44 protein-coding genes and 1 riboswitch (1 of these 45 running past the window's edge) are annotated in these 57671 nt (G+C 69.5%); of the genes, 23 read left to right on the forward strand and 21 right to left on the reverse strand.

Features of this window, described 5'->3' with window-relative positions; genetic code table 11:
* Positions 1-102: 102 nt before the first annotated feature.
* The 4 genes from metH to ABD289_RS23090 form a co-directional block, all read right to left on the reverse strand.
* Positions 103-3690, reverse strand: a complete 3588-nt coding sequence (gene metH / locus ABD289_RS23075) for a methionine synthase (protein WP_344136906.1) — start codon at positions 3688-3690, stop codon at positions 103-105.
* A gap of 18 nt (positions 3691-3708) precedes the next feature.
* On the reverse strand, positions 3709-4683 hold the full coding sequence (locus ABD289_RS23080; RefSeq protein WP_344136909.1) for a carbohydrate kinase family protein: 975 nt from the start codon (positions 4681-4683) through the stop codon (positions 3709-3711).
* A gap of 82 nt (positions 4684-4765) precedes the next feature.
* Entirely contained in the window at positions 4766-5905 is a 1140-nt protein-coding gene (metK, locus tag ABD289_RS23085; RefSeq protein WP_425564770.1) for a methionine adenosyltransferase, read from the reverse strand.
* A gap of 135 nt (positions 5906-6040) precedes the next feature.
* Positions 6041-7744: a glycine/sarcosine N-methyltransferase gene (locus ABD289_RS23090; RefSeq protein ID WP_344136915.1), complete on the reverse strand. Its 1704-nt coding sequence runs from the start codon at positions 7742-7744 to the stop codon at positions 6041-6043.
* A 1185-nt stretch (positions 7745-8929) separates the two neighbouring features.
* Here ABD289_RS23090 and ABD289_RS23095 point away from each other — a divergent pair.
* The 4 genes from ABD289_RS23095 to ABD289_RS23110 all read left to right on the forward strand — a co-directional run bounded on the left by ABD289_RS23095 (position 8930) and on the right by ABD289_RS23110 (position 14297).
* The gene (locus tag ABD289_RS23095; protein WP_344136918.1) at positions 8930-10762 is read left to right on the forward strand and encodes a glycoside hydrolase family 2 protein; all 1833 of its coding nucleotides are present in this window, start codon (positions 8930-8932) and stop codon (positions 10760-10762) included.
* 245 nt (positions 10763-11007) lie between these two features.
* Positions 11008-11736 (forward strand): aldose epimerase family protein, encoded by a 729-nt coding sequence (locus tag ABD289_RS23100; protein WP_344137375.1) that lies wholly within the window; start codon positions 11008-11010, stop codon positions 11734-11736.
* Positions 11737-11838: 102 nt separating this feature from the next.
* Positions 11839-12678, forward strand: a complete 840-nt coding sequence (locus ABD289_RS23105) for an alpha/beta fold hydrolase (protein WP_344136921.1) — start codon at positions 11839-11841, stop codon at positions 12676-12678.
* Positions 12679-12755: 77 nt separating this feature from the next.
* Positions 12756-14297 (forward strand): acetolactate synthase large subunit, encoded by a 1542-nt coding sequence (locus ABD289_RS23110; protein WP_344136925.1) that lies wholly within the window; start codon positions 12756-12758, stop codon positions 14295-14297.
* Positions 14298-14354: 57 nt separating this feature from the next.
* On the opposite strand, the gene ABD289_RS23115 is transcribed toward ABD289_RS23110, so the two are convergent.
* Both ABD289_RS23115 and ABD289_RS23120 read right to left on the reverse strand, forming a co-directional pair.
* On the reverse strand, positions 14355-15416 hold the full coding sequence (locus ABD289_RS23115) for a 2-oxoacid:ferredoxin oxidoreductase subunit beta (protein ID WP_344136927.1): 1062 nt from the start codon (positions 15414-15416) through the stop codon (positions 14355-14357).
* Positions 15413-17293, reverse strand: coding sequence for a 2-oxoacid:acceptor oxidoreductase subunit alpha (locus tag ABD289_RS23120; RefSeq protein ID WP_344136929.1), 1881 nt, complete (start codon positions 17291-17293; stop codon positions 15413-15415). Before ABD289_RS23120 ends, ABD289_RS23115 begins: the two co-directional genes overlap by 4 nt.
* A 347-nt stretch (positions 17294-17640) precedes the next feature.
* On the opposite strand from ABD289_RS23120, the gene ABD289_RS23125 reads away from it, so the two are divergent.
* Both ABD289_RS23125 and ABD289_RS23130 read left to right on the forward strand, forming a co-directional pair.
* Positions 17641-18579, forward strand: coding sequence for an alpha/beta hydrolase (locus ABD289_RS23125; protein ID WP_344136932.1), 939 nt, complete (start codon positions 17641-17643; stop codon positions 18577-18579).
* Positions 18580-18663: 84 nt separating this feature from the next.
* A complete protein-coding gene (locus tag ABD289_RS23130; RefSeq protein WP_344136935.1) occupies positions 18664-20013 on the forward strand; it encodes a dihydrolipoyl dehydrogenase family protein in 1350 nt (449 codons plus the stop codon).
* Between the two features lie 15 nt (positions 20014-20028).
* On the opposite strand, the gene ABD289_RS23135 is transcribed toward ABD289_RS23130, so the two are convergent.
* Both ABD289_RS23135 and ABD289_RS23140 read right to left on the reverse strand, forming a co-directional pair.
* Positions 20029-21255, reverse strand: a complete 1227-nt coding sequence (locus tag ABD289_RS23135; RefSeq protein ID WP_344136938.1) for a PAS domain S-box protein — start codon at positions 21253-21255, stop codon at positions 20029-20031.
* Between the two features lie 50 nt (positions 21256-21305).
* Positions 21306-22010: a TetR/AcrR family transcriptional regulator gene (locus ABD289_RS23140; protein WP_344136941.1), complete on the reverse strand. Its 705-nt coding sequence runs from the start codon at positions 22008-22010 to the stop codon at positions 21306-21308.
* A 746-nt stretch (positions 22011-22756) separates the two neighbouring features.
* Between ABD289_RS23140 and ABD289_RS23145 the strand changes: the two genes are divergently transcribed.
* A complete protein-coding gene (locus tag ABD289_RS23145) occupies positions 22757-23566 on the forward strand; it encodes a crotonase/enoyl-CoA hydratase family protein (RefSeq protein ID WP_344136944.1) in 810 nt (269 codons plus the stop codon).
* A gap of 83 nt (positions 23567-23649) precedes the next feature.
* Here ABD289_RS23145 and ABD289_RS23150 read toward each other — a convergent pair whose 3' ends face one another.
* Complete coding sequence (locus tag ABD289_RS23150) at positions 23650-24534, reverse strand: LysR family transcriptional regulator ArgP (RefSeq protein WP_344136947.1); 885 nt, start codon at positions 24532-24534, stop codon at positions 23650-23652.
* Positions 24535-24600: 66 nt separating this feature from the next.
* Here ABD289_RS23150 and ABD289_RS23155 point away from each other — a divergent pair, with 66 nt between their 5' ends.
* Both ABD289_RS23155 and ABD289_RS23160 read left to right on the forward strand, forming a co-directional pair.
* Complete coding sequence (locus tag ABD289_RS23155) at positions 24601-25212, forward strand: LysE/ArgO family amino acid transporter (RefSeq protein WP_344136950.1); 612 nt, start codon at positions 24601-24603, stop codon at positions 25210-25212.
* Positions 25213-25313: 101 nt separating this feature from the next.
* Positions 25314-26000: a histidine phosphatase family protein gene (locus ABD289_RS23160; RefSeq protein ID WP_344136953.1), complete on the forward strand. Its 687-nt coding sequence runs from the start codon at positions 25314-25316 to the stop codon at positions 25998-26000.
* Positions 26001-26040: 40 nt separating this feature from the next.
* Here the strand turns inward: ABD289_RS23160 and ABD289_RS23165 are convergent, their stop codons facing one another.
* From ABD289_RS23165 to ABD289_RS23195, 7 genes are all read right to left on the reverse strand, one after another.
* Positions 26041-27000, reverse strand: coding sequence for an LLM class F420-dependent oxidoreductase (locus tag ABD289_RS23165; RefSeq protein ID WP_344136956.1), 960 nt, complete (start codon positions 26998-27000; stop codon positions 26041-26043).
* A 16-nt stretch (positions 27001-27016) separates the two neighbouring features.
* A complete protein-coding gene (locus ABD289_RS23170) occupies positions 27017-28549 on the reverse strand; it encodes an acyl-CoA synthetase (RefSeq protein ID WP_344136959.1) in 1533 nt (510 codons plus the stop codon).
* A 32-nt stretch (positions 28550-28581) separates the two neighbouring features.
* Positions 28582-29247, reverse strand: a complete 666-nt coding sequence (locus ABD289_RS23175; protein ID WP_344136962.1) for a hotdog domain-containing protein — start codon at positions 29245-29247, stop codon at positions 28582-28584.
* Between the two features lie 267 nt (positions 29248-29514).
* Positions 29515-30969 (reverse strand): glutamate synthase subunit beta, encoded by a 1455-nt coding sequence (locus tag ABD289_RS23180; RefSeq protein WP_344136965.1) that lies wholly within the window; start codon positions 30967-30969, stop codon positions 29515-29517.
* Positions 30962-35524, reverse strand: coding sequence for a glutamate synthase large subunit (gene gltB / locus ABD289_RS23185; protein ID WP_344136968.1), 4563 nt, complete (start codon positions 35522-35524; stop codon positions 30962-30964). The genes ABD289_RS23180 and gltB overlap by 8 nt, the downstream gene beginning before the upstream one ends.
* Before the next feature lie 463 nt (positions 35525-35987).
* Positions 35988-37265, reverse strand: a complete 1278-nt coding sequence (locus ABD289_RS23190; RefSeq protein WP_344136971.1) for a glycosyltransferase family 87 protein — start codon at positions 37263-37265, stop codon at positions 35988-35990.
* Between the two features lie 185 nt (positions 37266-37450).
* On the reverse strand, positions 37451-37936 hold the full coding sequence (locus ABD289_RS23195) for a MarR family winged helix-turn-helix transcriptional regulator (RefSeq protein ID WP_344136974.1): 486 nt from the start codon (positions 37934-37936) through the stop codon (positions 37451-37453).
* Positions 37937-37978: 42 nt separating this feature from the next.
* Here ABD289_RS23195 and ABD289_RS23200 point away from each other — a divergent pair, with 42 nt between their 5' ends.
* Complete coding sequence (locus ABD289_RS23200) at positions 37979-39580, forward strand: FUSC family protein (RefSeq protein WP_344136977.1); 1602 nt, start codon at positions 37979-37981, stop codon at positions 39578-39580.
* 15 nt (positions 39581-39595) lie between these two features.
* On the opposite strand, the gene ABD289_RS23205 is transcribed toward ABD289_RS23200, so the two are convergent.
* Complete coding sequence (locus tag ABD289_RS23205) at positions 39596-40069, reverse strand: cupin domain-containing protein (protein WP_344136980.1); 474 nt, start codon at positions 40067-40069, stop codon at positions 39596-39598.
* A 112-nt stretch (positions 40070-40181) separates the two neighbouring features.
* Here ABD289_RS23205 and ABD289_RS23210 point away from each other — a divergent pair, with 112 nt between their 5' ends.
* The 4 genes from ABD289_RS23210 (at position 40182) to ABD289_RS23225 (ending at position 43952) form a co-directional block, all read left to right on the forward strand.
* Positions 40182-40826 carry a 4'-phosphopantetheinyl transferase family protein gene (locus ABD289_RS23210; RefSeq protein ID WP_344136983.1) on the forward strand — a complete coding sequence of 215 codons (645 nt, stop codon included), beginning with the start codon at positions 40182-40184 and terminating at the stop codon, positions 40824-40826.
* Positions 40827-41088: 262 nt separating this feature from the next.
* Positions 41089-41568: a MarR family winged helix-turn-helix transcriptional regulator gene (locus tag ABD289_RS23215; protein WP_344136986.1), complete on the forward strand. Its 480-nt coding sequence runs from the start codon at positions 41089-41091 to the stop codon at positions 41566-41568.
* A 210-nt stretch (positions 41569-41778) separates the two neighbouring features.
* Complete coding sequence (locus ABD289_RS23220; RefSeq protein ID WP_344136989.1) at positions 41779-42987, forward strand: acetyl-CoA C-acetyltransferase; 1209 nt, start codon at positions 41779-41781, stop codon at positions 42985-42987.
* A 503-nt stretch (positions 42988-43490) separates the two neighbouring features.
* A complete protein-coding gene (locus ABD289_RS23225; protein ID WP_344136992.1) occupies positions 43491-43952 on the forward strand; it encodes a PPOX class F420-dependent oxidoreductase in 462 nt (153 codons plus the stop codon).
* A 3-nt stretch (positions 43953-43955) separates the two neighbouring features.
* On the opposite strand, the gene ABD289_RS25415 is transcribed toward ABD289_RS23225, so the two are convergent.
* From ABD289_RS25415 to ABD289_RS23235, 3 genes are read right to left on the reverse strand one after another with little or no spacing between them, the layout of a single operon-like run.
* Positions 43956-45158 (reverse strand): DUF6923 family protein, encoded by a 1203-nt coding sequence (locus ABD289_RS25415; protein WP_425564766.1) that lies wholly within the window; start codon positions 45156-45158, stop codon positions 43956-43958.
* The gene (locus tag ABD289_RS23230) at positions 45128-45901 is read right to left on the reverse strand and encodes a bestrophin-like domain (protein WP_344136995.1); all 774 of its coding nucleotides are present in this window, start codon (positions 45899-45901) and stop codon (positions 45128-45130) included. Before ABD289_RS23230 ends, ABD289_RS25415 begins: the two co-directional genes overlap by 31 nt.
* Positions 45898-46206, reverse strand: a complete 309-nt coding sequence (locus ABD289_RS23235; RefSeq protein WP_344136998.1) for a helix-turn-helix domain-containing protein — start codon at positions 46204-46206, stop codon at positions 45898-45900. The genes ABD289_RS23230 and ABD289_RS23235 overlap by 4 nt, the downstream gene beginning before the upstream one ends.
* Before the next feature lie 565 nt (positions 46207-46771).
* On the opposite strand from ABD289_RS23235, the gene ABD289_RS23240 reads away from it, so the two are divergent.
* From ABD289_RS23240 to ABD289_RS23250, 3 genes are all read left to right on the forward strand, one after another.
* A complete protein-coding gene (locus tag ABD289_RS23240; RefSeq protein ID WP_344137001.1) occupies positions 46772-48184 on the forward strand; it encodes a family 2B encapsulin nanocompartment shell protein in 1413 nt (470 codons plus the stop codon).
* A 327-nt stretch (positions 48185-48511) separates the two neighbouring features.
* Complete coding sequence (locus ABD289_RS23245) at positions 48512-49897, forward strand: family 2B encapsulin nanocompartment shell protein (protein ID WP_344137004.1); 1386 nt, start codon at positions 48512-48514, stop codon at positions 49895-49897.
* 16 nt (positions 49898-49913) lie between these two features.
* Positions 49914-50960: a family 2 encapsulin nanocompartment cargo protein polyprenyl transferase gene (locus ABD289_RS23250; RefSeq protein ID WP_344137007.1), complete on the forward strand. Its 1047-nt coding sequence runs from the start codon at positions 49914-49916 to the stop codon at positions 50958-50960.
* A 52-nt stretch (positions 50961-51012) separates the two neighbouring features.
* On the opposite strand, the gene ABD289_RS23255 is transcribed toward ABD289_RS23250, so the two are convergent.
* Positions 51013-52329 (reverse strand): purine-cytosine permease family protein, encoded by a 1317-nt coding sequence (locus ABD289_RS23255; RefSeq protein WP_344137010.1) that lies wholly within the window; start codon positions 52327-52329, stop codon positions 51013-51015.
* A riboswitch (TPP riboswitch) is annotated at positions 52320-52433 on the reverse strand. Its footprint overlaps the gene before it by 10 nt.
* A 241-nt stretch (positions 52434-52674) precedes the next feature.
* Here ABD289_RS23255 and larA point away from each other — a divergent pair.
* From larA to ABD289_RS23285, 6 genes are all read left to right on the forward strand, one after another.
* Positions 52675-53940 (forward strand): nickel-dependent lactate racemase, encoded by a 1266-nt coding sequence (larA, locus tag ABD289_RS23260; protein ID WP_344137014.1) that lies wholly within the window; start codon positions 52675-52677, stop codon positions 53938-53940.
* Positions 53941-53956: 16 nt separating this feature from the next.
* Positions 53957-54772: an ATP-dependent sacrificial sulfur transferase LarE gene (larE, locus tag ABD289_RS23265; RefSeq protein WP_344137017.1), complete on the forward strand. Its 816-nt coding sequence runs from the start codon at positions 53957-53959 to the stop codon at positions 54770-54772.
* Positions 54772-55434 (forward strand): nickel pincer cofactor biosynthesis protein LarB, encoded by a 663-nt coding sequence (larB, locus tag ABD289_RS23270; protein WP_344137021.1) that lies wholly within the window; start codon positions 54772-54774, stop codon positions 55432-55434. The genes larE and larB overlap by 1 nt, the downstream gene beginning before the upstream one ends.
* Entirely contained in the window at positions 55431-56561 is a 1131-nt protein-coding gene (gene larC, locus ABD289_RS23275; protein WP_344137024.1) for a nickel pincer cofactor biosynthesis protein LarC, read from the forward strand. Before larB ends, larC begins: the two co-directional genes overlap by 4 nt.
* Before the next feature lie 139 nt (positions 56562-56700).
* A complete protein-coding gene (locus ABD289_RS23280) occupies positions 56701-56922 on the forward strand; it encodes a hypothetical protein (protein ID WP_344137027.1) in 222 nt (73 codons plus the stop codon).
* Between the two features lie 34 nt (positions 56923-56956).
* Positions 56957-57671, forward strand: the 5' portion of a protein-coding gene (locus ABD289_RS23285; protein ID WP_344137030.1) for an exodeoxyribonuclease III. The gene runs 86 nt beyond the window's last position; only the first 715 of its 801 coding nucleotides appear in the window; it begins with the start codon at positions 56957-56959; the stop codon falls past the right edge of the window.

Consider the following 57671-nt stretch of genomic DNA (forward strand, 5'->3'; position numbering starts at 1 on the left):
AAGGTCCCGCACGGCAAAATCAATACCGTTGACCTTCTGCAGCTCTACGCTCATGACTTCCTTTCTCTTTTAACCAAATTTCAGCTGTTTGGACCAGCGGAATCAGGTGTTGAAGTACTTCGCTTCCGGGTGGTGGGCGACGATCGCGTCGGTCGACTGCTCCGGGTGGAGCTGGAACTCCTCGGAGAGCTCGACACCGATGCGGTGGGACTCGAGCAGGTCGACCAGCTTGGCGCGATCCTCGATCTCCGGGCAGGCGCCGTAGCCGAACGAGTAGCGCGCGCCCCGGTAACCGAGCTTGAAGAACTCCTGGACGTCCTCGGGGTCCTCCTGAGCCACGTTGCTGCCGCCCGTCCACAGCAGCTCGCGCCGGACCCGGCGGTGCCAGTACTCGGCCAGCGCCTCGGTGAGCTGCACGCTCAGGCCGTGGATCTCCAGGTAGTCCCGGTAGGAGTTCGCGGCGAACAGCTCGTTGGCGAAGTCGGCGATCGGCTGACCCATCGTGACCAGCTGGATGGGCAGCACGTCGACCTGACCGGTCTGCTCGGCCAGCTCCCGCGAGCGGTAGAAATCGGCCAGGCACAGCCGCCGGTCCCGCTGCTGGCGCGGGAAGTGGAAGCGGTGCCGTTCCTGGGCGTCCGGCTCCTCCTTGTCGAGCACGATGAGGTCGTTGCCCTCGGAGACGCACGGGAAGTAGCCGTAGACCACCGCCGCGTGCTGCAGGATGCCCTTGGTTTGCAGCTCGTCCATCCAGGCGCGCAGCCGCGGCCGCCCCTCGGTCTCCACGAGCTCCTCGTAGGACGGTCCCTCGCCCTTCTTGGTGCCGCGCAGGCCCCACTGGCCGAAGAACGTGGCCCGCTCGTCGAGCATCGACAGGTAGTCGGCGACCGGGACGCCCTTGACCACCTTGGTGCCCCAGAACGGAGGCGTGGGCACACCCGGGTCCTGGTCGACGTCCGACCTGGTGGTGTCGTCGAGGCTCGGCAGCTCGCCCTGCTTGGCCTTGCGCTCCTCAGCGATCCGCTGGGACCGCTCGTGGCGTGCCTTGCGCTCGGCCTTCTTCTGCTTCTCCGCCTCGTCCTGCTCGGGGTTGTCGCCCCGCTTGGCGGACATGATGCGGTCCATGAGGGTCAGGCCCTCGAACGCGTCCTTGGCGTAGCGGACGTCGCCCTCGAAGACCTCGTCGAGCTGGTTCTCCACATAGGTGCGGGTCAGCGCGGCGCCACCCAGCATCACCGGATACTTGTCGGCGATGCCCCGGGAGTTCATCTCCTCGAGGTTGTCCTTCATGATCACCGTCGACTTGACCAGCAGGCCGGACATGCCGATCGCGTCGACCTTGTGCTTCTCGGCCTCTTCGATGATCGTGTTGATCGGCTGCTTGATGCCGATGTTGACGACGTCGTAACCGTTGTTGGACACGATGATGTCGACCAGGTTCTTGCCGATGTCGTGAACATCGCCCTTGACCGTGGCCAGCAGCAGCTTGCCCTTGCCGCCGGAGTCGTCCTTCTCCATGTGCGGCTCGAGGTGGGCCACCGCGGTCTTCATGACCTCGGCGGACTGCAGCACGAACGGCAGCTGCATCTGTCCCGAACCGAACAGGTCACCGACGACCTTCATGCCGCCGAGCAGATCCTCGTTGACGATCTGCAGCGGTGCCTTCTCCTGCATCGCCTCGTCGAGATCGGCGTTGAGACCGTTCATCTCACCGTCGATGATGCGCTGCTTCAGGCGCTCGAACAGCGGCATCGCGGCCAGTTCCTCGGCCTTGGAAGCACCGGTGGACGCTGCCGTCTTGCCCTCGAACAGCTCCATCAGCTTCTGCAGCGGGTCGTAGAACGACTCCTCCTCGCTGCCCGCACGACGGCGATCGTAGACGAGGTCGAGGGCGACCTCGCGCGCCTCGTCATCGATCTTGTTCATCGGCAGGATCTTCGAGGCGTGCACGATCGCGCTGTCCAGGCCGGCTTCCCGGCACTCGTTGAGGAACACCGAGTTGAGCACCTGGCGGGCCGCCGGATTGAGCCCGAACGACACGTTCGACAGGCCCAGAGTCGTCTGCACCCGCGGGTGGCGCTTCTTGAGCTCGCGGATGGCGTTGATCGTCTCGATGCCGTCCTTGCGGACTTCTTCCTGACCGGTGGTGATCGGGAAGACCAGGGTGTCGATGATGATCGCCGACTCGTCCAGGCCCCAGTTCTGCGTGAGGTCCTCGATCAGCCGCTCGGCCACGCGCAGCTTCCACTCCGCGGTCCGGGCCTGGCCTTCCTCGTCGATGCAGGTGCACACCACGGCCGCACCGTGCTCGACAGCCATCTTCATGACCCGGTCGTAGCGACCGCCGGGCTCGGTGCCGTCCTCGTAGTTGATCGAGTTGATCGCGCACCGACCACCGAGGTGCTCCAGCCCGACCTCGATCACATCGGCCTCGGTGGAGTCCACCATGATCGGCAGCGTCGACGAGGTCGCCAGGCGGGACGCCAGCTCCCTCATGTCCTGCGTGCCGTCGCGGCCGACGTAGTCCACGCACAGGTCGAGCATGTGCGCGCCCTCGCGGGTCTGCCCCTTGGCGATCTCGATGCAGTCGTCGTAGCGCTCCTCGATCATCGCCTCGCGGAACGCCTTTGACCCGTTGGCGTTGGTCCGCTCGCCGACGTTGAGGATCGAGGCGTCCTGCTCGAACGGGATCGCCTGGTACATCGACGAAATCGACGGGATGATCTCCGGAGTGCGCACCGTGGGGGTGAGCGACTCGACGGCCGCCGCCACCTGGCGCACGTGCTCGTTGGTCACACCGCAGCAACCGCCGACGAGGCGGCAACCGTAGTTGTTGGCGAAGTCGACCAGGGCCTCGGCCAGCTCGTTCGGCTGCAACGGGTAGACCGCACCGTTGTCACCGAGCTCGGGCAGACCCGCGTTGGGCATGACCGAGATCGGCACGGTCGCGTGCTCGGCCAGCACCCGCAGGTGCTCGCTCATCTCCGCCGGACCGGTCGCGCAGTTCATGCCGATCATGTCGATGCCCAACGGCTCGAGCGCCGTCAGCGCGGCACCGATCTCGGAGCCGACCAGCATGGTGCCGGTCTGCTCCACGGTGACGTGGGCGATGATCGGCACCCACTTGCCCTGCGCCTCCATGGCCCGCTTGGCGGCCACGATCGCGGACTTGGTCTGCAGCAGGTCCTGCGAGGTCTCCACCAGCACGACGTCGACGCCACCGTCGAGCATTCCCAGCACCTGCTCGTAGTACGCGTCCCTCAGCTGCGCGTACGGTGCGTGTCCCAGCGTCGGCAGCCGGGTGCCCGGTCCCATGGAGCCGAGCACGAAGCGGGGCTTGTCCGGCGTGGAGTACTCGGCGCAGCACTCCTTGGCCAGCGCCACGCCCTTCTCGGAGAGTTCGCGGATGCGCTCTTCGATCCCGTACTCACCGAGATTGGGCAGGTTGCAGCCGAAGGTGTTCGACTCGATGGCGTCCGAGCCGCTCGCCAGGAACCCGTTGTAGATCGAGCGCACCACGTCGGGCCGCGTCTCGTTGAGGATCTCGTTGCAACCCTCGAGGTTCTGGAAATCCGCTTCCAGATCGAGCTCGTACTCCTGCAGCGCCGTGCCCATGCCGCCATCCCCGACAAGGACGCGCTCATCTAGGGCTTTGAGAAAACCGCTGGGATCATTGTGCCGGTCTGACATACCGCTACTCCCCGTCCGTCAGCGCAGAATCGGCTTGACCTCGGCGACCGCTTCTTCGCCGTAGGCCTCTGCGATGCGAGCCAGGAAGGATTCCCGCTCGAAGTCGTATTCCTGGGGCCCGTCGGTCTCCAGCGACACCGTGGCCAGCGTGCAGCCGAGCTGCAGCGAGCGCTCGATGCCGAGACCGTGGGACTGACCGGCCAGGAAGCCGGCGCGCAGCGCGTCACCGACGCCCGTCGGGTCACCCTTCTGCTTTTCCTTCGGCGGCTCGACCACGAAGGTCTTCTCGCCCTTGGCCTCGACCTGCACGCCCTTCGGGCCGAGCGAGGTGACCCACTTGCCGACGCGGTCGAGGACCTCGTCCTTGGTCCAGCCGGTGGACTGCAGCAGCAGACCGCTCTCGTACTCGTTGGTGAACAGGTACTCGGCGCCCTCCACCAGCTTACGGATGTCGTCGCCTTCCATCCGGGCCAGCTGCTGACCGGGGTCGGCGAGGAACTTGTAGCCGCGGTCCCGGCACTCCTGGGTGTGCCGGAGCATGCCGTCCGGGTCGTTGGCCGAGATGACCACGATGTCGAGACCGCCGAGCTTGTCGGCGATGGGCTTGAGCTCGATCTCGCGGGCCTCGGACATGGCGCCCGGGTAGAACGAGGCGATCTGGTTGTGGTCGGTGTCGGTGGTGCACAGGAACCGAGCGGTGTGCTTGGTCTCGGACACGTAGACCGACTTGGTGTCGACACCGTGGCGGGAGAGCCACGCGGCGTACTCGTCGAAGTCCTTGCCGACGGCGCCGACCAGCGTCGAGGTCACTCCGAGCTTGCCCAGCCCGAAGGTGATGTTGGCGGCGATCCCGCCGCGACGGACGTCGAGCTCGTCGACCAGGAACGACAGGGAGACCTGGTCGAGCCGGTCGGCGACGAGCTGGTCGCTGATCCTACCGGGGTAGGACATCAGATGGTCGGTGGCGATCGAACCGGTCACCGCAATCCGCACTGAAATTACTCCTTCACCAGGGCAGGCTGCGGGACACGAGCGCGTCGCGCCCCGCAGCCTGCGTCTGCTCGGTCGGTCTTGATCAGAGTCCGGCCGCGGCCTTCAGGGCCTCGGCGCGGTCCGTGCGCTCCCACGGCAGATCGACGTCGTTGCGCCCGAAGTGACCGTATCCAGCGGTCGCGGCGTACAACGGCCGAAGGAGGTCGAGGTCACGCACGATCGCGCCCGGGCGCAGGTCGAAGACCTCGTTGACCGCGGACTGGATCTTGGCCGGGTCGACGTTCTCGGTTCCGAAGGTCTCCACGAACAGGCCGACCGGGGCGGCCTTGCCGATCGCGTAGGCGACCTGGACCTCGCAGCGGTCGGCCAGACCGGCGGCGACGGCGTTCTTGGCGACCCAGCGCATCGCGTACGCGGCCGAGCGGTCCACCTTCGACGGGTCCTTGCCGGAGAAGGCACCGCCACCGTGGCGGGCCATGCCGCCGTAGGTGTCGACGATGATCTTCCGGCCGGTCAGACCGGCGTCACCCATGGGGCCGCCGACGACGAAGCGACCGGTCGGGTTGATCAGCACGCGGGCGTCGTCCGCGTCGATGCCCGCACGCTCGATCTCCGGCGTGATGACGTGCTTCTGGATGTCGCCCATCAGCTGACCCTCGAGGTCGATGTCCTCGGCGTGCTGAGTGGACAGGACGACCGTGTCCAGAGCCACGGCCTTGTCACCGACGTACTCCGCGGTGATCTGCGTCTTGCCGTCGGCGCGCAGGTACGGCAGCGTGCCGTCCTTGCGCACGTTGGTCAGACGACGCGACATGCGGTGCGCCAGCGTGATGGGCAGCGGCGCGAGCTCGTCGGTGTCGTTGCAGGCGTAGCCGAACATCAGGCCCTGGTCGCCCGCGCCCTGCTTGGCGATCTCGTCCTCGCTGCCCTCGACGCGCTTCTCGTGCGCCTCGTCGACACCCTGGGCGATGTCCGGGGACTGCTTGCCGATGGAGACGCTGATACCGCAGGAAGCGCCGTCGAAGCCCTTCTCCGAGGAGTCGTAGCCGATCTCCAGGATGGTGTCCCGAACCAGGCTCGGGACGTCAATGTTGGCCTTCGTGGTGACCTCGCCGGCGACGTGCACCTGGCCGGTCGTGATCATGGTTTCCACCGCCACGCGGGACTTCGGGTCCTGGGCCAGCATGGCGTCCAGGATCGAGTCGCTGATCGCGTCGCACATCTTGTCGGGGTGGCCCTCGGTCACCGACTCACTGGTGAACAACCGGCGGTTGATCTCACTCACGACTGCTCCTCACCTCACTGCTGATGGGGTGTTGATCCTTGCGTACTTGGTAACTGCGGGTTGTTCTCGGGGTCAGGCCCGGGCGTGGATGATGCCCCAGGCGAGGTTGCCCGCCTTGCCTCCGCTGACCCAGTTGCGCAGACCGGCCTTCATCTTGGTCCGGTACTCGTCACTGATCTTGTTGGCCAGCTCGCCCTCGTGGGCTTCCAGCTCCTGCAGCACCCGGCCGTAGTGCATGGACAGGTACTCGGTCAGGTCCTCGAACTCGAAGTTCTGCAGGCCCAGACGGGCGAGTTCGCGGCGGTAGAAGCCGGGCGACCCCATGCTGTCCAGGTTGAGCCGGTCCAGGATCGGGCCGAGGTCGTCCTTCTTGGCGCTGTCCGCGGCCATCGGGTCGGTGAACAGGAAGGACCCGTTGGCGTTGAGCACGCGGGTGACCTCTTCGAGGACGCGCGGCCGGTCACCGGAGTGCAGGATCGCGTCCTGCGACCACACGATGTCGAACGCGTTGTCCTGGAACGGGATGTCCTCGAAGGACCCGTCCTTGACCTCGATCAGGTGGTCCAGGCCCTCGGCCCGGTTGAACTCGACGTTGCGCCGGTTCTCCACCTCGGAGAGGTTCAGGCACGCGACCTTGCAGCCGTAGGTCTTGGCCAGGTAGCGGGCCGCACCGCCGTAGCCGGCACCGATGTCGAGGATCCGGGTCTCCGGGGTGATCTCCAGCTTGGAGGCCATCCGCTCGACGGTCCGGCGCGAAGCGGTGTCGATGTCCTGGTCCGGGGTCTCGTACAGGCCGACGTGGATGTCGTTGCCGCCCCAGACGTGGTAGTAGAAGTTGTCCGCGTCCTCGGAGTTGTAGTAGTCGCGGGCGGTGTGCACCGCGCTCGAGTACGTGTCGGCCAGGTCGTCTTCCTCGACGTACTTCTTCTCCGCCACGTGGATGTAGAAGTCCGGCTCACCGTCCTTGTAGGTGGCCTGGAAGTCGCCGTAGGTGTCGATGCTCTGGAAGCCGACCTCACGCAGCAGGCGCCGCGTGTAGTTCTTCCGCAACGGGTACATGTTGAGGAAGAATTCCTGCTTGTCCGGGAACGTGTACTTGAATCGGGCCAGGCCCTCGTCCACGTAATCCGGCTCCGCGGAAACGTCCTCACCAGCGTAGTAATACGTGTGCTTCGAGGAGAAGCCTTCGTCCAGAATGGAATCGTAATTCCGCTGGTCGATGATCAAAACGCCGTCGTGCTTGAGCATGGCGTAGAACTCGGCGAGGGTTTTCCGGCGGTCGCGCTCGGAGAACAGGTGCGTGAACGAGTTCCCCAGGCAGATGATCGCGTCGTATTCACCGTGGACGTCACGATTCAGCCAGCGCCAGTCGGCGTGCACGACGCGCAGGATGTGCCCGCCGTACTCGAGGCCGTTCTCGAAGGCCTTGGCCAGCATCTGCGGGCTGCCGTCCGCGGAGACCGTCTCGAAGCCCTCCTCGAGCAACCGCACCGAGTGAAACCCGGTACCGGTGGCCACGTCCAGCACGGACTTGACACCCCGAGCCTTCAGCTGATCGACGAAGAACGAGCCCTCGGACTCGTACCGCTTCTTCCAGTCGATCAGGTCGTCCCACTGCTCCACGAATCCACCGACGTACTCGTGGGTGTAGTGGTCGGACTCGCGCACCTCCAACGGATTTTCGCCGAAGACCTGCTCCTCCCGGGCCACGAGATCAGCTGTATCAGCTGAACCCGCGCTCTCACCAGAAGCCAGGTCGTCCACGCTCTTGGCCATTTTCACTCCCACCACTCACGTTGGTCATGCGCCACCCACAAACTTCAGGCATGCGCAAATCCGTGCCCCGAGCATGTGACTCGCGGCCGTGCGGGTCGCCACTGCGAAAAAAGGCAACACCTCCGACCGGCGTGGGCAGCCGAGAAACGCTCAAGGCCGCGGCACCACGCCGATCACACACGGCTGGCTTCCTTGCCAACCGGCGTGACGCATTTCCGTGCGTCGCTTAACCAACCTAGGCGAAAGAGATCGGGAATCAAGCGTACAAACGTGTGACACTAATCACCGCAATGCGATGATTGCGTGATTCGCATTGTTACCCAGGGTGAAAAAATGCGCGACTACCTGGGATTATTCCACTAATTTACAGACCGCATAACGATCACATGAGTGCACTAAGTCACCGGCGCGTGTATACTGACGCGCGCGCCTATAGCATATAAATGAGAATTGCACAACAGTGAGAACCGATAAATTTTGATCGGTTTGCCGATGTGGCGGTTGACTTTTTATCCCGCACAACCGTTGCATCGAAGAGCGGATGTCGGATGTTACGGTCTCCACCCCCGCGGCGCCATACCCATTTCTGAGAAACCAGTCAATCAGGGGTGTCACTGGCCCGAAGCCAGACCGATTCAGCAGCCGCGATCACTGCGATGACCTGCGAATACAACCTCCATCGCGGCGCCCCATCACCGGAGTTTCCGGTCGATGTTCGACTGGGTGGAAGTCCAGATGGCGGGACGCCCGCCGCTCGCGTCAACACCTTCTCGCGGATCGCGAGACGCCTTCCCGCGCGACTCGGCACCGGAGACATATCCCTCCGCTTTCTGCGGCGAATGCCTTCCGATCTCGAATGATCTCTCCCGCGGATGGCGCGGCGATGATCACCACATCGTCCTTGACGCCACGTTCCGCACCGCGTTCCGCGCCACGTTCCGCGCTGCGGTTCGCGCCGCCGAGCGGAGACCGCGGCGGGATGCGAGCGTGCGACGCGAAGCCGGCGGACCGCTCCTCCCCCGCGCGCCGGCACGGACGGGCCGCCCCACCGGGTTCGTCGGGCGCGGGGCGTTGCTCCGTTTCGCGGACCCTGCTTCACCAGCGTTGACCTCCCGTGCGGTGTTGGTCACTCTTGTTGATTACTGGTGATTTTTTTCGGATTCACCAGCGTGCAGGAGGACAAGGATGGACTTGCCCGGAACACTCGCCACCGCACTCACCACCGCGTTGTTCGTCACCGCGGCAGGACCGCCCGCGGCCGCCGCGCCCACCGAGCGATGGCAGGCCGAGCAGCCGCCGCTGACGACGCCCTGGACCGAGGAGGTCGGCCCGGACAACGCGCTACCCGAGTACCCGCGACCACAGCTGACCCGCGAGCGCTGGCTCAACCTCAACGGCCTGTGGAACTACGCGGGCAGCTCCGAACCACCGGAGACCACCTCGGAGCAGATCCTGGTGCCCTACCCGCCGGAGAGCGGGCTCTCCGGCGTCCAGCGCCACGACGACCACATGCTCTACGAGCGCACCTTCACGGTCCCACCGGATTGGCAGGGCGAACGGCTGCTGCTGCACTTCGGCGCCGTCGACCAGCGAGCCGAGGTCTCGGTCAACGGACACCGAGTCGCGACGCACGAGGGCGGCTACACGTCCTTCTCCGCCGACATCACCGATGCGCTCGCGCCCGGGGCCCAGCAGCGGATCGCTGTGAAGGTCAGCGACGCCAACGAGAACGCCCCGCACCCGGTCGGCAAGCAGCGCGACGAACCCGGCGGAATCCTCTACACCGGAGCCTCCGGCATCTGGCAGACGGTGTGGGTCGAGCCCGTGTCCGAGGCGCACATCGGCGAGCTCGGCGTCACCCCCGATCTCACCGGCTTCGACATCGGCGCGAAGACCACGGGAGGACGGACTCTCCAGGTCGACGTCCGCGACCACCAGGGCAACGAGGTCGCCTCCGCCGCGGGTGAGACCGGAGCACCGATGCGGGTCGAGGTGCCCGAACCGCATCTGTGGAGCCCCGACGATCCGTACCTCTACGACCTGGAGGTGCGGCTGCTCGACGAGCACGGCTCGGTCGTCGACGAGGTCGGCAGCTACACCGGCCTGCGCACCGTCGAGATGGCCGAGGACGACCAGGGCAGGCCGCGGATGGCGCTCAACGGCGAGATCCTGTTCCAGCACGGTCCGCTCGACCAGGGGTATTGGCCGGACGGCATCTACACCGCGCCGACCGACGAAGCGCTGCGCTACGACCTGGAGGTCACCAAGGAGCTCGGCTTCAACATGGTCCGCAAGCACGTCAAGGTCGAGCCGCAGCGCTGGTACTACCACGCCGACCGGCTCGGCCTGCTGGTCTGGCAGGACATGCCGTCGCTGCCGATCGACCTGAGCGTCCCGCCGGAGGAGACCCCGCGCCCGTCCGCGGAGATGCGGGAGAACTACCGCGACGAGCTGGTCGACATGATGGACCAGCACCACAACTCCCCTTCGGTGGTCACGTGGGTTCCGTTCAACGAGGGTTGGGGCGAGTTCGACACCGCCGGAATCGCCGATCTGGTGCGGCGGACCGATCCGACCCGGCTGATCGACATCTCGAGCGGGGTGAACTGCTGCTACTCGCTGCCCGACAGCGGTGCGGGCGACATGTACGACGACCACACCTACGTCGGTCCCGGCGCGCCGACGATCAGCGATGACCGGGCGATCGTCGACGGGGAGTACGGCGGACTGGGGCTGGCCGAGGAAGGCCACCTCTGGCCCGGCGATCCCACCGCCTACGAGATGACCGGCAGCCGCGCGCAACTCACCGAGCGCTACGGGGAGGTGAGCGCCGAGCTGGCCCGGATCACCCGGGAGAACGGCCTCTCCGCCGCCATCTACACCCAGACCACCGACGTGGAGAACGAGGTCAACGGTCTGCTCACCTACGACCGGCGGATCCTCAAGCCCGACGCGGCCGAGGTCCGGGCCCACAACCTCGCCGCGATCGATGCCGGCACCCCTGGAGGGAACCGATGAACCCGAAGCTGAGCAGACGCACCGCGCTGCTGTCGGCTGCGGGCGCCACCGCAGCGGTCACCACCGCGGGCCGGGCGGACGGCTCTACGAGATCGGCACCGGGCGGCACAGAGCGGTGATCGCCGGCGTCGCGGCGACGCTGCTGTCCTGGACGGTCGACGGCGCCGAGATGCTGTTGACCCACTCGCCCGACGAGGTCGGGCGAGGGCTACCGCGGAAAGACCATCCTCCCGTGGCCCAACCGGATCGACCGCGGCGCGTACACCTTCGGCGGCAGGCAGCTGCGAGTACCGATCAACGAACCGGAGAACGACGCGGCGCTGCACGGGTTGATGAGCTTCGTGGAATGGCAACCGGTGCGGTGGAGCCGCGACGCCGTGGTGCTGTCCTACGCGCTCCCGCCGACCTACGGCTACCCGTTCCAGCTGTCCTTCGAGATCGAGTTCGCGATCGACAAGAGCGGCGTGCGCAGCACGCTGACCGCCACCAACATCGGGGAGTCCGCGGCGCCGTTCGGCACCGCCAACCACACCTACCTGGCGGCGGGGCCAGGCGGGAAGATCGACGACATCGTGCTGACCGTCCCGGCGGACACCCGCTACGTCGTCGACGACCGGCTCATCCCGACCGGGACCGCCCCGGTGGAGGGCACCGAGTACGACTTCCGCAGCCCGCGCCGGCTCGGCGGCACCCGGATGGACACCGCGTTCACGGGCCTCGCGCGCACCGGTGGCGCGGCGGTGGTCCGGTTCGATCGGCCGGACGTCGGCGTCGAGCTGTGGGTCGACGACAGGCACGACTACCTGCAGTGCTACACCGACGACTCGCCCGAGGGCGACCGCCCGGGCAGGCAGGGCATCGCGGTCGAGCCGATGACCTGCGCGCCCAACGCGTTCGTCACCGGGGACGGCACGATCGCGCTGCGCCCGGGCGAGAGCCACACCGGCTCCTTCGGCTGGCGGATCGCCGGGTAGGCGGAACGCGGCGGGGCGGTGGAACTTCCGCGTTCCGCCGCCCCGCCGCGTTCGCCCGGCGGGTGGAGTCGCGCGGACCGCGACGGCAGTAAGGTGCGCTCCGTGGCCGAGTACATCCAAATCCCCACACCAGCCGGGAACTTCGACGCGCTGACCGCGGGCCCGACCGACGGTCGTCCGGTGTTGCTGCTGCACGGCTTCCCGGAGGCCGGGGCCGAGTGGAGCGAGCAGCTCTCGGTGCTCGGCGGTGCCGAGTGCTTCGCGGTCGCGCCCGACCAGCGCGGGTACTCCCCCGGCGTGCGCCCGCAGAACGTCGCCGACTACAAGATGAACGAACTCGTCGGGGACGTGCTGGCCATCGCCGCGCACTTCGGCTGGCAGCGCTTCGACCTGGTCGGGCACGACTGGGGCGCCGCGGTGGCCTGGGCGACCGCGGCCGCGCATCCGGACCGCGTCCGCACCCTCACAGCGGTCTCGATCCCGCACACGGACGCCTTCGCCGAGGCCATCCGCGAGGACGAGGACCAGCAGCAGCGTTCCGCCTACATGCAGGCCCTGCGCGCGTCGACCGCGGAGAAGACGCTGCTGGAGGAGAACGCGAAGAAGCTCCGCCGCATCTACTACCCCGGTGGCGTTCCGGACCACCACGTCGACGACTACGTCCAGCGCCTCACCGAGCCCGGCGCCCTCACCGGCGCGCTGAACTGGTACCGCGCCATGAAGTACAACCCGCGGATCGGGCCGGTCGAGGTTCCCACCCTCTACGTGTGGAGCACCGAGGACGTGGCGGTCGGCTCGACGGCGGCCATGGCCACCGAGCAGCACGTCACGGGCCCCTACACCTTCGAGATGCTCGAGGACGTGACCCACTGGATCCCGGAGGAGGCCCCCGACTCGCTGAGCCGGTTCCTCCTGCAGCACCTGCTCGCCCATCAGGACTGACGCCGCGCGCCTCCCGCTTGCCGATGGTTGTTCGGGCGGTGAGCATGAGGCTTGATCCGCTCGGAGGGAGCTACCTGGTGAAGGGTTCCGAAAGCCTGCTCACGACCGCCGCGACCGCCGGAGTCGAGGTGTGCTTCGCCAATCCCGGTACCACTGAGATCGATCTGGTCGAGGCGTTCGACGAGGTGGAGGCGCCGCGGTCGGTCCTGGCCCTGTCCGAAGGCGTGGTGACCGGCGCGGCCGACGGGTACGGCCGGATGAGCGATTCCCCCGCGATGACGCTGATGCACCTCGGTCCCGGACTGGCCAACGGGATCGCCAACCTGCACAACGCGCGCAGGGCCCGCACTCCGATCGTCAACGTCGTGGGCGAGCACGCGTCCTGGCACCAGCCCGCGGACGCTCCGCTGGGCAGCGACATCGAATCGCTGGCGTGGCCGGTGTCCGGACAGGTCAGCCGGACCACTTCCGCGGAAGCCGCTTCCGCGGAGTTCGCCGCGGCCTACGCGGCCGCGCTGGAACGGCGGATGCCCTCCACGCTGATCGCGGCGGCCGACCACATGTGGAACCAGGGCGGCATGCCCGCACCCGCTCCGGCCATCGCCGCCCGGCAGGCCGTCGACGACCAGCGGATCGCCGACGTGGCCAAGGTGGTCTCGGCGGGTCGCAGGCCGGCGTTCCTGCTCGGCGGGCACGCGCTGGAGGCCGAGGGCGTGCGCACCGCCGCGCGGATCGCGGCCAACGCCGGTGGCGAGCTGCTGTGCGAGCGCGGTTTCGCCCGGTTGGAACGCGGCCCGGACATCCCGCCCATCCGCTCGCTGCCCTACTTCCCGGAGGACGTGTTCGCCCTCCTCGAGGACTTCTCCGATCTCGTGCTGATCGGGGCGGGCAAGCCCGTGGCGTTCTTCGGCTACAAGGGCATGCCCAGCCACCCGCTACCGGAGGTCCTGCGGGTGCACCCGCTGGCCGATCCGGACCAGGACGCGCTGGGCGCGCTGCGAGCGCTGGCGACGGCCACCGACAGCGCGGCCGTCGAACCGCTGTGGACGCCCCGGCCCGAGATCGGCGATCCGAGCGGGAAGCTGGACGCGGCCGCCGTTGCGGCGGCGATCGTGCGCACTCAGCCGGAGAACTCGATCGTGGTCAACGAAGGCGTGTCCTCCTCGGCCGCCTACCCGGAGATCGCCGCCGCCGCCCCGGCGCACACCGAGCTCTCGCAGACCGGGGGCGCGATCGGGATGGGCATGCCGGTCGCCACCGGTGCCGCCATCGCCTGCCCGCGACGACCGGTCATCAACCTGCAGGCCGACGGCAGCGCCGCCTACACGGTCCAGGCGCTGTGGACGCAGGCCAGGGAAGGTCTCGACGTCACGACCGTGATCTGCTCCAACTCCCGCTACCGCATCCTCGAGGCGGAACTGCAGCGATCGGGGGTCGACGCTCCCGGCGCGGCCGCAGCGGGCATGACCGATCTCGGTGACCCGGCCGTGGACTGGCAGGCCGTCGCCAGGGGATTCGGCGTTCCGGCGCTGCGGGCGACCACGGCGGAAGAGCTCGTCGACGCCCTTCGCCGGGCGCACTCGGAGCCGGGCCCGACCCTCGTCGAAGCGGTGCTGTAGGGCTGTTCGCCGGTGCGAAGAGGGGCCCCGCGGCGGGGCCCCTCTTCGCACCGCGGTCTAGATCGTCCAGGTGTCGTTGCCGGTCAGCAGCTTCTGCAGGTCCGCGGGCTTGGACTCGGCCGCCTCGGCGACCTGGGCCCTGGCCTGGTCGTCGTAGGTGGGGCGAGAAGTGCTGCGGAAGACACCGGTGACCGCGGGATCGAGGTCCTGACCGCCCAGCCGCGACAGCGCGAAGGCGTACGAGGGGTCCTCGCGCGTCGCGTCGTGCACGACCACATCGGACTCGTCCACTTCGGACAGCTTGGCGACCTGCAGGCCGTCCGGACCCCGCACCACGCCGTAGCGCTCGTCCTCCGGGCCGAAGGTGACCGGCTCGCCCTGCTTGAGCGTGACGATGCGGCGCTGCTTCTCCTCGTTGTCCTTGAGGACGTCGAAGGCGCCGTCGTTGAAGATCGGGCAGTTCTGGTAGATCTCCACCAGCGCGCTGCCCCGGTGCTCGGCGGCGGCCTTGAGCGTTTCGGTCACGCCCGCGCGATCGGAATCGATCACCCGCGCCACGAAGGACGCCTCCGCGCCGAGGGCGAGCGAGACCGGGTTGAACGGGTGGTCCAGCGACCCGGCCGGAGTGGACTTGGTGACCTTGCCGAGTTCGCTGGTCGGCGAGTACTGACCCTTGGTGAGTCCGTAGATCCGGTTGTTGAACAGCAGGATCTTCAGGTTCACGTTGCGGCGCAGCGCGTGGATCAGGTGGTTGCCGCCGATGGACAGCGCGTCGCCGTCACCGGTGACCACCCAGACCGACAAGTCCGGGCGCGTGGTGGCCAGGCCCGTCGCGATGGCCGGGGCGCGCCCGTGGATGGAGTGCATCCCGTAGGTGTTCATGTAGTACGGGAAGCGCGACGAGCAGCCGATGCCCGAGACGAACACCATGTTCTCGCGCTTGAGGCCCAGCGAAGGCAGGAAGCTCTGCACCGCGTTGAGCACGACGTAGTCGCCGCAGCCCGGGCACCAGCGGACCTCCTGGTCGGACTTGAAGTCCTTGGCCTTCTGCGGCTCTTCGGCGGCGGGCACACCGGCCAACCCGCCGAGGCTCGGCATTCCCAGCTCGGTGGCGGTCACGCGGACACCCCCTGCATGAGGTCGATCAGCACGTTCTGGAGTTCTTCGGCCTGGAACGGCAGTCCCGCCACCTTGGTGTAGGACTGCACGTCGACCAGGTAGCGGGCGCGCAGCAGCGTCGCCAGCTGCCCCATGTTCATCTCCGGCACGATGACCTGGTCGTAGCTGCGCAGGACCTCGCCGAGGTTGCCGGGCATCGGGTTGAGATGACGCAGGTGCGCCTGGGCCACCTGCTCGCCCTGCGCGCGCACCCGGCGGCAGGCCGCACCGATCGGGCCGAAGGACGAACCCCAGCCCAGCACCAGCACCCGAGCCGCACCGCCGGGGTCGTCGACGGTGATGTCCGGGACGTCGATGCCGTCGATCTTGCGCTGCCGGATCCGGACCATCTGGTCGTGGTTGTCCGGGTCGTAGGAGATGTTCCCCTTGCCATCGGCCTTCTCCAGGCCGCCGACCCGGTGCTCCAGCCCGGGCGTTCCGGGCACCGCCCATTCGCGGGCCAGCGTCTCCGGGTCGCGCACGTAGGGCCAGAACTCACCGGAGCCGTCGGAGGCGTTGGCCTCGGTGGCGAACTCGACGGTCAGATCCGGCAGCGCGTCGGCGTCCGGGATCATCCACGGCTCGGACCCGTTGGCGACCGCGCCGTCGGACAGCAGCAGAACCGGCGTGCGGTAGGTCAGCGAGATGCGGGCCGCGTCCAGCGCGATCTCGAAGCAGTCCGCGGGCGAGCAGGGCGCCAGCACCGGAACCGGCGACTCGCCGTTGCGGCCGTAGAGCGCCTGCAGCAGGTCGGCCTGCTCGGTCTTGGTCGGCAGGCCGGTGGACGGACCGCCGCGCTGGATGTCGCAGACCAGCAGCGGCAGTTCGAGGGCCACGCCCAGACCGATGGTCTCGGACTTCAGCGCCAGGCCCGGACCCGAGGTCGTGGTCACGCCGAGCGAACCGCCGAAGGAGGCGCCCAGCGCCGCGCCGACACCGGCGATCTCGTCCTCGGCCTGGAAGGTCGTGACTCCGAAGTTCTTGTGCTTGGCCAGCTCGTGCAGCACGTCCGAGGCCGGCGTGATCGGGTAGGTGCCCAGGAACACGGGCAGACCGCTGCGCCGGCCCGCGGCCACGATGCCGTAGGCCAGGGCGGTGTTGCCGGTGATCTGCCGGTAGGTGCCCTCGGGCAGCTTCGCCGGGGCGACCTCGTAGGTGACCGCGAAGGACTCGGTGGTCTCGCCGTAGTTCCAGCCGGCGCGGAACGCGAGGAGGTTTGCCTCGGCGATCTCGGGCTTCTTGGCGAACTTCTCGCGCAGGAACTCCTCGGTGCTCTCGGTCGGCCGGTGGTACATCCACGACAGCAGGCCGAGGGCGAACATGTTCTTGCACCGCTCGGCGTCCTTCTTGCCGAGACCGGTCTCCTCCAGCGCGCCCTGCGTGAGGGTGGTCATGGCGACCTCGTGCACCGCGTACCGCTCACCGAGGTCCTGGTCCTCCAGCGGGTTGGTCTCGTAGCCGACCTTGGAGAGGTTCCGCTTGGTGAACTCGTCGGTGTTGACGATCAAGATCCCACCATGCGGGAGATCGCCGATGTTGGCCTTCATCGCGGCCGGGTTCATCGCCACCAGCACGTCCGGCCGGTCGCCGGGAGTGAGGATGTCGTAGTCCGCGAAGTGCAGCTGGAAGCTGGAAACACCCGGTAGCGTGCCTGCGGGAGCCCGGATCTCGGCGGGGAAGTTCGGCAGCGTGGCGAGGTCGTTGCCGAAGGCGGCGGCCTCCGACGTGAACCGGTCACCGGTCAGCTGCATGCCATCACCGGAATCGCCCGCGAAGCGGATCACGACCCGGTTGAGCTTGCGGGTTCCGTTCGTCCGGTGTCCGTTCGTGGTGCCCAATTTGGTCCGTTCCCCTTCACGCGCAGGCAACGTTGGTCCTGTGGCGCACGATACAGGCCGGTGCTGCGCAGCGATCACGAGATCGAACCGGATGATCACTGTGCGCTGATGTCCGTCCGATCCGGTCCGGCCACCGTCCTCACCTGCGGACAGTGCGACCTGTATCGATGGTGCTATCCGCGGCGGGAAGGACGCCATGACCACCGAATCGGCATATTTGTGATCTGACACACCATTTTTCGCTCCCACGATGCGAGAACACGATCGCTGAACTGGCCGATATCCATCGGGTGGCCTGGTCGGATTACATCTGTGCCCGAGCCGTTGACCGCCAGGAGGGACACGACATGCCGCTGCATCCGGATGCCCAAGCGCTGATCTCCCAGGTCCGGGAGCACTTCCCCGACCTGGGAGGTGAGGTCACCGACGCCGCGACCGCCCGCCGGATCATGGCCGAGGGCGCCGCCGCGCGCCCCCAGCAGGAGGTCGCCGACGTCGAGGATCGCGAGATCCCGGGCTCCGCGGGCGTGCGGGTACCGGTGCGGGTGTACTGGCCGTTCGGGCGAGCTGCCGAGCCGCGACCGGTGGTGGTCTACTTCCACGGCGGTGGCTGGGTGCTCGGCGACCTGGACAGCCACGACGGGGTGGCCCGGGCGATGGCCAACGAGGTCGGCGCGATCGTGGTGTCGGTGGACTACCGGCTGGCGCCCGAGCACCGCTACCCCGCCGCCGTGGAGGACGCCTACTCGGCGACGGTGTGGGCCGCTGAGAACGCCGCATCGCTCGGCGGCGACCCGGCGCGCCTGGCGGTGGCCGGCGACAGCGCAGGAGGCAACCTCGCCGCGGTCGCCGCGCTGCTGTGCGTCGAGCGCGGGACGCCCGGCCTGGCTTTCCAGCTGCTGATCTACCCGGTCACCGATCACGACTTCGACACCCGGTCGTACCTGGAGAGCGACGCCGACTGCGTGCTGACCAGGCGGCACATGATGTGGTTCTGGGACCAGTACGCACCCGATCGAGAGCTGCGGGAGCACCCGCACGCCGCACCGCTGCGCGCCGACGACCTCACCGGGCTCCCGCCCGCGCACGTGCTCACGGTCGGGATGGACCCGCTCTGCGACGAGGGCCGCGCCTACGCGGAGCGGCTGCGCGCCTCCGGCGTGCCCACCTCCGCCCAGCACTGCGACGGCCTGTTCCACGGATTCCTGCCCGGTGCCGAGCTGATGCCCGTGGCGTGGGAGGCGGTGACCGAGATGTACGCGGTGCTGCGCGCCGCGCTCGAGTGAGGTGGCAGCGCTCGAGGTGCGCGCCGAGGTGACCGGTGTTGCGCTGGGTACCGCGAAGTCCGATCGGTGGATGGAGTGGTCCGAGTGCCTGACGAGGTGGACGTCGTGGTCATCGGCATGGGGCCGGGCGGGGAGGACGTGGCCTCCCGGCTGGCCACCGCCGGGCTGTCCGTGGTCGGCATCGAGTCCCGGCTGGTCGGCGGCGAGTGCCCCTACTTCGCCTGCATCCCGACCAAGATGATGGTGCGAGCCGCCGATGCGCTCGGCGAGGCGCGGCGCGTTTCGGAGCTGGCGGGATCGGCCGAGGTCGCGCCGGACTGGGGTCCGGTGGCGACGCGCATCCGGGATGAAGCGACCACCGGTTGGGACGACACGATCGCCGCGGAGCGGTTCGAGTCCACCGGTGGCCGGCTGGTGCGCGGGACCGGCCGGATCAGCGCGCCCGGCGAGGTCTCGGTCAACGGACGGACGTTGCGGGCGCGCCGGGCGATCGTGCTCAATCCCGGGACCGAGCCCGCGGTCCCGCCGATCGAGGGTCTCGCGCAGACGCCCTACTGGACCAACCGGGACGCCGTGAGCGTGCAGAAGGCGCCCGGGTCGCTGATCGTGCTCGGCGGCGGGCCGGTGGGCCTGGAGTTCGCGCAGGTCTTCGCCCGGTTCGGCAGTCGGGTGACGGTCGTGGAGGCCCAGCCGCACCTGTTGCCCGCCGCCGAACCGGAGGCCGCGGAGGTCATCACCGAGCGCCTCCAGGCAGAGCGGCTGACCGTCCTGGCCGGGGCGAACGTCGAGCGGGTGTCCCACGACGGCACGTTCCGGGTTTCCGCGGGCGGTACCGAGCTGGCAGCGGACCAGTTGCTGGTGGCCACCGGCCGGCGCACCGATCTGGCGACGCTGGGCGTGGGCGAGATCGGCCTCGACGAGCAAGCGCGGACGATCGAGGTCGATGACCGGATGCGCGCCGCGCGGGGCGTGTGGGCCATCGGCGACGTCACCGGCAAGGGCGCCTTCACGCACAACTCGGTCTACCAGGCGCGCATCGCCGCCGCCGACATCCTCGGCGAACCCGGACCGGTCGCCGACTACCGCGCCATGCCGTCGGTGACCTTCACCGACCCGGAGGTCGCCGCGGTCGGCTACACCGCCGCGCAGGCCGCCGAGGCCGGCTTGCGCACCCGCACCGCGACCACTCGCCTGCAGGACTCGGCACGGGGCTTCATCCACAAGACCGGCAACGAAGGCCTGATCAAGCTGGTCGCCGACGCCGACCACGACGTCCTCGTCGGCGCCACGGTCGTGGGCCCGGGCGCGGGAGAGATCCTGGGCGCGCTCGCCGTGGCGGTGCACGCCGAGGTCCCGGTCGACCTGCTCGGCCAGATGATCTTCGCCTACCCGACCTTCCACCGGGCCATCGAGTCCGCGCTCGCCGAGCTGTGACGCGCCGCACCGGCCTCAGTGCCGGTCCTGGCGGCGGAATCGCTTGTGCCGGTACATGTTCCGGTCCGCCTCGTGCAGCAGGGACTCCTGGGTCGCCGCGGGGTCGGCCGTGGCGGTGTGTCCGACGCTGGCCTGCAGCGCGAAGGGCTCCCCGTCGAGGAAGACCTCCGTGTTGAGGTGCCCCTCGACGCGATCGCACAACGACTGCGCGGCCTCCGCGTCCGCCACCACGCTGACCACCACGAATTCGTCCCCGCCGAGCCGGGCCACGGTGTCACCGGCGCGCACGGCCTTACGCAGCTCGCCCGCGGCGGCGATGAGCAGCTGGTCGCCGGTGGCGTGGCCGTAGCGGTCGTTGGTGGGTTTGAGCTGGTCGAGATCGGCGAGCACCACGGCGAGCGTCCCGTCGCCGCGGGCGATCTGGTACAGCCCCTGCTCCAGGCGGTCGGCCAGCAGCGCGCGGTTGGCCAGCCCGGTCAGCGGGTCGTGCAGCGCCAAGTGGGCCAGATGCGCGTCGACCAGGCGCCGCTCGCCGATGTCCTCGTACTGGCTGACGACGAACGCCGGGCGCCCGTCCGCGCCGGGCACGGCCGTGGCCCGGATCAGGACCCAGATCGGGTGACCCTTCTTGTGCCGGTACCGCTTCTCGATGTTGACGCTGTCCACCAGGCCGGCGATCAGGTCGTCCAGCGCGTTGGTGCCCTGCTCCTCGTCGTCCTCGTAGGTGACGTCGCCGAAGGCCATGCTCAGCAGCTCATCGCGGGAATAGCCGAGCATCTCGCACAGCGTGTCGTTGACAGCGGTCCAGCCGCCCTTGAGGTCGACCAGCGCCATCCCGATGGGCGCGTTGGCGAAGCTGCGCTGCCACAGCAGCTCGGTCTCCCGGCGCTGCGTGATGTCCTGGATCTGGGACAGGTGGAACAGCGGCTCCCCATCGTCACCCCGGATGTAGGTGCGCGCCACGAGTGCCCAGATCACCGCGCCGTCGGAACGGATGTAGCGCTTCTCCAGCGGCTGCGCCGACTCGGTCGGGCCGTCCGGGTCGACATCGTCCGGGTGGGTGATCTCGCGGTAGTCCAATCCGCGGAGCTGATCCTGCCGGTAGCCGAGCATGCGGCACAGCGCGTCGTTGACGTGCAGGTAACGGCCCTGCAAATCGATGATCGCCATGGCCGCCGTCGCCTGGTCGAAGATGTGCTGCCAGGGCACGTCGGCGGCGCTGCTGGGCTCCGAGGTGGACATGAGAACCGAACCATAGCGGGGTTGCCGACGATCCGCACCGACCCGGTCCGCTACGGGGCGTCGATGCGCGCGGCCACGCCGTCCAGAATACGCCGAAGGCCGTATTCGAACGAATCGTCCGCATTGCGGTGTCTGCGCCCTCCGAGCTCGCCCAGCACCGCGGCCACCGTCGGGTAGTTCTCCCGGCGCCCGTGCGCGGCGATCAGCTCCATGTCGATCAGCCTGCGGTCGGTGTCGCGCTCGGCCGCCAGGAACGGGGCGACGCCCCGCACGAATCCGTTGAGCAGCACGACCGTGTCGATCATCTCGGCGGAGCTGAGCCCGGTCCCGGACAGTGCGGCGAGCGCGGCCTCCACGTAGGCGACCTCGTTGGGCCCCATCGTCCGCGGCCTGGCGGCCAGCGACAACACCCAGGGATGGCGCTCGAAGACCGCCGCGCAGCTGCGCGCGCAGGCCTCCAGCGCGCCGCGCCAGCCGACGCCCTCGTCGACCTGCGGGGGCGCGCCCATCGCCGCGTCGAGCATCAGAGCGATCAGATCGTCCTTGCTCGGCACGTAGCGGTACAGCGACATGGTGCCCGCGCCGAGTTCGGTCGCCAGCCGCTGCATCGACAGCGCCTCGAGACCTTCGAGGTCGGCCAGCTCGATGCCCTCGGCCACGATCCGGTCGACGCTCAGGCTCGGTTTGGGTCCGCGCGGCGCGCGCGTTCGGTCTCCCCAGAGCAGTTGCGCGGACCGGGATTCCCGATCGGTCATGGCGATCCATCCTCGAGCTCTGCGGCACCGTCCGGCGTTCGTGGCACGGGCGATGCTACGCAAACCGAGCCACCCGAGAACGCCCGCGCCGAGCCCTTCGGAACCGAAATGCCTGCAGCGACCGCTATCCAGGTCGAATGCGGCGGCGTCACCCCCAGCCGACGCCGCCGCATCACCCCGACCCCGGACGCACCCACCCCCACTGCGTGCGCCGTACGCGCATTAGCGTACGCCGCGCACGACGCACCCTCCAAATCGACCACATGGCAACTTCACGCCACAGCACCCCACGAGGGACGTGACAGTTTTGCCTAGAACTGCGCATGATCGATGTCCGTTTTGCCCGGACAGTTTTAGGAGACATTTCAGTTTGGGGTTTGCGTGGCGGTGCCGGGAGCGGAACCTCAGACGCCGCCGGGCTGCGGGATCCGCTCCTTGAGTAGCCACCTACGCGGCGCCGCGGCTGTCCTCGCCCGACGACGTCTGAGAACCCGCGGCGGCGCAGGCTGAGCCCCCACCTGAACCAGCGGCCCCACCGCATTCTGCGAGGACCCCTTAGGCAAAACTGTCACCGGCCGCCCGGGTGGGTGTTGCGGAGGGCACGGGTGTTGCGGAGGGCACGGGGTGGTTTTGTTGACCACGGGGTTCGGGGCGCTTAGCGTTCGCCGGAACCCCTGCTGCGCGCGGGTGCGGTCCTGCGGTACGCGCGAAGCTCGATTTCACCGGAACCCTTTGGAGGACAGCACGTGTCGGAGTCCACCCGGATCAGCTGCACAGTGACCGACGGGGTCGCCGACGTGCGGCTGAACCGCCCCGACAAGCTCAACGCACTGGACCCGGAGATGTTCCGGGCGTTGGTCGATACCGGTCTGCGCCTGAACGATGATCCCGGCGTGCGCGCCGTGGTGCTCTCCGGAGAGGGACGCGGTTTCTGCGCCGGACTGGATTTCGCCGCGATGGCCAAGTTCTCGGAGGGGTCGAACACCCGCGACCTGACCGCCGACCAGCCGATCGGCCCGGCCAAGGCGCGCGGTCAGCAGGCCGCCTACGTCTGGAACCACCTGCGAGTGCCCGTGATCGCCGCGCTGCACGGCGTTTCCTACGGGGGCGGGCTGCAGATCGCGCTCGGCGCGGACATCCGCCTGACCGCCGCCGACGCGCGGATGTCGGTGATGGAGATCAAGTGGGGAATCGTGCCGGACATGACCGGAACTCAGCTCTTGCCCGAGCTCGTGGGCCGCGACGTCGCCAAGGAGCTGACCTTCACCGGCCGCGTGGTCAGCGGCGAGCAGGCCGCACAACTGGGGTTGGCGACCCGGGTCGAGCAGGATCCGCACGCGGCGGCGCTCGCGCTCGCGGCCGAGATCGCGGGCAAGAGCCCCGAGGCGGTCCGCGAGTCCAAGCGGCTGCTGGACATGGCCGGGCGAGTGGACCTGGCGACGGGCTTCGACGCGGAGCAGGACTCGATCGGCCAGCTGTTCGGAACCCCGAACCAGGTCGAGGCCGTCACCGCGAACATGGAAAAGCGCGACCCGGTCTTCACCGACCCCGCCTAGCAACTGTCCGGACCGGCGGCGTCCCCGCGCCCCGCCGCCGGTCAGTGCCCCGCTCCGGGACCGCCACGACGGCCGCGCAGCACCTACCCGAGACCTGCCGCGGCGGCTTCGGCAACGGCCTCGGCCGCCGCGGCCAATACCGGCGAGTCGAGCTTCCACTGCTGCCAGTACAGCGGCACGTCCACTCCCCTGCCCGGATGCACCTCGACCAGCGATCCGTCGGCCAGCAACGGCTCGGCCTGCACGCGCGGGACCATGCCCCAGCCGAGACCACCCGCCGTCGCCCCGACGAAGCCCTCCGAGGAGGGAACGCGATGGCGCACGGCGGCGGACGAACGCCCGCCCCGGGCCACCCGACGGACGAACGCGTCCTGCAGCTGATCCTCGTCGTCGTAGTAGAGCATCGGGCCATCGGTGATCAGGTGCTTGGCGTCCGGGTAGCGCTCGACCAGTCCGGGCGCCGCGCAGGGCAGATAGCGCATGCTCCCGAGAGGGCGGGCCGCACACCCCTGCACCGGCTCGGCCGTGGAGGTCACAGCGGCCATCACCCGCCCCTCGCGCAGCAGCGCGGTCGTCGCGCTCTCGTCGGCGCGATGAAGCTCGAAGCAGACCTGCGCGGGCGCGTTGCTCAGCGCCTCGACGAACCAGGTCGACAGCGAATCCGCGTTGACCGCGATGGCGATCCGGTGCGGTTCGCCCGCACCCGACATGCCCAGCTCGGCGCGCACGTCGTGCTCCATCCGGGTCAGCTGGCGCCCGAAGCGAACCACCACCGCACCGGATTCGGTCAGCCGCACCGGTTTCGTCCGGATCAGCAGCACGCGCCCGGTGCGCTGCTCGAGGGCCTTCACGCGTTGGCTGATCGCGGAGGGCGTCACGTGCAGCGCTTCGGCCGCCGAGTCGAAGGTTCCGGCCTCGGCCACCGCGAGCAGCGTGCGCACCTGGTCCAGCGGCAGGTCTAGGTTCACATCTCCTAATGTTACGTAAGAATCTTTAGCTGTACTTCGCACCGGCCCGTCCCTAGCGTCGAGGGCATGGGAAGCGCACTGCCCGCAGTGGCCGCCGGGTTCGGCACCTGCCTGTCGTTGATCGTGTCCATCGGCGCGCAGAACGCCTTCGTGCTGCGCCAGGGCTTGCAGCGGCACGCCGTACCGCTGGTGGTGGCGATCTGCATCGTCTCCGACGTCGCGCTGATCGCCATCGGCGTCGGCGGCTTCGCGGGCATCGTCAACACCCGGCCCTGGCTGATGACCACCGCCGCCGTCCTCGGTGGCCTGTTCGTCATCGGCTACGGCCTGCTGGCCGCTCGCCGGGCGTTCCGCCCCGCGGCGATGGAGGTCGGGTCGGGAACCACCGGGTCCCGCCGTCGAGCCGCCCTGACCTGCCTCGGCGTCACCTGGCTCAACCCGCAGGCCCACCTGGAGGCGGTCTTCATCATCGGTTCGGTGGCGGCCGGCTACGGGACCCTCCGCTGGGAGTTCGGCGCGGGCGCGCTGGTCGCCAGCTGCCTGTGGTTCGTCTGTCTCGGCTTCGGCGCGAGACTGCTCACCGGTGTTTTCACCCGCCCGATCGCCTGGCGGATCCTCGACGGCACCATCGCGACCATCATGGTCACGATCGGTACATCGCTGCTGGTCAGCGCGTAGGAACGCGATCGCGCCGGAACCGCGCCACGCCACTTCGTTGAAATCGGTCGCACGCGGTGGAAAGGTGCCGTGCGAACGGCAAAGAGGAAGGGCGCGCAGGCATGTCCGAGGTGGAGTACCGCCAGTCCCGATTCACCCCGCCGCCGGGAGCCACCGACATCCTGCTGATCCGGCACGGCGAGTCCGCTCCCGCGGTTCCCGGCGAACCCTTCGACCTGGTCGACGGGCAGGGTGACCCGGATCTGGCACCGGACGGCAGGGAACAGGCCGAGCTGGTCGCCCAGCGGTTGGCCGGGGAGTCGTTCGCGGCCCTCTACACCACGAACCTGCGTCGCACCGCGCAGACCGCCGCCCCGCTGGCGGAAAAGCTGGGGATGGCGCCCCAGGTCGAGAAGGAGCTCCGCGAGGTCCACCTCGGCGAGTTCGAGGGCGGCGTGTTCCGCCGGAAGGTCGCCGAGAACGACCCGGTCATCCAGCGGATGTTCGCCGAGGGCCGCTGGGACGTGATCCCCGGCGCCGAGCCCGCTGAGGCGTTCCACGAGCGCGTCCGGACCGCGCTGGAGCGGCTCGCGCGAGCCCACCCGGACGAGCGGATCGCGGTGTTCACCCACGGCGGCGTGATCGGCCGGATCATCGAGCTGGCCGCGGGCGCGCGGCCGATGTCCTTCCTCGGCGCGGCCAACGGCTCGCTGTCGCAGATCGTGATCAGCGGTGACCGGTGGATCGTGCGCCGGTTCAACGAGACCGCGCACCTCGGCGACGGGCCGCAGCCCGCCGCCCTCAGCTAACGGCTCACCGGCTCGCGCCCGGGCACGCGCCTCCGGGCGGCTACCGAGGCCGCCCGAGCGCGCGCACCGCCGCGGTCGGGTCGCCCTGGTTCAGCAGCGCCATGACGGGGGTCGTCACCCCGTTGTCGACGTAGTGCTGGACGCGTTCGCGGCAGTGCTCCGCCGGGCCGTGCACCACGAGGTCGTCGACCACCGAGTCCGGGATCGCCGCCAGCGCCGCCTTGCGATCACCCGCGTCCCAGGCGTCCCACATCGGGCTCAGCTCGGTGCGTCCCAGCCATTCGTGGAACGCCCGGTAGACCGGCACGTTCATGTAGGCGGCGATGTGCCTGCGCGCGATGCCCCGCGCGGTGTCCGGATCGGTGTCGGGCAGCACGAAGATGCGGGCCACGATCTCCTTGTCCGCACCGCCCTGGTGCACGTGCGGCGCGACGGTGCGCACGTCCTCCGGGGACAGCCAGTTGATGATCGCGCCATCGGCCTCGCGCCCGGCGAGCTTGAGCATGCCCGGGCGCAGCGCGGCGACCAGCACCGGCGGCACCGGGTCGGCGACCAGGCCCGCGGTGAAACCCCTGACCTCGAAGGTGTCGTAGCTTTCGGTCACCTTCTCCCCGGTCAGCGCCTTGCGCAGGAATCGCACCGTGTCGCGGACCTTCTTGAAGGGCTCTTCGAAGGCGATGTCGTTCCAGCGCTCGACGATCACGTTCGAGGAAGTCCCCACGCCGAGCGCGAACCGGCCCGGCGCGGCAGCGCCCATGGCCGCCGCGCTCATCGCCAACGTGGCCGGACCGCGGGTGTAGACCGGCACGATCGCGGTGCCCAGGCGCAGTTCCGGGGCCCAGTTCGCGGCCAGGGCCAGCGGGGTGAACGCGTCCGCGCCGTTGGCCTCCGACGACCACGCGTCGGTGTAGCCCAGATCCGGCAGTTCGGCGACGAGTTCGCGCTGTTCGACCAGGCCGAGCCCGGGCAGCGGAACGGTGATGCCCCAACGTCGATCCACGGATGTTCCTCTCACTTCACCGGGTGTAGCGCGCTTTGAGCTTGCCCTTCACGAGTTTTCCGGTCGGGGTGCGCGGCATGTCGTCGAGGAAGTCGACGCTGCGCGGGGCCTTGTAGTGGGCCAGCCGCTCGCGCGCGTGCTCGATGAGCCGGCGCTCCAGCTCCGCACCCGGCTGCGCGCCTGCTGCGGGTTGCACGACCGCCTTGACCGCCTCGCCCATCTCCTCGTCGGGTACCCCGAACACGGCGACGTCGTCGATCGCGGGGTGCATCGTGAGGGCGTTCTCGATCTCCTGCGGGTAGATGTTCACCCCTCCGGAGATGATCATGAAGGCCTTGCGGTCGGTGAGGAACAGGAACCCGTCCTCGTCGAGGTAGCCGAGATCGCCGGTGGTGGCCCAGTTCGCGTGCTCGGGATGCCGGGCCGAGCGGGTCTTCTCCTCGTCGCCGAGGTACTCGAAGGTGATCTCCTCCTGCTCGAAGTAAACGGTGCCCACCTCACCGGCCGGGAGCTCGGCCCCGTCGTCATCGCAGATGCGCAGCACACCGGAGACCGGACGTCCCACCGAACCGGGCTTTTCCAGCCAGCCGGCCGAGTCGATCAGCGTCATCCCGATGCCCTCGGTGGCCGCGTAGTACTCCAGCAGGATCGGGCCCCACCAATCGATCACGGCGCGCTTGACCTCGACCGGGCAGGGCGCGGCGGCGTGCACGGCCATCCGATGGCTGGACAGGTCGTAGCGGGACCGGACCGCCTCGTCGAGCTTGAGCATCCGCACGAACATCGTCGGCACCCACTGGCTGTGCGTGACGCGGAAGCGCTCGATGGCCCGCAGCGCGCCTTCCGGCTCGAAGTGCTCCATCATCACGACGGTGCCGCCGAAGGCGTGCACTCCGGAGCAGTAGCGCAGCGGCGCGGCGTGATACACCGGCGCGGGCGACAGGTAGACCGTGTCGGCGTCGAAACCGTAGAAACCGTGCAGCAATTCGTGCAGGATGCTGCCGGTCTCGTGCACCTGCCGGTCCGGCAGCGGGGGTTTGATGCCCTTGGGCCTGCCGGTCGTTCCGGAGGAGTACAGCAGGTCGAGCCCGCACGGTTGCACCGCGGGGCGTTCGGCGGAGGCGATGGCGAGCGTTTCCGCGTAGTCCTCGTAGCCGGGCACCGCACCGCCGTAGGCCAGGCGCACCGGCGGTCCGTCGATCAGCTCGGCGACGTCCCCGGCGAGGTCGCCGATCCCGGCCGAGACGATCAGCGCGCCCGCGCCGGAGTCCCCGATGATGTAGGCGATCTCGTCGGACTGCAGGTGGTTGTTGACCGCCGTGACGTACATCCCCGAACGCACGGCGGCCCAGTAGACCTCGAAAGCGCGCGGGTCGTTGTCCGAGAGCAGCGCGACCACGTCGCCCTCGCCCAGCCCGGCGGCGCGCAGCGCGTTGGCCAGCCGCAGCGAGCGATCGTCGAGTTCCCGGTAAGTCGTCACCGCACCCGAGCCGGCCATGATCACGGCAGGCTTGTCCGGGGTGGTGGCTGCGTGCACGCCTGGGTACATCGGTTCCTCCTTGAACCTAGCTCACCGGCGGATCAGCTTGCCAGGCCCTCGACCTTCCCGAAAAGCCTCGCGGCCTGCTCCTCGCTGGGCACCACGAAATCACCGTCGGCCTCGACCAGGATCTTCTCCGGATTCGCGGCCGTGGCGATGCTGGCCCGCGATTGGGTCCAGCGCCCGTCGTGCTCGTCGATGCGACCGACGACCCGCAGCGGCTCGCTCAGCGGGACGGGACGCCGGTAGCGCAGCGCGAGCTTGACCGTCATCCCGGCGGGCGCGCCCGCGGCCGCGTGGGCGTGCCCGAGGATCTGGTCGATCAGCAGAGCGCTGACGCCACCGTGCACGTAGCTGGGCGGGCCCTCGTAGGCGAGCCCGAGGGTGCAGCTGCCGATGGCCTTGCCGTCGCCGTGCTCGACCCGCATCGGCGGGGCCACCGGATTCCCGGGTCCGATCGCCGGGTTGTAGATCCGCAGCCGCCGGGCGCCCTCGTCCACCGTGGCCATCTGTCCGCGCACCCGGTTCGCCGCGCTCAGCGGCTGGACGAGTCCGCGCACCTGCTCGGTGACCTCGCGCAGGGTCTCCGCGTCGACCTCGGTGGACACGGCGGCGTCGGTGAGCTGCCGCAACGCGTCGCCGAGCTCGCGGACCGCCTCCCGTCGCTCCCGGACGTCGGCCGCCGCGGACGAAGCACTTTCAGCCACGCTGCTCTCCTCCGCTCCCATGTTCTTGCCCCCAAGTCTCACCCGCCGACCGCGCCCCGTCCAGACCGACCAGCCGGTTTGCTACCCGCGCGTCACCAGCTGGTTGACAGTTTTGCCTAAAACTGTCGCATGATCATATCCGTTTTGTCCGGACAGTTTTAGGCAAAACTGTCGCCGCTCACGCGTTGGGGTGGATGCAGCGGGGCCCGGGTTCGACGCGTTGCCGAACCCGGACCCCGTTTGCGAATGGTGTTGCCGATCAACCGATCACGTCATGGGGCGATCGGTCGGCTCGATCGGAGCCGGCAGCACGTCCCGTCCGTTCATCAGGTAGCGGTCCACCCCGGCGGCCGCGGAACGCCCCTCGGAGATGGCCCAGACGATCAGCGACTGGCCGCGGCCCATGTCACCGGCGGTGAAAACTCCGTCCACACTGGACATGAAGTTGTCGTCGCGGGCAACGTTGCCCCGAGCGTCGTAGTCGACGCCGAGGTCGTTGAGCAGACCTTCCTGCTGCGGGCCGACGAAGCCCATCGCCAGCAGCACCAGCTGAGCCGGGATGTCCTGCTCGGTGCCCTCGATCGGCTCGAAACCGGAGTCGGTGCGCTGCACCTCGACCAGCCGCAGCGCACGGAGGCGCCCCTGCTCGTCGCCCAGGAACTCCTGGGTGTTCACCGAGAACAGCCGCTCGCCGCCCTCCTCGTGCGCCGAGGAGACCCGGTAGATCATCGGGTAGGTCGGCCAGGGCTGCTCCGACGGGCGCTCGGCGGGCGGCTGGGGCATGATCTCCAGCTGCGTCACCGACTTCGCGCCCTGGCGGTGCGCGGTGCCCACGCAGTCAGCACCGGTGTCACCGCCGCCGATGACCACGACGTCCTTGCCCTCGGCGTGGATCGGAGCGCGCTCGAAGTCGCCCTCCTGCACCTGGTTCGCCAGCGGCAGGTACTCCATGGCCTGGTGGATGCCGTCGAGCTCGCGCCCCGGTGCGGGCAGGTCGCGAGCCTTGGTCGCCCCGCCCGAGAGCACGACCGCGTCGTAGTCGGCGCGCAACTGCTCGACGGTGACGTCCACCCCGACGTTGACCCCGGCCCGGAACTCGGTGCCCTCGGCGCGCATCTGCCCGAGCCGCCGGTCCAGCCGGCTCTTCTCCATCTTGAACTCGGGAATGCCGTAGCGCAGCAGGCCGCCGATGCGGTCGGCCCGCTCGTAGACGACCACGCTGTGCCCCACTCGGGTCAGCTGCTGCGCGGCGGCCAGCCCGGCCGGGCCGGAGCCGACCACCGCGACCTTCTTGCCGGTGCGGGTGCGCGGCAGCTGCGGCTTGACGAAGCCCTCGTCCCACGCCTTGTCGATGATGGAGATCTCGACCTGCTTGATGCTCACCGGGTCGTCGTTGATGCCGACGACGCAGGCCGTCTCGCAGGGCGCCGGGCACAACGTCCCGGTGAATTCCGGGAAGTTGTTGGTCGCGTGCAGCCGCTCGATCGCGGACTCCCAGTCTTCCTTCCACACCAGGTCGTTCCACTCGGGAATGAGGTTCCCGAGCGGGCAACCCTGGTGGCAGAACGGAATTCCGCAGTCCATGCAGCGGCCGGCCTGCTTGGTCAGCCGCGGCTGCTCGAACTCCAGGTAGACCTCGCGCCAGTCCTTGATGCGCACGTCCACCGGGCGACGCTGCGGAGTCTCCCGCGGCGTCGTCATGAATCCCTTGGGATCAGCCATGAGCCGCCTCCATGATCGCCTCGTTGACGTCGCGCCCGTCGCGTTCGGCGGCGCTCTGGGCCTGCAGCACCCGCTTGAAGTCCCTCGGCATGACCTTGCCGAAGCGCTCCACAGCGGTGTCCCAGTCGGCCAGCAGCTCGCGCGCGACCGCCGACTCGGTCTGCTCGTAGTGCCTGCGCACCCGGTCGTGCAGGAACTCGCGGTCGGAGTCGTCCAGCGGATCCAGGTCGACCATCTCCGGGTTGACCCGGTTCTCGTCCATGTCGAGCAGGTACGCGATACCGCCGGACATCCCGGCGGCGAAGTTGCGCCCGGTCGAGCCGAGGATGACCGCACGACCACCGGTCATGTACTCGCAACCGTGGTCGCCGACGCCCTCGACGACCGCGACCGCACCGGAGTTGCGCACGCAGAACCGCTCACCGACCACGCCCCGCAGGAACAGCTCGCCGCCGGTGGCGCCGTAACCGATCACGTTGCCCGCGATGATGTTCTGCTCGGCGGCGAAGTTCGCCTTGGCGTCCGGGCGCACGATGATCCGCCCGCCGGAGAGGCCCTTGCCGACGTAGTCGTTGCCATCGCCCAGCAACCGCAGCGTGATGCCCGAGGGGACGAACGCGCCGAAGGACTGACCGGCCGAGCCGGTGAAGGTCACGTCGATCGTGTCGTCGGGCAGCCCCTCGCCGCCCCAGCGCCGGGTCAGCTCGGAACCGAGCATGGTTCCCACGGTCCGGTTGACGTTGCGCACCGGGAGGTCCAGCCGCACCGGCGTGCCCTCCTTGAGCGCACCCTCGGCCAGCTGGATGAGCGTGTTGTCCAGCGCCTTCTCCAGACCGTGGTCCTGCTCGGTGGTCTGGTGCCGGGAGGCCTCCTTGGGCAGCTCGGGCACGTGGGTCAGCGGCTTGAGATCCAGCCCCTGGGTCTTCCAGTGCCGCACCGCCTCCGAGGTGTCGAGCAGGTCCGCCTGCCCGATGGCCTCGTCGAGCGACCGGAAACCAAGCTCGGCCAGGTACTCCCGCACCTCCTGCGCGACGAACTCGAAGAAGTTCACCACGTAGTCGGCCTTGCCGCTGAACTTCTCGCGCAGCGCGGGGTTCTGCGTGGCCACGCCGACCGGGCAGGTGTCCAGGTGGCAGACCCGCATCATGATGCAGCCCGAGACCACCAGCGGAGCGGTGGCGAAACCGAACTCCTCGGCACCCAGCAGCGCCGCGATGACCACGTCACGACCGGTCTTGAGCTGACCGTCGGTCTGCACCACGATCCGGTCGCGCAGGTTGTTGGCCAGCAGCGTCTGCTGCGTCTCGGCCAGGCCGAGCTCCCAGGGCCCACCTGCGTGCTTGATCGACGACAGCGGCGAGGCGCCGGTGCCGCCGTCGTGCCCGGAGATGAGCACCACGTCGGCGTGCGCCTTGGACACGCCCGCGGCGACGGTGCCGACACCGACCTCGCTGACCAGCTTGACGTGGACGCGCGCCTTGGGGTTGGCGTTCTTCAGATCGTGGATCAGCTGCGCCAGGTCCTCGATCGAGTAGATGTCGTGGTGCGGCGGCGGCGAGATCAGCCCCACGCCCGGCGTGGAGTGCCGGGTCTTGCCGATCCACGGGTACACCTTGCCGCCGGGCAGCTGACCGCCCTCGCCGGGCTTGGCGCCCTGCGCCATCTTGATCTGGATGTCATCGGAGTTGACCAGGTACTCGCTGGTCACGCCGAACCGCCCGGAAGCGACCTGCTTGATCGCCGAGCGCCGCGAGTCGCCGTTGTCGTCCGGGGTGAACCGGTCGGCGTCCTCGCCGCCCTCACCGGTGTTGGACTTGCCGCCCAACCGGTTCATCGCGATCGCCAGCGTCTCGTGCATCTCCTGCGAGATGGACCCGTAGGAGATCGCGCCGGTGGCGAAGCGCTTGACGATCGACGAGACCGACTCGACCTCTTCGACCGGGACCGGCTTGCGCACGCCCTCACGGAACTTGAACAGCCCGCGCAGCGTCATCAGGTCGCGCGACTGGTCGTCGACGGCCTTGGTGTAGTCCTTGAACACCTCGTAGCGCCCGGAGCGCGTGGAGTGCTGGAGCTTGAACACCGTCTTCGGGTTGAACAGGTGCGGCTCGCCCTCGCGCCGCCACTGGTACTCGCCGCCGACGTCGAGGGTGCGGTGCGGGGCGTGCACGTCGTCGACCGGGTAGGCGCGGCGGTGCCGCTCGGCGACCTCCTGGGCAAGCACGTCGAAGCCGACGCCGCCGAGCCGGGAGGTGGTGCCGGCGAAGCACTGCTCGACGACCTCGTCGCCAAGCCCGATCGCCTCGAAGATCTGCGCACCGGTGTAGGACGCCACGGTCGACACGCCCATCTTGGACATGGTCTTGCGGACGCCCTTGCCCAACGCCTTGATCAGATTCGCGGTGGCCTGCTCCGGGGTCACGTCGGTGAGCACACCGGTCGAGACCAGGTCCTCCACGGTCGCCATCGCGACGTAGGGGTTGACCGCCGCGGCGCCGTAGCCGATGAGCAGCGCGACGTGGTGCACCTCGCGCACGTCGCCGGCTTCGACGATCAGACCGACCTTTGTGCGCTGCTTCTCGCGCACCAGGTGGTGGTGCACCGCGCCGGTGACCAGCAGCGACGGGATCGGCGCCTGCTGCTTGTCGGCGTTGCGGTCGGAGAGCACGAGCACGTGCGCCCCGTCGGCCACCGCTGCCGAGACCTCCTCGCAGATGTGGTCGAGCCGCGCGCGAAGCGCCTCTCCCCCGCCGGCGATGCGGAAGGTCGCGTCGATGACGGCGGGCTTGAGGTCCGGACGCTCGCCGTCGTCGTTGATGTGCACGATCTTGGCGAGCTGGTCGTTGTCCAGCACCGGGAACGGCAGCACCAGCTGATGGCACGCCTCGGGGGCGTGACCCAGCAGGTTGTGCTCCGGTCCGACGTGCGTGCTCAGCGAGGTCACCAGCTCTTCCCGGATCGCGTCCAGCGGCGGGTTGGTGACCTGGGCGAACAACTGGGTGAAGTAGTCGAACAGCTGGCGGGGCCGGTCCGAGAACGCGGCGAAGGGCACGTCGTTGCCCATCGAGCCGATCGGCTCGGCACCCGCGCTGGCCATCGGCTTGAGCAGCACGCCCAGTTCTTCCTGGGTGTAGCCGAAGACCTGCTGACGGTGCACCAGCGAGTCGTGCGAGGGCAGCTCGCGCTCGCGCTCGGGCAGGTCGTCGAGCTTGACCAGCCCCTCGTCGAGCCACTCCTGGTACGGGTACTCGGCGGCGAGCTCGCCCTTGATCTCGTCGTCGTCGACGATCCGACCGGCCTCGGTGTCGACCAGGAACATCCGGCCCGGCTGCAGCCGGCCCTTGCGCACGACCTTCTCCTGCTCGATGTCGAGCACGCCGACCTCGCTGGCCACCACGACCAGGCCGTCCTCGGTCACCCAGTAGCGGCCGGGCCGCAGGCCGTTGCGGTCCAGGACCGCGCCGATCTGGGTGCCGTCGGTGAACGCCACCTGCGCGGGGCCGTCCCACGGTTCCATCAGGTAGTTGTGGAACTCGTAGAAGGCGCGCCGCGCGGCGTCCATCTCGGCGTGGTTCTCCCACGCCTCCGGGATCATCATCAGCACCGCGTGCGGCAACGACCGGCCACCGAGGTGCAGCAGCTCCAGGACCTCGTCGAAGGTCGCCGAGTCGCTGCCGTCCGGCGTCGCGATCGGGTACAGGCGCTGCAGGTCGCCCGGGATGAGATCGGTGTCGAGCATGCTCTCGCGGGTCCGCATCCAGTTGCGGTTGCCCTTGAGCGTGTTGATCTCACCATTGTGCGCGATGAACCGGTACGGGTGCGCCAGCGGCCAGGACGGGAAGGTGTTGGTGGAGAACCGGGAGTGCACCAGACCGATCGCGCTGGCGAACCGCTCGTCACCCAGGTCCGGGAAGAACGCGGGCAGCTGCGCTTCGGTGAGCATGCCCTTGTAGACGATGGTGCGCGCGGAAAGGCTCGGGAAGTACACGTCGGCCTCGTGCTCGGCGCGCTTGCGCACGCAGAACGCGCGCCGCTCGAACGCCAGCGCCGACTCGGCCTGCCCCTCGTCGGCCGCACCGATGAACAGCTGCCGGAAGCTCGGCATGACCTCGCGAGCCGAGGTGCCCGCGCAGTCCGCCGCGACCGGGACCTCGCGCCAGCCCAGCAGGCGCAGCCCTTCCTCGGCCACGATCCGCTCGATCCGCGCGACGGCCTGCTCGGCCTCGTCAGCTTCCTCCGGGAGGAAAGCGATGCCGGCCGCGTAAGCCCCCTTCTCGGGCAGCTCGAAGGGGACGACGGCGCGGAAGAACGCATCCGGGATCTGGGTGAGCAGCCCGACGCCGTCACCGGTGTCCGGGTCGGCGCCCTTGGCACCGCGATGTTCCAGGTTGCGCAGCGCAGTCAGTGCTTTCTCAACCAGGTCATGGCTTTGCCGACCGCGCAGGTCGGCAACGAACGCGACACCGCAGGCGTCGTGCTCGGCGGCCGGGTCGTAGAGACCGTCGGCCTGGGCGCTACGCTGCGCCACGCTTCTCACATGGTGGGAACGAGTCATCGGACCTCCCGTCGACAGGCCACACCCGCAGCAGGGCAGGCATCACCCGCTGCGGAACATTGAGACCTTTGGGGGCACTGATCAGAAGGGTGCGTCGTTGCACGCCAAGTCAGTTTGAGGCACTCTACAGATCGCTCAGCTGGAAAGCTACCGGCAGGTAACACGAAGTTAAGCGAACGTGACCACTCTCAGCCAGTGAGACGTCGTTGTCACGACGGCTGCGAGTCCGAGGATTGTGCACCACGGATCCGTCCATACGCGACGGTTCGGTCGAAGCAGTGGCGTTGTTCACGATCTTCTTGCGCAGCAGGAAACCACCGAGCAACACCAGTGACATCACTGAACAAAGCCCTCGGACCCGGTTCAACGACCGATTCCCGCAGTTGTTTCGTACCCCGCCAAGCGCCGAACGACAATCACCCGAATGCCGGGACCCGTTCGCGACGGGAATTCAGCCAGGTGGTCAGCCACCCACGCCCGCGGGCTCGCGCATCGGCTCCGGTGCGGTTTCGACCACAGGTTTGCGCAGGCAGTACAGCCCGAGCAGCCCCACGAGGAGACCGCCCCACAGCAGGTACGGATTGCCGATGAGGTGCTGGGCCTTGGTCCACGGCGGGCCGTTGGGCACCCAGCCGAACGAGGCGACCATGACGGTGATCAACGTCGTGGCCGCGGTCAGCAGCCAGCCGATGCTGCGCAAGCGGATCGCGTAACCCACCAGCACCAGCAGACCCGGCACGCACCACACCCAATGGTCCGACCACGATGTGGGAGAGATCAGCAGTGACAGCAGTCCGTTGGCCACCACGCCCAGGGCGGGCTCGACCCGGTGGATCGCCAGCGCGACCACGGCGGTCAGGCAGAGGGCCAGCACGAACCAGACGCCGTACTTCAGCTCAGGTGACGCCCCCAGCCTGGTCAGCTCACCCAGGATCGCCTGGTTGGTGTGGAAGCCCGAGCCGCTCACGCCGTGCGCGGGCCCCTGGTTGATCCAGTAGTCCATCGCCGCCTGGTAGTTCAGCGCGAACCCGGCCAGCGTGCCTGCGATGGCCGTCACGACGGCCACGCCCACCGCGCGGAAGTCCTTCCGGAACAGCAGGAACAGCAGGAAAGCGGCCGGCGTGAGCTTGATCGCAGCCGCGATGCCGATGAGCAGGCCGCGCGGCCAGCGCGGCGAGCGGGCCAGGCAGTCGGTGATGACCAGACCCATCAGCAGGATGTTGACCTGCCCGAGCCCGAAGGAGGAGAACACCGGCTCGAGGAACAGCGTGAACGGCAGCACGGCCATCGCCACGGCCACCGCCCCGCGCTTGCCGACCCCGGACCAGAGATGCCGGGTGACCAGGTACAGCGCGCCGCCCATGGCCGCGAAGTCGACCAGGTACAGGGCGACCAGGCCAACGGTGAACGGCAGCAGCGCGAACGGGAGCAGCGGAAGCAGCGCGAACGGCGGGTACACCCACGGCAGCGGACGTCCGATGCTGACCGTCGGCGCGTAGTTCATGATGTCGCCACCGGCCAGCCAGGTGTGCACCGCCCAGCGGTAGACCTGGTAATCGATCGCCCAGCTCGGATCCAGTCCCGCGCGGTGCAGCAGCACCAGCAGCGCGAACGACGCCAGCAGCAGCGGCACGGAGATGAGCGTGATGGCGCGCGCGTTGACGAACACGAAATCGCGCAACCGGGCGGTCAGCTCGCCGGTGCGCAACGCTTGGACGGCTCCGGTCCGTTCCGTGACCACCCGCGGGTCCTCTCGATCAGGCGACCGGCCGCCAACACGTGACCCATCGGATCACGCCGAGTCCGCCGAGTCGCGGAATCCCCAAAAACCGGCAAACCCTAACGCACCCAGCCTCGGCCCGATCACACGACTCGCCCGAATTCCTGTGGACAGGGACGACTATCGGCCGATGCGAAGCGCGCGGGTCACGCGGGCGGGTCGAGCGGCCCCAGCACCTTGGCCAACAGGTCCGCGAGCTGCGCGCGCTCGGCATCGCTGAGCGGCGCCAGCAGCTCGCGCTCCCACTCGATCTGCGCGGGAAGGACCCGGTCGATCACCTCGCGGCCGCGTTCGGTCAACCGCACGTCGATCTCGCGCCGGTCGCGGCCCGACGCGCTGCGGCTGATCAACCCCTCCTCGGCGAGCTTCGCCAGCCGCTTGCTGGTCGCCGCGCCCGAGGAGAGCGTCTCGCGGGTCAGCAGGCTGGGCCGCATCTGGCCGCCGCTCCGGCGCAGCGCGCTGAGCACCTCCAGCTCCACGCGCGACAGCCGCGGCTCGCCGAGCACCCGCTCGGGCATCTGCCCGGAGAGCACGCCGAGGCGGCGCACGCGACCGATCACTTCGATCGGCGAGAGGTCCATGTCCGGATACCGCTCGCGCCACTGCGCGCTGATCCGTCCTACGACGTCCAACCTGACTCCTTCACGAGTAAAGCACCTGGTAATATTTTACTAGTGAATGATTTCGGAGGCTCCGTCGGCACCACGCTCCGCCACCGGATCACCACGACCCTGCGAACCCGCGACGCGCTGCGCATCAACTCGATGTTCGGCGGCGTGCTGGTGCCGGCCCTGCGGATCGGCCTGTCTTACCTGGTGCCGATCGCGGCGCTGGTGGCGACCGGGCAGCTGCGGCTGGCACCGTTCGCCGCGCTGGGCGCGTTCACCTCGCTGTATTGCCGGGTCGATCCGTACCCGCGACGCGCGCGACTGCTGCTGGTGGTCGCGGTGGGCCTGACGGCGAGCGTGGCCGCGGGCGCGCTCACCGCGGCCGCGGGCGCGGGCGGTCTCCTCAAGGTGATCACGCTGACCGTCGTGGCGACGGCCGCCAAGCTGCTCTCCGACGTGCTCGCGCTGGGCCCGCCCGGGGGCCTCATGTTCGTCTTCGCCGCCGGAGCGGCGGCCTACTCACCGCAGACCTGGTCCGGCCTGGCGCAGGTCGTGGCGATCACGGCCGCCTCGGCGGGCGTGTCCTACCTGTTCAGCATGACCGGTGCCGCGCTGCACCCGACCGGTCCGCACCGCCTGGCCACCGCGCGAGCGATGCTCGCGACGGCCGACCAGTTGGAATCACCCGGAAGCGAGCGCAGGCACCGCGCGCACGCCGCGCTGCACCAGGCGCTGTCCGAACTGCGCGGCCGGGGCGACCGGACCAGCAACGCCCTGCGCGGCCACCTCGCGCACGCCGTGCACCTGCTGCACCAGGCCGCGGCCGCGCCCACCGCGATGGACCGGTCGAGGGCGGGCGCGAACCTGCGCGCCACCGGCAAGCGGCTCCGGCGCGGACGCGTGCCCGCACCCGCGCACGCCTCGCCAGCCCCGCAGCCGGTTCCCCGGCGTCGTCGCGGAGCGCGCGCCGCCATGGCGCCCTACCGCAGCAACGCGGCCCGGATGGCGGTGGCCTCGCTGGTCACCGGCCTGATCGTGTCGACCTTCCAGCTCGAGCACGCCTACTGGGCGGTGGTCTCGGTCAGCTCGGTGCTGCAGTCGCAGAACACGACGACCACCTGGCACCGGGCGCTGCAGCGCTGCGCCGGCACCTCGGCCGGAGCGCTGCTGGCCCTGCTGATCTTCACCACCGACCCGTCGCCGATGACGCTGCTCGTGGTGATCGTGCTCTGCCAGGTCGGCGCCGAACTGGTGGTGATGTCCAACTACGGGCTCGGGCTGACCTTCGCCACTCCCCTGGCGCTGTGCCTGGCGGCGCTGAGCCACCCCGATCACCTCGGCCTGATCGCCGAGCGCGTCACCATGACGCTTTTCGGCGCGGCGCTCGGCGTAGCGGTCTGCGCGGTCCTGCTCAACCGCCGTTCCGCGCAGCACCTCCGGGAAGCGCTGCACACCTGCGAGCGCGCCACCGAGGAGTTGCGGCGCAGGCCCGGCGACCCCGAGGCGCGCACCGGCCTGCTGGCGGCGGTCTTCGCGCTTCGCGACGCGCACCAGGTCGCCGCGGGCGAACTCCGCACCCACCCGGGACCGCAGCAGGTCCTGGACACCGAGCACCGCGCCTACCAGGCCCTCGCCGACACGGCCCCGACGCGATCGGTCACCAGCTGATCCGCACCGCAGCGGTCACGGTTCGAGCGGGTAGAGCTCGGGGAGGTTCACCACGACCGCCTCCTGCGTGCTGCGGGCGATGACGACCACCGCGGGCTCGGCCGGGTCCGGGTTCTCCTCGCGATGCGGGACGTGCGGCGGGACGAAGACGTAGTCGCCGGGTTCGGCGCTGATCCGCACCTCGTCGGTGCCGTCGTGGAAGACGAACGCCGGGTGCCCGCTGACCACGTGGATGGCCGTCTCCGAGTCTCCGTGGTGGTGGTTGCCCGAGGCCGTGCCGGGAGCGACGTGCGTCTCGCCCATCCAGATCGCGTCCGAGCCCACCAGCTCGCCGCTGATGGCCGCGAGCCGCCGCATGCCATCGGTCTGGGCGGTGCCGCTGTCCAGGTCTTGCCCGCGCACGTGCTGCACGCGGGTGCGCAGCGATCTGCGCCGCTCGTCGGAAGTCCCGCTCGACAGGTCCGGGTGGAACGCGTCCTGCTGCGTCATGGAGCTCTCCTCACTCGCCGTCGACACCGAGGTAATCGCAGCCGAGCGGTACGGCACAACCGGGTCCGTGCCCGCGGCGCTAGGCTGTCCGCGTGCGGCTCGGGGAACTCCATTGATCGAAGAACTGCTGCCCGCGACGGCGGCATCCGCCGAGACCTTCGGTGATCCGGCCGGGGCCCGGCTGTTCCCGGAGGAGGAAGCCGAGGTCGCGCACGCGGTCGACAAGCGGCGCCGGGAGTTCACCGGAGGCCGCTGGTGCGCGCACCGCGCCCTGCGCGAGCTGGGAGTGCCCGTGACTCCGATCCGGCGCGGCACGCGCGGTGCCCCGCAATGGCCGGACGGCGTGGTCGGGGCGATCACCCACTGCGCCGGGTATCGCGGCGCTGCGGTGGCTCGAACCGGCGAACTGAGCTCCGTGGGCATCGACGCGGAACCGTCCAGCCCGCTGCCCGACGGCGTGCTGGAGGTCGTCTCGCTGGCGGCCGAACGCGCGCACCTGCGACGCCTGGCCGCGGAGGAACCGCAGCTGAACTGGGATCGCCTGCTGTTCTCCGCCAAGGAATCGATCTACAAGGCCTGGTACCCGCTCACCGCGGAGTGGCTCGGCTTCGAGGACGCCGAGCTGCACTTCTCCCCTGGCGCGTTCACCGCGAAGCTCGCCAAGACGGCGCACCTGCCCGACCGCGAACTCGACACCTTCACCGGGCGCTGGATCGTCCGCGACGGGCTGGTGCTGACCGCGGTAACCGTCAGCTGAGTTGACCGGAGAACGCCCACCGCCTTGCCGGCTCGTCGTCGCCAGTCCTGCTCCCCCTCTTGGAACGTTCTCGGCGCAAACGGGTCGGGAAATCTCCGCATGGCGGCAAACGCCCTCCGCACCCCTTCGTCGCGGCTCCCGGACCCCAACCTCTTCCGAGAAAGATACTCTCCAGAAAACTTCTCGACAGCAAGCGCCTTCTCAAGAAACTTCTGTCGCGTAGGATGCTTACCGGATACACCGCTTTTGAAGGAGCGCTGCGTTGAACAAGACGATCACCCCGGAACCGCAGGTCGACGATGACCAGCTGGTCACCTGGTGGGGCCTGGTCATCGAGGGCTACCACGTCACCTCGGAACGACTAGCCGCCGAGATCGAGCGGCAGTTCGGCCTGTCGATGCCCTCGTTCGACATCCTGATCCGACTCGTCCGCTCCCCCGAGAACCGGATGCAGATGACGATGCTCGCCAAGGAGGCCGCGCTCAGCAGCGGTGGCTTCACCAAGGTCGCCGACCGGCTGACCAAGGCCGGGCTGATCCACCGCGAGCCTTCCGAGACCGACCGCAGGGTCACCTACGCGGTGCTGACCGACCACGGTCTCGACGTGGCGACCCGCGCCCGGGCGGTCTGCGCCGACCTGCTCCGCGAGCGCGTGCTCGCCCCGCTCGGCCAGCAGAACTCGGCCAACCTCGCGCAGGCGATGCGCACTCTCCGCACCCACAACGGATCGGAGAACGACTGAGGAGACGGTTCGGCTCGGGGTTCGCGCAGCACCGCGGGTGGCGGAACCTCGGACGCCGGCCGACCCCCGCGCGGTTTCCGCGGCGTCCAGGAGCAACCCCCGAACAGGCCGGTGCCGACCGTGACGTCCCGCCCAGTGGATGATCAGCGCTTACCCGCCGATCGCGAACTGTGCTACGAACGGAGTACAGGCGACGCGAAGGAGCGAGTAATGCGGGAAGCAGTGATCTGCGAGCCGTTGCGGACCCCCATCGGCCGGTTCGGCGGGGTGTTCAAGACCGTGCCCGCGGCCGAGCTGGCTGCCACGGCCATCCGAGGACTGGTCGAACGCACCGGACTGCCCGGAACGGCCATCGACGAGGTCGTCCTCGGCAACTGCTACCCCAACTCCGACGCACCGGCCATCGGTCGCGTCGCCGCCCTCGACGCCGGACTACCGGTCGAGGTCGGCGGCAGCCAGGTCGACCGCCGCTGCGGCTCCGGACTGCAAGCCGTGGTCGACGCCGCGATGCAGGTGCAGACCGGGATCAGCGACGTCGTCCTGGCAGGCGGCGTGGAGAGCATGAGCAGCGCCCCGCTCTACAGCACCGAGGCGCGCTGGGGCATTCGCGGCTCGGGGCTCCAGCTGCACGACTCGCTCGCCCGGGGCCGCACCACGGCGGGCGGGCAGAACTACCCGGTGCCGGGCGGAATGCTGGAGACGGCCGAGAACCTGCGACGCGAGTACGGGATCCCGCGCGCCGAGCAGGACGAGCTGGCCCTGCGCTCCCAGCAGCGCGCAGCCGAGGCGCAGCGGGCGGGCCGGTTCGACGAGGAGATCCTGCCGGTCACGGTGCGCTCCAGGAAGGGCGACTCGGTCGTCGACGTCGACGAGCACCCGCGCCCGGACACCACCCTGGAACAGCTCTCCGGGCTCAAGCCGGTGCTGGGCCGAGACGACCCCGAGGCCACGGTCACCGCGGGCAATGCCAGCGGCCAGAACGACGCGGCCGCGATCTGCGTGGTCACCACTCCGGAACGCGCCGCCGAGCTGGGACTGCGCCCGCTCGTCAAGCTCGTCTCGTGGGCCCGGGCGGGCGTTCCGCCGCGCACCATGGGCATCGGCCCGGTCCCCGCGACGGCCAAGGCGCTGCAGCGCGCCGAGATCGAGCTCGGCGACGTGGACCTCATCGAGCTCAACGAGGCCTTCGCCGCGCAGGTGCTGGCCTGCACCCGCGAGTGGGACCTCAAGCCCAGCGACTTCGACCGGGTCAACGTCAACGGCTCCGGCATCTCGCTGGGCCACCCGCTCGGGGCCACCGGTGGCCGGATCCTGGCGACGCTGGCCCGCGAGATGCAGCGCCGCGAGGCCCGCTACGGTCTGGAGACCATGTGCATCGGCGGTGGCCAGGGACTCGCCGCGATCTTCGAACGGGTCTGATCCCGAGCCGGGCGCCCGCGGGCGGGCGCGGCTGCGAAGGAGAACGGAGTCCGCCGGGGTCCGAATCCGGCGGAACTACCGCGCCCGGGCCGCGCCTGCCCGAACGCCGTACACGGTATCGGTCGGTTCATCACCGATTGACCGGGTACCACCCAAAGGCGTTGTGACTGTTCCGCTTTCACCGTGCGTGTTGATCGAGGGCGGGTTTTGACCGCGTACCGTTAGGTACCTCGCATGCGGCGCGGGACTCAACCAGCACCGCCGCGGGTGCTGCCGCGTCGTGCGGCGAGAACAGCCGCGACGCCGCGGCCGCTGCTCAAGGAGCGGCTCCCGCAGCCACGCGGCGCGTCAGATGCCGCCGCCCGCACCGCCAGGCACACGGCGAACTGAAACAGCTCCTCACTCCTCAGAGGACTTCCGAGCGGGAATGAGCACCCGGCGACCGACGTTGGCCGGGATTAGGCTGTACCCAGCCAGATCATCTTCGTTCGAGGAGCAACTCAATGGCGATCGCCACCGCTGACCGGGTCGACCGCGAGGCACTGCTGGAGTTCCTGCGCCCGCGGCACAAGGGCGTTCTGGTCACCACCCGCTCCAACGGCCAACCGCAGATGTCCCCGCTGACGTGCGGCATCGACCCCGAGGGCAGGATCGTGATCTCGACCTACCCGGAACGGGCGAAGACCCGAAACCTGCGGCGCAATCCGCAGTCGTCGATCTGCGTGGTCTCCGACGAGTGGAACGGGCCGTGGGTCCAGGTCGACGGAACCGCAACGGTCCTGGACATGCCCGATGCCCTGGACGGGCTCGTGGAGTACTTCCGCTGCATCTCCGGCGAACACCCGGACTGGGACGAGTACCGGCAGGCCATGGTCAAGCAGGACAAGTCCCTGATCCGGATCACCATCGACAGCTGGGGTCCGATCGCCACCGGCGGCTTCCCGCCTCGACTCGCCGAGAGCTGATCATCACCGCACGCGGCGCACCGCGATGCTGCCGCCGATGATCATCACCAGCATGGCCACCGCCCAGCGGCGCTTCTCCTCGGTCGAGTGACCGACACCTTCCGCTTCGGCGTCGCGCTCGGACGAGGGCTCCGCTGAAGCGGAAGGTGTCGGCTCCAGCCTGCCCTGCTCCTCCTCCGGCGAGGACGCCGTCGGGGGACTGGGAGTTCGCGTCGCCGTCGTGGTCGGAGTCGGTGGCGCGCTCGGCGAGGACGTGCCCGTCGGTGCCGGTGTCGGCCGAGGCGGCCTCGGCGCCTCGGTCGGCGTCGGCTCGGTCGGCGTCGGCTCGGTCGGCGTCGGCGGTGTCGGAGTCGGCGTCGGCGGCTCCGGCGGAACCGGAGTCGGCGTCGGCGGCTCCGGCGGAACCGGAGTCGNCTCCGGCGGAACCGGAGTCGATGTCGGCGGCTCCGGCGGCGAGGTCAGGCATCCGGCCATGTCCGAAGCGGTGGTCGACGCCCCCTCGCCCAGCCGGATCACCGAACCGTCGCGTTCGACGCGGTAGATCCCGCCGCGGTGGCCCGCCACGTAGATCTCGCGCGCAGGCCCGACCACCAGCGACCCGTAGTGATCCGCCGGCAGCCCCGGAAGCCCCCGCACCGGTTCGATCCGGCCGGTGGACCGGTCGATGCGCACCAGCTCGCCCGAGTCGCTCACGCTGTAGAGGCGCCCGTCGACCGGGTCCACACCGATGTCGCCGAAGTCGTGCGGCTCCAGCACCACCGCCGACACCAGCCGGAGCCCGTCGAGATCCACTGTGTACAGCACGTCGTCTTCGACCACGTACCAGCGGTTTCCAGCGATCGCACCGCTCTCCGGAAGCTCGAACGGGTTTCCGAGACGCGATGCGACGACACCGCGATCGCTCGTCCGCCCGTCCGGCCGAACGATCAGCACGTGCGCACCGTCGGCGAAACCGGCGGCCAGACCGTACGCGACCCCTCGCCCGCGGGCGTAGCCGAGCGCGTTCAGGTACGCGGGCATCCGACCGACCTGCGAGCTCGCCCCGGAGGACAGGTCGACGCGGTGCAGCATCGAAACCGATCCGTTGTTGCGCACCCGCAGCGCCTCGCAGCCGGTCGTCGCTGGTACCGCCGTGCCCGAGCACAGGGCGAGAACGATCCCGGCGACCAGGCCGGTCAGTGCCGTCCGAGCCGCTCGAGCGCCCATGTGAAGGCCTCCGGGTCAATCGCCGAGCCGCCGCTGAACGGGTTCTGCAGCTGGTAGATCGCGAACAGCAGCAGCGCCAGCGCACCGGCCAGAGTGGACACCAGCATGACGTGCGGGAGCAGCCGGGTACCGCCGAAGAGGTTCGGCAGCAGCACGCACACCAGACTCCCGACGATCAGCACGAACCACACGACGGCCACGACCCCGCGGTCGAAAGCCCTGGTGAGCCGTTGGTGGCGTTCCTCGTAGACCTCGCCGAGCCGTTGCATCGCTTGGCTCTTCTGGGTCTGTTCGAACTCGCTGTCCCCGTCGAGCGGCGCCGCCCGCACCGCGCGGCGCACCGCGTCGAGCTGCTGCCAGCCGGGGCCGGTGACCTCCTCGCTCCGCCGCATCACGGGCCATTCGTCCTCGATCACGGTGTGCAGGTAGTCGGCGCTGCGGGCGCGCACCTGCTCCGCACCCGACGGGGAGAACGAATCCACCGCCCAGGACACCGAGACCAGCGCCTGGGACTCCCGGAAGGCGCTCTCGCGCGCGTCCGTCACGGTGTCGAACAAGGTGACCAGCACGAAGGCCAGGACCACCGCCTGCAGTCCGCTGACGATGGTGAACACCTGGCCCGCAGCGTCGTTGTTGTTCGGTCTGCCCTCGTCTTGGCCTAAGCGGCGCACCAGGTACCCGATGACGGCCGCGCCGGCCGAGGCGCCCAGCACCCACAGCGCGCCCTGCAGGAAGATGCTCACGACATTTCTCCGGCTAGGTACTGCCCGGCCGGAGGCTCGACCGGGCCGCCGGCCACACCGCGGTCCGGACGGCGCTGTTCGGGAACGCGGGACGTCTCGGAGATCAGCAGTTCACCGACCTCGCAATCGAGGACTTGGCAGATGACGTCGAGGTCTTCGAGCTTGAGGCTCGCGGGGGTCTTCGACCAGAGCCCGGACATCTTCCCTGCCGAGATCACCAACCCGTGCTCGGCGAGCAGCCGCTGCAGGTCGGTGGCCTTCCAGATGCCGCGTTGCGCCGCGACCAGCCGCAGGTTCCACTTCACGCTGAATTCGCCTCCCGAGGACGATTGCTTTCCCGTTCGCCGCGACCCGCCGAGCAAATTTTCCAGACGCCCGACGAGACTTCACATTGCTTGAGGGAACCCGGGGAACACCCGGCTGAACGACGATCACAACAATACTCCAGGAACCCAATAAGAATGGATAACCCGATTCGTGGAATTCGCTTCCGGCGCCGTCCCTCGAGCGGAGCAGTCCGCAGCTCACGTGCTCCGAACGGTCTACTAGCAGAAGGCGCACCCGCGAATCACTGCTCCAAGTGCAGGAAAATGAGCGCGCTTTCGGCCACGCGGCGTGAAGGCGCTGCGACATCCGTGGATCGGGGCGATGCGCGGCGAAGCTGTGCTCTCGATGGATACAGTTGGCTCACTTTCGGGTGACTATACGGCTTGTTTAACCGCTGCTAATGTCCCCATCGAAGCGAAGATCAACGCTGTCCCGTCGAACCTGCGCGCAATTCACCGCCGAATTGTCCGCGTTTCATCGAGCCATTCCCAGAGCAACTACTTCCGCCATTTCACGCCCCATGATGATTGGTGGTATTTCCGCGTGACTGCGATCGACCCCCGCAACACCGACGAATCGGACGCCCCGCAGCTGAGCCTGGGTACCGCCGCCGCGCGGAACCTGGCCACCACGACCAAGACCCCGCCGCAGATGCAGGGCATCACCTCCCGCTGGCTGCTCAAGCTGCTGCCTTGGGTGCAGGCCAACGGCGGTGTTTACCGGGTCAACCGCCGACTGAGCTACACCCTCGGCGACGGCCGAATCACCTTCACCAACACCGGTTCCGACATCCGGGTGATCCCGCAGGAGCTCCAGGAGCTGCCGCTGCTGCGCGGTTTCGACGACGAATCGGCGCTGCGCGAACTGGCGGACCGCTTCGTGCAACGCTCCTTCGAACCGGGCCAGACGATCGCCATCGCCGGGCAGCCCGCCGACGAGGTGGTGCTCATCGCGCACGGCAAGGTGAACAAGATCGGTACCGGCGAGTACGGCGATCAGACCGTGCTCGGGGTGCTGGCCGACGGCGAGTACTTCGGTGCGCAGGTCCTCGCGGGCAGGCGCGACGAGTGGGACGCCACCTACAAGGCCGTCACCCCGTGCACCGTGCTTTCGCTGCGGCACCAGTCCTTCCAGGAACTCAACGGCAATTCCGAGGCGCTGCGCGAGCACGTGCAGCAGGCGCTGGCGGGCCCGCGCCAGCCGCACAATCCCTACGGCGAGGCCGATGTCGACATCGCCTCCGGGCACTCGGGCGAGCCCGCGCTGGCCGGAACGTACGTCGACTACGAGCTCTCGCCCCGCGAGTACGAGCTCAGCGTCGCCCAGACCGTGCTGCGGGTGCACAGCCGCGTCGCCGACCTCTACAACCAGCCGATGAACCAGACCGAGCAGCAGCTGCGGCTGACCATCGAGGCACTGCGCGAGCGCCAGGAGAACGAGCTGGTCAACAACCGCGAGTTCGGGCTGCTGCACAACGCCGACCTGCGGCAGCGGGTGCACACCCGCTCCGGCCCGCCCACTCCCGACGACATGGACGAGCTGCTGGCACTGGTGTGGAAGGAGCCGGGAGCCTTCCTGGCGCATCCGCGCACCATCGCCGCGTTCGGCCGCGAGTGCAGCAAGCGCGGGCTCTACCCGCAGAGCGTGGACCTCGGCGGGCACCACGTTCCCGCGTGGCGGGGCGTGCCGATCCTGCCCTGCAACAAGATCGGCGTCTCCGAGAAGCGGACCAGCTCGGTGATGCTGATGCGCCTCGGCGAGGAGAACCAGGGCGTGGTCGGCCTGCACCAGACCGGGTTGCCCGACGAGTACCAACCGGGCCTGTCCGTGCGATTCATGGGGATCAACGAGCAGGCCGTCATCTCCTACCTGGTCAGCGCGTACTACTCGGCGGCCGTGCTGGTGCCGGACGCGCTCGGCGTTCTCGAGCACGTCGAGGTGGGCCGGGAGGACTGACGCCCGCAGTCCATCGCGGGGACCGCAAGAGGACATTTCGATCCGGGGTTCGCGTGGCGGTGCCGGGAGCGGAACCTCGGACGCCGCCGGGTTGTGGGAGCAGCGGCCTGCGCGGCGCTGCGGCCGCCCTCGCCCGGCGACGTCCGAGAACCCGCGGCGGCGCAGGCTGAGTCCCCCACCTGAGACAGCGGCCCCACCGCATTCGGCAAGGACCCCTAAGGCCGCCCCGTGTGCGGCCGAAACCGCCGGAGCGGGTGGTCGATCCATCCGCTCCGGTCCCTCCCGCCGCCATCGCAACGATTTTCGCGCATCGAGGAGTAAGCGATCGTGACCACGACGGAGTCCACCGAAGGACCGGCCCCGCAGAGCCTGACCACCGCGGCGGCGCGCAAGCTGTCGACCACGACCAAGACCCAGCCGCAGATGCAGGGAACCAGCTCCCGCTGGCTGCTCCGGATGCTGCCCTGGGTGGATCTCGAATCGGGCACCTACCGGGTCAACCGCCGCCTGACCTACCAACCCGGGGACGGCCGGATCACCTTCACCAACACCGGCGAGAACGTGCGGGTCATACCGCAGGAGCTGCGCGAGCTGCCACCGCTGCGCGGCTTCGACGACGACTCGGCGCTGACGACCCTGGCCGAGCGATTCGTGCAACGTCGCTACGAGCCCGGCCAGGTGATCGCTCCGGCGGGCAGCCCGGAGGCCGAGGTGCTGCTCATCGCGCACGGCAAGGTCTCCCAGCTGGGCACCGGCGAGTACGGCGACAACACCCAGCTGGACGTGCTCGGCGATGGCGCCTTCTTCGGCGCAGGCGTGCTCACCGGGCGCGAATCCACCTGGGCCAGCACCTACAAGGCGATCACCCCGTGCATCGTGCTCGTGCTGGAACGTCACGCGTTGCAGCCGGTTCTGGACCAGTTCGACGGCCTGCGCGAGCATCTGAGCAGGAGCGAGCAGGCGCCGCCGCAGAACAAGCAGGGCGAGGCCGCGATCGACCTCGCCTCCGGGCACAGCGGGGAGTTCCCCCTGCCCGGCACCTACGTCGACTACGAGCTGGAACCCCGCGAGTACGAGCTCAGCGTCGCCCAGACCGTGCTGCGGGTGCACAGCCGCGTCGCCGACCTCTACAACCAGCCGATGAACCAGACCGAGCAGCAGCTGCGGCTGACCATCGAGGCGCTCCGGGAGCGCCAGGAGCACGAGATGCTCAACAATCCCGAGTTCGGGCTGCTGCACAACACCGACCTGCGGCAGCGGCTGCACACCCGGACCGGCCCGCCCACTCCCGACGACATGGACGAGCTGCTGTCCCGGCGGCGCAAGTCGCGCTTCTTCCTGGCGCATCCGCGCACCATCGCCGCGTTCGGCCGCGAGTGCACCAAGCGCGGGATCTACCCGCAGATCACCGCGGTGCAGGGGCATCCGGTGCAGTCGTGGCGCGGGGTACCGATCCTGCCTTGCGACAAGATCCCGGTCACCAAGTCCGGGACCAGTTCGATCCTGTGCATGCGCACCGGCGAGGACGATCACGGGGTGGTCGGCCTGCAGCAGACCGGCATCTCCGAGGAGTACCAGCCAGGACTGTCCGTGCGGTTCTCCGGGATCAGCGACCAGGCCGTGATCTCGTACCTGGTGAGCACCTACTTCTCCGCCGCGGTGCTGGTTCCCGACGCGCTCGGCGTTCTCGAACGGGTCGAAATCGCCCGCTGAACGAAAGGCAAAGCCGATGACCACGATCCAGCAACAGGACACCGACCCGGCCGAGGTCGCCTTCGCGGCCCTGTCCCGCTGCCGCGCTCTGGTCGAGCCCGCGCTGCGGGCAGCTGTGGACCGCCTTCCCGAGCGCATGCAGCAGGTGGCCGGCTACCACCTGGGGTGGCTCGACGAGCAGGGCAATCCGGTGCGCGGCGACCGGGGCAAGGCCATGCGGCCGGCGCTGGTGCTGCTCAGCGCCAGCGCCGTCGGAGGCGATCCGGCCACGGCGGCGCCCGCGGCGGTGGCGGTGGAGCTGGTGCACAACTTCTCGCTGCTGCACGACGACGTGATGGACGGCGACGTCACCCGCAGGCACCGGCCGACGGCGTGGACGGTCTTCGGCAGTTCCACGGCGATCCTGGCAGGCGACGCGCTGCTGATCCTGTCGGCCGACGTGCTGGCGGCGTCCCAGCACCGGGAGTCGGACACCGCGATCCGCACGCTCAACAGCGCGGTGTTGAGCCTGATCGATGGGCAGACCGAGGACATCGACTTCGAGGAGCGCGGCGATGTCGGCCCCGAGGAGTGCCAGCGGATGGCCCGCAACAAGACCGGCGCCCTGCTGGGCACCGCCTGCGCTCTCGGCGCGCTCTACGGCGGGGGATCGCCCGAGCAGGTCACCCGGCTGCGCGGTTTCGGGGAGCACCTCGGGCTCGCCTTCCAGCACGTGGACGATCTGCTGGGGATCTGGGGCGATCCGGCCACCACCGGCAAGCCGGTCTTCAACGACCTCCGGGTCCGGAAGAAGACCCTGCCGGTGGTCTCCGCGCTCAGCTCGGCGACCTCGGCGGGCCATCACCTCGCCACCCTGTACCAGCGAGATCGTTCGCTCAACGACGCCGAACTGGCCAGGGCCGCGGACCTCATCACCGAGGCGGGCGGGCAGGCCTTCAGCCGCCACCAGGCCGACAGCCTGCACGCGGCGGCGCTCAACGACCTGCGCTCGTGCCAACCGGAGCCCGAGGCGGCCGAGGAGCTGCGCGCCCTGTCCAAGCTGATCACCCGCAGAGATCGCTGATCAGGCGCGCTCGCGCCGAGCCGGGTTGCCGGTTCGGCGCGAGCGCGCGGATTCATCGGCGCCGGGACAGCAGTCCGATGACGCCCGCGACGACGGCCGCGACCACGAAGGACGTCAGCGCCGCGCTCATCCAGGTCGGCACCGCGAAACCCAGGGACGCGCGGAGATCGGTCCAGAAGGTGCTCCAGAAGCCGAGTTCTCCCGGGTTGATGAACTGGAACGCGGCGAAGCCGAGGAACCACGCGAAGAGCATGCCCCGGCGGGACGGGGCCTCGGCCGAGACGTCCCACTCCCGCCTGCGGGAGTTGCCGAAGTAGTCGACGGCCAGCACGCCGAACATCGGCACGAACACCGAGCCGATCAGCAGCAGGAAGTTGGAGAACTGCTCGATGTCGATGGTCAGCGCGCCGATGGTGCTGACCGCACCGACGATCAGGCTCAGCACTCGGCGATCGGTGCTGGGCCGCAGGTTCTGGATGGACACCGCGGTCGAGTACGTGTCGGCGAAGGACTGGTCGACCTCGCGCAGCACCAGCACCGCGAAGAAGACCACGCCGAGCGGCACCGCCAGCAGCGGGTCGAAGGCCTGATCGCCGTTCCAGGCCACCAACGCCAGCCCGAGCAGACCCAGCAGGTAGCAGGCGATCTGGGTGATCGAGTAACCCACGGTCGCCGCGGCGAAGGCTCCCTTGGCCGAGCGCGCGTGCCTCGAGTAGTCCGAGGCCACGGGCAGCCAGGACACCGCCACCGCCAGCGCGGCGTCCGCGCCGGGCCAGAAGCCCTCCCAGGAGCCCTCGTGCATGGCGGGCAGCGGGTGTCGCAGCAGCTGCGCGAAGAAGTAGGCCATCGCGATCAGCACCGCGATGCTCACGTAGCGCCGCAGGATGCGCAGCGCGCCCAGCGGACGCAGGGTCAGGGCGGTGGTGACGACGCCGCCGATCAGGACGTAGAGCCAGTGTGGGCCACCACCGAACAACGCCTCCGCGCCCTGGGCGATGACCAGCAGTTCGAACATCCCCCAGCCGACCAGCTGCAGGATGTTGAGCGCGGTCGGCACGTAGGACAGCCGGGTGCCGAACAACCCGCGCAGCAGCATCATCGACGGAGCGCCGGTCCGGGCGCCGGGGATGGCCGCGATGCCGACCATGATGCTGCCCAGCACCGTGCCGACCACGGTCGCGGTGATCGCCGCGGCCATGGACAGCTGGGGCACGCCCGCAGGCGCCAGCACGGCCAGCGCACCGGAGAAGCCCAGCAGGCTCACGCCCAGGTTGCCCCAGAACGCGCTCTGGTCCAGCACGCCAAGCGTTTTGGGCGCCGGTTCGTTCAGGGTGTGCGGTACTTCGGAACGTTCGGCGTCAACCGCCATCAACAGCTCCCTACGCCGGCATTATCCGGACAGGTTCGGCGGTCGGTGGCGCGCGATCTGCCACCCTCTCAGCCCGGTACGCCCGAGCTCCCGCGTCGATCAGTCGCGCTGACCCTACCCGAACGGGTGAGGCGCGGTTCAAGCCCGCTTGGCCGACCGCCGGCCCCGGGACAGCGGGCCGGGCAGGCACTATCACTCCGAACAGGGCGCCGGGCCCCCTGGTGACCACCGGAAATCTCTCTTCGCGAGGGATGGGAACGACCGGTCCGCGCGGTTAGAGTCCGGTTGGAGCACTTCGATGAAGAGGGATTGCGATGCGCCTGTTCCGCGACCGGGTGGCCGCTCGTGGCTGACCAGTTGAGCGTCCGGCTCGCCTACGGCGAGCGAGGCCTGCCGGTGGAGTTGCCGCGCGAGCGGACCACGGTCGTCGCGCCGCGGTTCCGCCCCGGCGCGCCCGACGAGTTCGAGCTGCTGCTGCGCGCGCTGCGCGAGCCGGTGGCAGGTCCTCCGCTGCGCGATCGCGTCCGGCCCGGTCAGCGCGTCGCGGTCTCGCTGTGCGACAGCACCCGTCCGCAACCGCGGCACCTGATGATCCCGGCGCTGCTCGCCGAGCTGGACGGCCTGATCCGGCTCGAGGACGTCGTCCTGCTGGTGGCCACGGGGACGCACCGCGCCAACACCGATGCCGAGCTGCGCGCGATGCTCGGCGACGAGATCGTCGATCGCGTTCGGGTGGTCAACCACGACGCCCGCGACGACTCATCGCTGGTCTGGCGCGGCGAGTTCGGCGACGGAGTTCCGGTGTGGCTCAACCGCGAATGGGTCGAGGCCGACGTCCGCATCACCACCGGCTTCGTCGAGCCGCACTTCTTCGCGGGGTTCAGCGGTGGCCCGAAGCTGGTCGCGCCCGGACTCGCCGGACTGGGGACCGTGCTCACGCTGCACGACGCGGCGCGCATCGCGCATCCCGACGCGACCTGGGGTGTCATCGAGGGAAACCCGGTGCACGACGACGTGCGCGCGATCGCCTCGGCCACCGGAGTCGATTTCGCCTTCGACGTCATCCTCAACCGCGATCACGAGATCATCGAGGCCTTCGGCGGGGACCTGCTGGCGATGCACCGCTCGGCGTGCGCGGCCGCGCAGCGGCTGGCGATGCAGCGAGTCCCGGAACCCTTCGACGTCGTGGTCACCACCAACTCCGGCTACCCGCTGGACCAGAACCTCTACCAGGCGGTCAAGGGCATGTCCGCGGCGGCGAAGGTGGTCAAACCCGGCGGGTTGATCATCTGCGCGGCCGAGTGCCGGGACGGGTTCCCCGATCACGGTTCGTTCCGCGAGGTGCTGGCCTCGGCGGAGTCCCCGCGAGGGCTGCTCGCCGACATCGAGGCCCGCGCCAACACCGTGCCGGACCAGTGGCAGGTCCAGATCCAGGCCAAGATCCAGAGCAAGGCCCGGGTCGCGGTGCACAGCGAGCACCTCGACCCGGAGCAGCTGCGCAGCGCGCACCTGGCGCACTGCCCCGACGTCGCGGAGGCCGTACTTGCCGAAGGCCCGAACGCGCGGGTGTGCGTGCTGCCCGAAGGACCGCAGACCATCCCGCACCTGTAGTGGAGAGGAGTGAGCCGTGACCGGATTGGACCGGCTGCGCGCGCGCATCGCCGAGGAGGAAGCCCTGGTGATCGCGTTCTCCGGAGGCGTGGACTCGGCACTGCTGGCAGGCGTGGCGCACGAGGTGCTCGGCGCCCGGATGCTCGCGGTCACCGCGGTCTCACCCAGCCTGGCGAGCGAGGAGCGCGCGCAGGCCAAGGAGTTCGCGCGCGAGCGCGGGATGCCGCACGTCGAGGTCTGCACCGACGAGGCCGAGCGGCCCGAGTACGCGGCCAACGACGGCAACCGCTGCTTCCACTGCAAGTCAGCGCTCTTCGACGCGCTGGAACCGCTGGCCGCCGCGCTGGGCGCGGGCATCGCGCTGGGCACCAACCTCGACGACCTCGGTGATCACCGACCGGGGCAGCGCGCCGCCGCGCAGCGCGGGGTGCTGGCCCCGATGGTCGACGCGGGGCTGAGCAAGGACGAGGTCCGCGCGGCCAGCGCGCAGCTGGGTCTGTCCACTGCGGACAAACCCGCGGCGGCGTGCCTGGCTTCTCGGGTGGCTTACGGCGATCCGGTGACCCCGGAGGTGCTCGCCCGCGTCGAGCGCGCCGAATCCGCCGTGCACGCACTGGGTTTCACCGTCTGCCGGGTGCGCGCGCACGCTCAAGGCACGGTCGCGCGCCTGGAGGTGCCCGCTGATCACATCGATCACGCCGCGTCCCGGCACGCCGAGCTCGACGACGCCGTTCGCGAGGCCGGTTTCGAGTTCTGCGCGCTGGATCTCGCGGGCTTCCAGAGCGGGCGGATGAACGTGCTGCTGGAACTCCTGCCCTCGAGGACGGCGTGATGAGCGGATTCACCGATCTCGGCTACGCGCGGGTCGACACCGACCGGGAATCCCGGCAGGGACTCCCCGAGGTCGTCTACGGCCCCGGCAAGCAGCCCGCGGAGATCACCGGCATCGTCACCGAACTGCTCGGCCGCAGCACCGGGCCCGTGCTGGTCACCAGAGTCGAGCCGGACGTGGCCGCGCAGGTGCGGGTTCCCGGCGGCACCTACGACGAGACGGCGCGGTTGCTGGTGTGGCGTCCGGCCGCGCCGGGATCGTTCCGGGTGTGCGTGGCCACCGCGGGCACCTCGGACTGGCCGGTCGCCGCCGAGAGCGAAGCCGTCGCCTCGGCGATCGGCCTGAGCACGACCGTGGTGCGCGACGTCGGCGTGGCCGGCATCCACCGGCTGATGGCCGCGCAGGACGACCTGGCGCAGGCCGATGCGGTGATCGTGGTCGCGGGAATGGAAGGCGCGCTGGCCAGCGCCGTGGGCGGGCTGGTGGCCTGCCCGGTGATCGCGGTTCCGACCTCGACCGGCTACGGCGCCGCGATGGAGGGCGTTACCGCCCTGCTGGCGATGCTCACCTCCTGCGCGGCGGGCCTGACCGTGGTCAACATCGACTCCGGTTTCTCGGCCGCGATGGCCGCGCACCGGCTGGCCGCGGTGGCGCACCGGTGATCCTCTGGATCAACCCGGCGACCGGGGTTTCCGGCGACATGCTGCTGGGCGCGCTGCTCGGGCTCGGCGCCCCGCTGGACCGGGTGCGCGCGGCGATCGAGAGCACCGGGCTGACCGGCTGGTCGCTCTCGGCCGAGCGCGTGCAGGTCGACGGGATCGCCGCGACCAAGGCCGTCGTCGAGGTCGACGACGACGCCACCGAGCGGCACGCGGGCGAACTCCTGGAGCGAGCGGGACGCGCCCCGGAACCGGTCGCACGACCGGCCATCGAGGCGATCCGGGCCATCGCCGCGGTCGAGGGCGAGCTGCACGACCGGGATCCCGAGCACGTCCACCTCCACGAGATCGGCGGCCTGGACACCGTCGTCGACACCGTGGGCGTAGCCGCCGCCGCGCACGAGCTGGGCATCACCGAGGTGCGCTCGGCACCGATCGCGCTGGGCAGCGGAACCGTCCGCTGCGCCCACGGCGTGCTGCCCGCCCCGGCCCCGGCCGCGCTGCGGCTGCTCGAAGGCGCGGCGGTCATCGGGGCGGACCTGCCCGGCGAGACCGTCACGCCGACCGGCGCCGCGCTGCTGCGGGCGCTGGGCACCCGCTACGACCCTCCCCCGGCGATGACGCTCGGGGCCACCGCCTACGGCGCGGGGAACAAGCGCTTCGAACAGCGCCCCAACGTGCTGTCGGCCTCGCTCGGCGAGCCCACCGCGCCGAGCGAGCCGATGCTCGTGCTCGAGTGCACTGTGGACGACATCAGCGCCGAAACCCTCGGCTACGCGCTCGATCGGCTGCTGGAAGCGGGTGCCGCCGATGCGTGGATCAGCGCGGCGACGATGAAGAAGTCGCGCCCGGGGCACGTGCTGCACGTGCTGTGCCACCCGGTCGATCGGCCCCGGCTGACCGAGCTTGTCCTGGCCGAGAGCGGAAGTCTCGGCCTCCGCACCTACGAGGTCGCCAGGACCGCGCTGCCGCGACGGACCAGCACGGTGGAGGTCGGCGGGTATCCGATCCGGCTCAAGCACGGCCCGCACCGGAGCAAACCCGAGCACGACGACGTCGCGGCCGCGGCCCGCGCGCTCGGACTTCCGCTGCGCGAGGTCGCCGAGCGAGCCATCCGTTCCGCCGACTGAACGCTGGGCCACCTGGTCATACCGGCGCTCGCCGGATCGGACTAAAACGATCGGGTGACGGCGGGAACCAAACGCGAATGAATTTGTTCCTATGGGCAGAAGACATTGCGGCGAACGCCCAATCGTGGAGGTCCATTCGATGCAGCAACACGTGTACGCCGAGTTCATCGGCGGCCCGGAAGACGGCCGCTCGTTCATCGTCCCGGCGCAGAACGCCGATTTACCGATGGGGGAGTTCACCTTCCCGTCCCCGCGCGACGGTGAGGCCCCCTGCACCCCGTGCGCCCACTACAACCTCCGCGACCAACGCCCCGACGGCGTGTGGCGCTACCAGTACGCAGGCGAGCGTCTGAGCCCCTGACCTGGTCGTCGGTGCCGTGTGCGAAGCTCGCGCCATGCGGATCGCCACCTGGAACGTCAACTCGGTCGGAGCCCGGCTGCCCAAACTGCTGGACTGGCTGGGCACGGCCGAACCGGACGTGCTGTGCCTGCAGGAGCTCAAGTGCGCGGAGGACGCCTTCCCGTACGACGAGGTCGGTGAGCTGGGCTACGAGGCCGCAGCGCACGGGAACGGGCGCTGGAACGGCGTGGCGATCCTCTCCCGCGTCGGGCTCGATGAGGTCCGGCAGGACCTGCTCGATCAGCCGGGATTCCAGGCCGACGGCGCGATGTTCGAGACCCCGGAGCCGCGCGCGATCGCCGCGACCTGCGGTGGAGTCCGCATCTGGTCGGTCTACGCGCCCAACGGCCGCGAGGTCGGCCACCCGCACTACCAGTACAAGCTGCGCTGGCTCGACGCGCTGCGCGCCACTGCGGCCGAGGAGCTCGGCGCCGCCCGCCCGTGGGCGGTGCTGGGGGATTTCAACATCGCGCCGAACGACGAGGACGTCTGGGACATCGCCGCGTTCGAGGGGCACACCCACGTCACCGACGAGGAGCGCAAGACGCTCACCGCGCTGACCGACACCGGGCTCGGCGAGGTCTACCCGCGCGCCCTGAAGTACGACGTGCCGTTCACCTACTGGGATTACCGGGCGCTGCGATTCCCGAACAACCAGGGCATGCGCATCGACCTGGTGTACAGCAACGCGGGCTTCACCGGCGCGGTCA

It is taken from the genome of Saccharopolyspora halophila, from assembly GCF_039531955.1.
In the GTDB taxonomy this organism is placed as follows: Bacteria; Actinomycetota; Actinomycetes; order Mycobacteriales; family Pseudonocardiaceae; genus Saccharopolyspora; species Saccharopolyspora halophila.

Bases quoted from the DNA above. Each gene is read 5' to 3' on its own strand.
- metH (WP_344136906.1), bottom strand. From the start codon at position 3,690: ATGTCAGACCGGCACAATGATCCCAGCGGTTTTCTCAAAGCCCTAGAT.
- metK (WP_425564770.1), bottom strand. From the start codon at position 5,905: ATGTGCGACGCGATCAGCGACTCGATCCTGGACGCCATGCTGGCCCAG.
- ABD289_RS23090 (WP_344136915.1), bottom strand. From the start codon at position 7,744: ATGGCCAAGAGCGTGGACGACCTGGCTTCTGGTGAGAGCGCGGGTTCA.
- ABD289_RS23095 (WP_344136918.1), top strand. From the start codon at position 8,930: ATGGACTTGCCCGGAACACTCGCCACCGCACTCACCACCGCGTTGTTC.
- ABD289_RS23125 (WP_344136932.1), top strand. From the start codon at position 17,641: ATGCCGCTGCATCCGGATGCCCAAGCGCTGATCTCCCAGGTCCGGGAG.
- ABD289_RS23135 (WP_344136938.1), bottom strand. From the start codon at position 21,255: ATGTCCACCTCGGAGCCCAGCAGCGCCGCCGACGTGCCCTGGCAGCAC.
- ABD289_RS23140 (WP_344136941.1), bottom strand. From the start codon at position 22,010: ATGACCGATCGGGAATCCCGGTCCGCGCAACTGCTCTGGGGAGACCGA.
- ABD289_RS23155 (WP_344136950.1), top strand. From the start codon at position 24,601: ATGGGAAGCGCACTGCCCGCAGTGGCCGCCGGGTTCGGCACCTGCCTG.
- ABD289_RS23160 (WP_344136953.1), top strand. From the start codon at position 25,314: ATGTCCGAGGTGGAGTACCGCCAGTCCCGATTCACCCCGCCGCCGGGA.
- ABD289_RS23170 (WP_344136959.1), bottom strand. From the start codon at position 28,549: ATGTACCCAGGCGTGCACGCAGCCACCACCCCGGACAAGCCTGCCGTG.
- ABD289_RS23180 (WP_344136965.1), bottom strand. From the start codon at position 30,969: ATGGCTGATCCCAAGGGATTCATGACGACGCCGCGGGAGACTCCGCAG.
- gltB (WP_344136968.1), bottom strand. From the start codon at position 35,524: ATGACTCGTTCCCACCATGTGAGAAGCGTGGCGCAGCGTAGCGCCCAG.
- ABD289_RS23205 (WP_344136980.1), bottom strand. From the start codon at position 40,069: ATGACGCAGCAGGACGCGTTCCACCCGGACCTGTCGAGCGGGACTTCC.
- ABD289_RS23220 (WP_344136989.1), top strand. From the start codon at position 41,779: ATGCGGGAAGCAGTGATCTGCGAGCCGTTGCGGACCCCCATCGGCCGG.
- ABD289_RS23225 (WP_344136992.1), top strand. From the start codon at position 43,491: ATGGCGATCGCCACCGCTGACCGGGTCGACCGCGAGGCACTGCTGGAG.
- ABD289_RS23250 (WP_344137007.1), top strand. From the start codon at position 49,914: ATGACCACGATCCAGCAACAGGACACCGACCCGGCCGAGGTCGCCTTC.
- ABD289_RS23255 (WP_344137010.1), bottom strand. From the start codon at position 52,329: ATGGCGGTTGACGCCGAACGTTCCGAAGTACCGCACACCCTGAACGAA.
- larB (WP_344137021.1), top strand. From the start codon at position 54,772: ATGAGCGGATTCACCGATCTCGGCTACGCGCGGGTCGACACCGACCGG.
- ABD289_RS23280 (WP_344137027.1), top strand. From the start codon at position 56,701: ATGCAGCAACACGTGTACGCCGAGTTCATCGGCGGCCCGGAAGACGGC.